General features: G+C 50.3%; 59 protein-coding genes (1 of these 59 running past the window's edge). 2 read left to right on the forward strand and 57 right to left on the reverse strand.

Annotated elements, in window-relative coordinates; genetic code table 11:
- A partial coding sequence (locus F4Y39_20810) for a M55 family metallopeptidase (protein MYC16173.1) occupies positions 1-139 on the reverse strand: 139 nt, incomplete at its 3' end.
- A gap of 203 nt (positions 140-342) precedes the next feature.
- Between F4Y39_20810 and F4Y39_20815 the strand changes: the two genes are divergently transcribed.
- Positions 343-1608 carry an exo-alpha-sialidase gene (locus tag F4Y39_20815; GenBank protein MYC16174.1) on the forward strand — a complete coding sequence of 422 codons (1266 nt, stop codon included), beginning with the start codon at positions 343-345 and terminating at the stop codon, positions 1606-1608.
- Positions 1609-1616: 8 nt separating this feature from the next.
- Here the strand turns inward: F4Y39_20815 and F4Y39_20820 are convergent, their stop codons facing one another.
- From F4Y39_20820 to F4Y39_20880, 13 genes are all read right to left on the reverse strand, one after another.
- Positions 1617-2855, reverse strand: coding sequence for a dipeptidyl aminopeptidase (locus F4Y39_20820; protein MYC16175.1), 1239 nt, complete (start codon positions 2853-2855; stop codon positions 1617-1619).
- 61 nt (positions 2856-2916) lie between these two features.
- A complete protein-coding gene (locus F4Y39_20825; GenBank protein MYC16176.1) occupies positions 2917-4023 on the reverse strand; it encodes a hypothetical protein in 1107 nt (368 codons plus the stop codon).
- 92 nt (positions 4024-4115) lie between these two features.
- The gene (locus tag F4Y39_20830; GenBank protein ID MYC16177.1) at positions 4116-4601 is read right to left on the reverse strand and encodes a GNAT family N-acetyltransferase; all 486 of its coding nucleotides are present in this window, start codon (positions 4599-4601) and stop codon (positions 4116-4118) included.
- Positions 4602-4617: 16 nt separating this feature from the next.
- The gene (locus F4Y39_20835) at positions 4618-5022 is read right to left on the reverse strand and encodes an HAD-IA family hydrolase (protein MYC16178.1); all 405 of its coding nucleotides are present in this window, start codon (positions 5020-5022) and stop codon (positions 4618-4620) included.
- 144 nt (positions 5023-5166) lie between these two features.
- Positions 5167-5973 carry a class I SAM-dependent methyltransferase gene (locus tag F4Y39_20840; GenBank protein MYC16179.1) on the reverse strand — a complete coding sequence of 269 codons (807 nt, stop codon included), beginning with the start codon at positions 5971-5973 and terminating at the stop codon, positions 5167-5169.
- A gap of 582 nt (positions 5974-6555) precedes the next feature.
- Positions 6556-6777 carry a hypothetical protein gene (locus F4Y39_20845; GenBank protein ID MYC16180.1) on the reverse strand — a complete coding sequence of 74 codons (222 nt, stop codon included), beginning with the start codon at positions 6775-6777 and terminating at the stop codon, positions 6556-6558.
- Positions 6743-7027, reverse strand: coding sequence for a helix-turn-helix transcriptional regulator (locus F4Y39_20850; GenBank protein ID MYC16181.1), 285 nt, complete (start codon positions 7025-7027; stop codon positions 6743-6745). The genes F4Y39_20845 and F4Y39_20850 overlap by 35 nt, the downstream gene beginning before the upstream one ends.
- 233 nt (positions 7028-7260) lie before the next feature.
- Positions 7261-8415 (reverse strand): hypothetical protein, encoded by a 1155-nt coding sequence (locus F4Y39_20855; GenBank protein MYC16182.1) that lies wholly within the window; start codon positions 8413-8415, stop codon positions 7261-7263.
- Positions 8416-8436: 21 nt separating this feature from the next.
- On the reverse strand, positions 8437-9243 hold the full coding sequence (locus F4Y39_20860) for an aminoglycoside 3'-phosphotransferase (GenBank protein MYC16183.1): 807 nt from the start codon (positions 9241-9243) through the stop codon (positions 8437-8439).
- Between the two features lie 130 nt (positions 9244-9373).
- Positions 9374-10516: a prolyl oligopeptidase family serine peptidase gene (locus tag F4Y39_20865; protein ID MYC16184.1), complete on the reverse strand. Its 1143-nt coding sequence runs from the start codon at positions 10514-10516 to the stop codon at positions 9374-9376.
- Positions 10517-10591: 75 nt separating this feature from the next.
- The gene (locus F4Y39_20870) at positions 10592-11710 is read right to left on the reverse strand and encodes an exo-alpha-sialidase (protein ID MYC16185.1); all 1119 of its coding nucleotides are present in this window, start codon (positions 11708-11710) and stop codon (positions 10592-10594) included.
- Between the two features lie 42 nt (positions 11711-11752).
- Positions 11753-12250, reverse strand: coding sequence for a hypothetical protein (locus tag F4Y39_20875; GenBank protein MYC16186.1), 498 nt, complete (start codon positions 12248-12250; stop codon positions 11753-11755).
- Positions 12251-12466: 216 nt separating this feature from the next.
- Complete coding sequence (locus F4Y39_20880; protein MYC16187.1) at positions 12467-12880, reverse strand: DUF5069 domain-containing protein; 414 nt, start codon at positions 12878-12880, stop codon at positions 12467-12469.
- Positions 12881-12972: 92 nt separating this feature from the next.
- On the opposite strand from F4Y39_20880, the gene F4Y39_20885 reads away from it, so the two are divergent.
- Positions 12973-13995, forward strand: coding sequence for a phosphotransferase (locus F4Y39_20885; GenBank protein MYC16188.1), 1023 nt, complete (start codon positions 12973-12975; stop codon positions 13993-13995).
- A 30-nt stretch (positions 13996-14025) separates the two neighbouring features.
- On the opposite strand, the gene F4Y39_20890 is transcribed toward F4Y39_20885, so the two are convergent.
- The 43 genes from F4Y39_20890 to F4Y39_21100 form a co-directional block, all read right to left on the reverse strand.
- Complete coding sequence (locus F4Y39_20890) at positions 14026-14973, reverse strand: phosphotransferase (protein ID MYC16189.1); 948 nt, start codon at positions 14971-14973, stop codon at positions 14026-14028.
- Positions 14974-15235: 262 nt separating this feature from the next.
- The gene (locus F4Y39_20895; GenBank protein MYC16190.1) at positions 15236-16453 is read right to left on the reverse strand and encodes an MFS transporter; all 1218 of its coding nucleotides are present in this window, start codon (positions 16451-16453) and stop codon (positions 15236-15238) included.
- Positions 16405-17094, reverse strand: a complete 690-nt coding sequence (locus tag F4Y39_20900; protein MYC16191.1) for a hypothetical protein — start codon at positions 17092-17094, stop codon at positions 16405-16407. Before F4Y39_20900 ends, F4Y39_20895 begins: the two co-directional genes overlap by 49 nt.
- A 357-nt stretch (positions 17095-17451) precedes the next feature.
- Positions 17452-17814, reverse strand: coding sequence for a glyoxalase (locus F4Y39_20905; GenBank protein ID MYC16192.1), 363 nt, complete (start codon positions 17812-17814; stop codon positions 17452-17454).
- A gap of 167 nt (positions 17815-17981) precedes the next feature.
- Positions 17982-18767, reverse strand: coding sequence for a class I SAM-dependent methyltransferase (locus F4Y39_20910; GenBank protein MYC16193.1), 786 nt, complete (start codon positions 18765-18767; stop codon positions 17982-17984).
- Between the two features lie 55 nt (positions 18768-18822).
- Complete coding sequence (locus tag F4Y39_20915; GenBank protein MYC16194.1) at positions 18823-19224, reverse strand: GNAT family N-acetyltransferase; 402 nt, start codon at positions 19222-19224, stop codon at positions 18823-18825.
- A 36-nt stretch (positions 19225-19260) separates the two neighbouring features.
- Positions 19261-19620, reverse strand: a complete 360-nt coding sequence (locus F4Y39_20920; protein ID MYC16195.1) for a VOC family protein — start codon at positions 19618-19620, stop codon at positions 19261-19263.
- A gap of 60 nt (positions 19621-19680) precedes the next feature.
- Complete coding sequence (locus tag F4Y39_20925) at positions 19681-20841, reverse strand: hypothetical protein (GenBank protein MYC16196.1); 1161 nt, start codon at positions 20839-20841, stop codon at positions 19681-19683.
- The gene (locus tag F4Y39_20930) at positions 20838-21221 is read right to left on the reverse strand and encodes a hypothetical protein (GenBank protein ID MYC16197.1); all 384 of its coding nucleotides are present in this window, start codon (positions 21219-21221) and stop codon (positions 20838-20840) included. The genes F4Y39_20925 and F4Y39_20930 overlap by 4 nt, the downstream gene beginning before the upstream one ends.
- A complete protein-coding gene (locus tag F4Y39_20935; GenBank protein MYC16198.1) occupies positions 21202-21615 on the reverse strand; it encodes an FtsX-like permease family protein in 414 nt (137 codons plus the stop codon). Before F4Y39_20935 ends, F4Y39_20930 begins: the two co-directional genes overlap by 20 nt.
- Positions 21593-22636 carry a hypothetical protein gene (locus F4Y39_20940; protein ID MYC16199.1) on the reverse strand — a complete coding sequence of 348 codons (1044 nt, stop codon included), beginning with the start codon at positions 22634-22636 and terminating at the stop codon, positions 21593-21595. The genes F4Y39_20935 and F4Y39_20940 overlap by 23 nt, the downstream gene beginning before the upstream one ends.
- 82 nt (positions 22637-22718) lie before the next feature.
- Positions 22719-24788: a carbohydrate binding family 9 domain-containing protein gene (locus F4Y39_20945; protein ID MYC16200.1), complete on the reverse strand. Its 2070-nt coding sequence runs from the start codon at positions 24786-24788 to the stop codon at positions 22719-22721.
- Between the two features lie 234 nt (positions 24789-25022).
- Positions 25023-26039, reverse strand: coding sequence for an anthranilate phosphoribosyltransferase (gene trpD / locus F4Y39_20950; protein MYC16201.1), 1017 nt, complete (start codon positions 26037-26039; stop codon positions 25023-25025).
- 5 nt (positions 26040-26044) lie between these two features.
- Positions 26045-27037 (reverse strand): L-glyceraldehyde 3-phosphate reductase, encoded by a 993-nt coding sequence (locus F4Y39_20955; protein MYC16202.1) that lies wholly within the window; start codon positions 27035-27037, stop codon positions 26045-26047.
- 142 nt (positions 27038-27179) lie between these two features.
- A complete protein-coding gene (locus tag F4Y39_20960; GenBank protein ID MYC16203.1) occupies positions 27180-27830 on the reverse strand; it encodes an HAD family phosphatase in 651 nt (216 codons plus the stop codon).
- Between the two features lie 222 nt (positions 27831-28052).
- Positions 28053-28703, reverse strand: coding sequence for an HAD family phosphatase (locus tag F4Y39_20965; GenBank protein ID MYC16204.1), 651 nt, complete (start codon positions 28701-28703; stop codon positions 28053-28055).
- The gene (locus F4Y39_20970; protein MYC16205.1) at positions 28669-29118 is read right to left on the reverse strand and encodes a DUF5069 domain-containing protein; all 450 of its coding nucleotides are present in this window, start codon (positions 29116-29118) and stop codon (positions 28669-28671) included. Before F4Y39_20970 ends, F4Y39_20965 begins: the two co-directional genes overlap by 35 nt.
- A gap of 56 nt (positions 29119-29174) precedes the next feature.
- On the reverse strand, positions 29175-30824 hold the full coding sequence (locus tag F4Y39_20975; protein ID MYC16206.1) for a S8 family serine peptidase: 1650 nt from the start codon (positions 30822-30824) through the stop codon (positions 29175-29177).
- A gap of 75 nt (positions 30825-30899) precedes the next feature.
- The gene (locus F4Y39_20980) at positions 30900-31394 is read right to left on the reverse strand and encodes a GNAT family N-acetyltransferase (protein MYC16207.1); all 495 of its coding nucleotides are present in this window, start codon (positions 31392-31394) and stop codon (positions 30900-30902) included.
- A 39-nt stretch (positions 31395-31433) separates the two neighbouring features.
- Positions 31434-32390, reverse strand: a complete 957-nt coding sequence (locus F4Y39_20985) for a phosphotransferase (GenBank protein MYC16208.1) — start codon at positions 32388-32390, stop codon at positions 31434-31436.
- Positions 32391-32464: 74 nt separating this feature from the next.
- Complete coding sequence (melA, locus tag F4Y39_20990; protein ID MYC16209.1) at positions 32465-33778, reverse strand: alpha-galactosidase; 1314 nt, start codon at positions 33776-33778, stop codon at positions 32465-32467.
- 45 nt (positions 33779-33823) lie between these two features.
- Positions 33824-34684 (reverse strand): phytanoyl-CoA dioxygenase family protein, encoded by an 861-nt coding sequence (locus tag F4Y39_20995; protein ID MYC16210.1) that lies wholly within the window; start codon positions 34682-34684, stop codon positions 33824-33826.
- Between the two features lie 96 nt (positions 34685-34780).
- Positions 34781-36205 (reverse strand): sulfatase-like hydrolase/transferase, encoded by a 1425-nt coding sequence (locus F4Y39_21000; protein MYC16211.1) that lies wholly within the window; start codon positions 36203-36205, stop codon positions 34781-34783.
- A gap of 21 nt (positions 36206-36226) precedes the next feature.
- Positions 36227-37504, reverse strand: coding sequence for an FAD-dependent oxidoreductase (locus F4Y39_21005; GenBank protein MYC16212.1), 1278 nt, complete (start codon positions 37502-37504; stop codon positions 36227-36229).
- A 28-nt stretch (positions 37505-37532) separates the two neighbouring features.
- Positions 37533-37991, reverse strand: a complete 459-nt coding sequence (locus F4Y39_21010) for a nucleoside deaminase (GenBank protein ID MYC16213.1) — start codon at positions 37989-37991, stop codon at positions 37533-37535.
- Between the two features lie 107 nt (positions 37992-38098).
- Positions 38099-39694, reverse strand: coding sequence for an exo-alpha-sialidase (locus F4Y39_21015; GenBank protein ID MYC16214.1), 1596 nt, complete (start codon positions 39692-39694; stop codon positions 38099-38101).
- Positions 39695-39753: 59 nt separating this feature from the next.
- Positions 39754-41589 (reverse strand): FAD-dependent oxidoreductase, encoded by a 1836-nt coding sequence (locus F4Y39_21020; protein MYC16215.1) that lies wholly within the window; start codon positions 41587-41589, stop codon positions 39754-39756.
- Positions 41567-42511, reverse strand: a complete 945-nt coding sequence (locus F4Y39_21025; GenBank protein MYC16216.1) for a phosphotransferase — start codon at positions 42509-42511, stop codon at positions 41567-41569. The genes F4Y39_21020 and F4Y39_21025 overlap by 23 nt, the downstream gene beginning before the upstream one ends.
- 27 nt (positions 42512-42538) lie before the next feature.
- The gene (locus tag F4Y39_21030; protein ID MYC16217.1) at positions 42539-43525 is read right to left on the reverse strand and encodes a hypothetical protein; all 987 of its coding nucleotides are present in this window, start codon (positions 43523-43525) and stop codon (positions 42539-42541) included.
- Between the two features lie 143 nt (positions 43526-43668).
- Positions 43669-44796: a peptidase M14 gene (locus F4Y39_21035; protein MYC16218.1), complete on the reverse strand. Its 1128-nt coding sequence runs from the start codon at positions 44794-44796 to the stop codon at positions 43669-43671.
- Between the two features lie 63 nt (positions 44797-44859).
- Positions 44860-45390: a GNAT family N-acetyltransferase gene (locus F4Y39_21040; protein ID MYC16219.1), complete on the reverse strand. Its 531-nt coding sequence runs from the start codon at positions 45388-45390 to the stop codon at positions 44860-44862.
- The gene (locus F4Y39_21045) at positions 45387-45692 is read right to left on the reverse strand and encodes a hypothetical protein (protein ID MYC16220.1); all 306 of its coding nucleotides are present in this window, start codon (positions 45690-45692) and stop codon (positions 45387-45389) included. The genes F4Y39_21040 and F4Y39_21045 overlap by 4 nt, the downstream gene beginning before the upstream one ends.
- A 366-nt stretch (positions 45693-46058) precedes the next feature.
- Positions 46059-48545, reverse strand: coding sequence for an FtsX-like permease family protein (locus tag F4Y39_21050; protein MYC16221.1), 2487 nt, complete (start codon positions 48543-48545; stop codon positions 46059-46061).
- A gap of 232 nt (positions 48546-48777) precedes the next feature.
- Positions 48778-49668, reverse strand: coding sequence for a phosphotransferase (locus F4Y39_21055; protein MYC16222.1), 891 nt, complete (start codon positions 49666-49668; stop codon positions 48778-48780).
- Between the two features lie 170 nt (positions 49669-49838).
- Positions 49839-50315 (reverse strand): GNAT family N-acetyltransferase, encoded by a 477-nt coding sequence (locus tag F4Y39_21060; GenBank protein ID MYC16223.1) that lies wholly within the window; start codon positions 50313-50315, stop codon positions 49839-49841.
- A 47-nt stretch (positions 50316-50362) separates the two neighbouring features.
- Complete coding sequence (map, locus tag F4Y39_21065; GenBank protein MYC16224.1) at positions 50363-51106, reverse strand: type I methionyl aminopeptidase; 744 nt, start codon at positions 51104-51106, stop codon at positions 50363-50365.
- A 226-nt stretch (positions 51107-51332) separates the two neighbouring features.
- On the reverse strand, positions 51333-52955 hold the full coding sequence (locus F4Y39_21070) for an FAD-dependent oxidoreductase (protein ID MYC16225.1): 1623 nt from the start codon (positions 52953-52955) through the stop codon (positions 51333-51335).
- Positions 52956-53114: 159 nt separating this feature from the next.
- A complete protein-coding gene (locus F4Y39_21075) occupies positions 53115-54059 on the reverse strand; it encodes a phosphotransferase (GenBank protein ID MYC16226.1) in 945 nt (314 codons plus the stop codon).
- Between the two features lie 151 nt (positions 54060-54210).
- Entirely contained in the window at positions 54211-55125 is a 915-nt protein-coding gene (locus tag F4Y39_21080; protein MYC16227.1) for a GNAT family N-acetyltransferase, read from the reverse strand.
- 73 nt (positions 55126-55198) lie between these two features.
- Positions 55199-55774 carry a hypothetical protein gene (locus F4Y39_21085; GenBank protein ID MYC16228.1) on the reverse strand — a complete coding sequence of 192 codons (576 nt, stop codon included), beginning with the start codon at positions 55772-55774 and terminating at the stop codon, positions 55199-55201.
- 309 nt (positions 55775-56083) lie between these two features.
- Positions 56084-56533: a GNAT family N-acetyltransferase gene (locus tag F4Y39_21090; protein ID MYC16229.1), complete on the reverse strand. Its 450-nt coding sequence runs from the start codon at positions 56531-56533 to the stop codon at positions 56084-56086.
- A 109-nt stretch (positions 56534-56642) separates the two neighbouring features.
- Positions 56643-57167: a GNAT family N-acetyltransferase gene (locus F4Y39_21095; GenBank protein MYC16230.1), complete on the reverse strand. Its 525-nt coding sequence runs from the start codon at positions 57165-57167 to the stop codon at positions 56643-56645.
- Positions 57168-57303: 136 nt separating this feature from the next.
- Positions 57304-57671: the end of a phosphotransferase gene (locus tag F4Y39_21100; protein ID MYC16231.1), read on the reverse strand. The gene runs 550 nt beyond the window's last position; the window shows 368 of its 918 coding nt (coding positions 551-918); the start codon falls outside the window, past its right edge; it ends in the stop codon at positions 57304-57306.

Here is a 57671-nt window from a genome sequence, read left to right on the forward strand (position 1 = left end):
CACCGTCTATGAGGGCGTTGATCTCCAGAGTGGCCAGATATTTGGCCTGTTCGTTATCGCGCCCTCCGTCGTAAGTCTGAGTTTTGAAATCTACGACGCCAGCAGTGCCTTCCAGATCGCATAAGATAAGAATTCTCATGGAAAGTCTCCTGATGAAATTGACGATGTTTTACGTTGCCAAAATACATGATTGTGGGGCGCTCCTGCAAGCAGAGATGCGTCCGCCCCTCTTCCGAAAGATGCTTCGCCCAATTGGTTTGACTTCGGCATGGTCACTTTCTATCTTGCCCTTGAAAGATATTTTGCTACCTGGATCAATTTTTTTGAGGGAGGATCGGACGGATGACGGCTAAACCAGAGTTTCGCAAGCCAGCACCGGAAGGGGTGGTGGAGCAGACCGGCATCGGTACTGGTACAGGCAATGGGATGGTGGTCTTAGACGACGGCTCCCTGATGATGGTTGTGGGGAGTCGTTGCCATATCTCGACAGATGGCGGCCAGACCTGGGGCGAGTCGCGGCCGTTGAACTGCGAGGCGATGGGAAGTTCGTCCAACCTGTCGTGTATAAAGCTGCAGTCGGGCAAGCTGGCACTGGCGCACCGGGGCAAGGAAGAGGCAGGACTGGGGACGGAGATGTTCAACTGGAATCCCTTTTATTTTTCATTGTCTGAAGACGATGGCCAGACCTGGGTGGGCGCGTGGCCGATGAATCTGCTGGGCGGGCCGTACCACGATGTGATGATTCAGCTGTCGAGCGGGCGGTTGCTGATGCCCAGCCGGATCTGTCACAGCAACAGACGGCACCCTGGTTTGGAATACGAGCGGGTGAGCAGTTACGGGATCTGGAAGGGGCTGCGGTTGCAGGTGAGCGGACATTATCACTATCCGGAGGTGGATATTGCCGCGGTGAGTTATTCGGACGACGAGGGACAGACGTGGCAGCAGTGCCAGGGGCAGTTGATGGGCTGGTTCGACGCGGAGGGCATTCCCAACGGGCGCGGAGGAATCACGGCGGTGGATGAACCGAGTGTGGCGGAATGCGCGGATGGGCGAGTGATGCTGCTGGCGCGATCTACGGTGGGGCGGCTGGTGCAGAGTATCATCGAAGACGGCGGAGAGACCTGGACGCCGATTTTGCCGAGCGATCTGGCGAGTTCGTACTCGCCGCCGAGGCTGCGGCAGATTCCGAGCACGGGCGACTTGCTGTGTGTGTGGAACCAGGTGTCGCGGGATGAGATCAAACGGGGCTATCGGCGGGGGAGACTGTCGGTGGCGATTTCCAGGGATAGTGGCGCGAGCTGGGAGCGGTTCAAGACAATCGAGGTGAGCGAGGGGATGGAGGACGTGGAGCGGGTGGTGCCGCAGGAGCCGATTACGCCGGTGATCGGGCTACCCGAAGTGGGTACGTTGCCGGAGGGTTTCGCTACCTTCGACTATCCCAATGTGTGGTTTGCGGGTGATGAGGTGTACCTGACATACCACCGGAGCTGGGTGGAAGTGGATGAGGATGCCGGTGAAGCGGTGACACTGGGGGAACGGAAAGGGAAGACGAGAAAGCCACGCGAGATGGTGTTGCGCATTTATCCACTGGCGGAGTTTTACCGCTGAAATGTCGTTTATTCTATTTCTGTATAGTCGGAGGTGAGGGTTAGATCACCCGACTTTATGTTAATAAAGCAGGCGGTTGTTCCTTCTGGCTGCGTGGCGGTTACTACCCAATGCTCGGCCCTCTTCCTCAGCTTTGCAGGTGATTCGATCCACTTCCTTTTGCCGGTGATTCCGGTATCAGTCGTTGATATCAGAAAGGCCTCATCCAAGGGCCTTGATGATCCAAAAATCACTGTGAACTGTCCGCTCTCAGTCCCGGACGAAATTTGCTCGGCCCAGGGTTTGCCCTCTTTGACAACGCTGTCTGCGAAGGCATAGCTATCCGGAGGTTTCATACCGGCTTGGTGTCCGTGTTTCATGCCGGGGATCAGACATACCATGTAGGGCCCGGATACAGTGCGATAGCAGGAGGCCTGCTTGTCCAATGGAAAGTGCTGGTCTCCCGGCCAGGAGAGCCAGAGGGTTGGGATTTCCACATTCTTTAAGCGCAGCACAGGATCCCAGACCTCCTTGTAAAGGTCATTATTTCCAAGCGCCCTGCCGTATTGATTGACCGCCTGGGATAGGTTCCCGCATCCGTACGTGGGAATGGCAAAAGCAAAGCGGTCGTCGATACCGATAACCGTGCTTGCAATAATACCTCCCCAGGAGATACCCATCAGGCCGACTCTCGTACTATCTACCTGCGACAGGGAACGAAGTAGTGAGTTCGCCAGGATTGCATGGGCAACGGCGTGATACATCCACTGTTCTTCAATCGGTTTGTCGGAGTCACCGTAAATACCTGTGCGAACTGGTCCTGACCAGGGATGTTTTTTCCACCTGTTGCGCCTGGTGTCGCCGGGTTTCCCAGGCTCCCGTTCATCTGTCTGTCCTTCCACTGCGATACTGATTGCCGCGTATCCGCGGGCATTCCACTTTTCAACCCACTCCTTAAAGGCGGTTCCGCCACCGCCATGGGTTAACACGATCCCCGGGACTTTGTGGCTCGACGATGCCTCCTCAGGGATACCGATCCATGCATAGACGCGGGTTGGTTTTCCCGCGTACATAAGCGCATCAAAGTAGATCGTTTTCAACTCACCAGCACCAATACTGACGATTTGCTCATTTTCATTGCGGACAACCGGCGCATTTGTCAGTTCTGCCAGTGCGCGTATTCTCGATTCCTCAGTGCGGTAATCAGCTTGCACGCTCAAAGTCCTCAGCATTGCTGTGAAAATAACTGTCCATTTAATTATTCTCATCGTATTGTATTTCTCAGGTTCTCCGCCTTTAATCGCCTTATTTCTTAAAGGACTTCCGAGATTAGTCGAGTTTTCCCTGATAGCAGGCATCGTCCCACAGGGTCGCACGGAAGCGTGGCTCATTACCCTTTATTACAGCAACCGCATCCTTGCACGCATCGGTGAAACAACGTCGGTGGCAGAAATCCGTGCCCCCTGCGATGTGGGGGGTTGCCAGCACGTTGGGATGCCGACGAAACCAGGCTTCTGGCGGGGGAGGTTCCGGTGCGAACACGTCAATCGCCGCAGCAATCTCCCCGGCCTCAATGCGTTTCCACAGCGGATCTTGCTCAACCACTGCCATGCGCGTGACAAGGACAAACAGAGCACCCCGTGGCAAGGCGTTGATGACTTCTCTGCTGATAATCTGCTGGGTTGTTGGCGTGGGAGGTAGGCCGACGACAAAGACTTCGCTGGACGCAGCCAGTTCCACAAGTGACGGGGCACGCTCGACACCGTGTGCTGCAAGTGTGGCATCTGCGACATAGGGATCGTAGCTTCTCGTGGTGCACCTGAATGGGGCAATCAGTTCGGCGTAACGCCGGTTGATGCTGCCGAATCCGGCGAGTCCCACACGCCTGCCTGTCAGGTCGCCATGGACAAAGCCTGGCTTGTCCCACGCGTAAGACTTCCATTTGCCCTGGCGTGCGAGGTAGAGCGATTCGGGGATATCGCGGATGAGATTGAGTGTCATAGCGAGCGCAAATTCGGCAACCGATGGTGTCATGCTGCGCGAAGTATCAATAAGCGGAATGTCGCGGTCTGCCAACTCCTGCAGGTCAACCCAACCATTGAAGCGATTGTCAAACGTTCCGGCTAAGACCTTCATCCGCTCGGCAGATTGCCAGTCTTGAGGGATGGTTGCAGGACGGTGCCAGGGGCCTATCACAATGCCATCCGCAACGGGAACACGCTCGAGGAATCGCGTGAATGCTGCCTCGTCCTGTTGATCAGCCTGGCGGATGATTTCGACTTCGCCATGCGTCTCAAGGAACGCACAGCCTTCGTCGGTGTACTTTAGCTGTCGATGGAAATCCATCTCGAATACAAGAAGGTGCATGGACTTTCCTCCAAATACTTTGCTACTATCAGTTTTGTGGAAAATGAGCAACGGTCTCGCCGCTTTCATCAAGAAATTCTAATCTGGCCGTGCCTTCTGGTTCAACAGAAAGTCTTATTCGGATGCGCCCTTGACCATCGTGTAAACACACAAGCGCAAGATTATTCTCTGCTTGTTTTACAAGATTCCTGTCCCAGTCGGCAGGTAAGGCACACAAGTCCTTCCTCACTCGGTATTTCAGATTCTTCAGAAAACCCTGCTGATCTGAAGCAGGCCAGACTTGCCACGTTCTTTGGATCGATTTCTGCGATCAGCGCGGAAGCCCCGGCGATTTCCGGACGCTGCTTAAGCAGATGGAGAATGCGCCGACCATACCCGCGTCTCCGCGATCCTGGATTCACAACGAGGTACACACTCCCTACTTCTTTCTCGATTTCGCAAAGGATAAGACCAACTGTCTCGCTCTCTTGCACTGCGACCCACGCATAGTATTGTGGCTCAGAGTTGATGTAACTCACCAACCTGTCGGAAGGCTCCTCAGCCCATCTTTTGGTATCTGGATCGCTGAACCAGTTCTTGATTACCAGTAAACGTGAATGGTCGAGCGACTCAAAGATCAACTCAGGTTTTTGTCGATTGCGACCCATTGACTTCCCTGTTCTGTCAACTCAAGATCCCTCTGGAGACCAGATGGGATTCGAGCGTCTCTACGGTTGTATAGTGATGGGTTTTCAGCCCAACGGAAATAGCAGTTTCGACGTTTGGCAACCTGTCGTCGATGAACAGGGATTCCTCTGCAGCAACACGCATGGTTCGCAGCACATGTGTGAACGCCCGTGGATCGCTCTTGGTGAATCCAGTCTCATATGAATAAAACTGCCGCTCAAAGACTTTCAAAAAAGGGTGATTTTGTCTGACGAAATCACCCCATTCTCTTGCATGATCTGAAAGGATGACTACATCCATCTTCTCCGCCAGCGATGTGACGAGTGCGATTGCGCGATTGTCGGGACGGATTCCCTCAAGGGTACTCTGGTATCTAATTGACATCGCGTCGGGTGCGTTCATATAAATTTTTACTCGCCATGTCGTCTAATGGTTTCGCCGTGCCCGAACCTCGGTGTGGTTGCGCTAAGGACGCAAGCCCGTAGCTGGCTGGGCACGGACATGTTATGCGATCGTGCAATGGGTTTGTCGAGCGATTATACAGTCCTACAGTACCTTGCTTGCCTTGAACAGGCCTGCATTCTTTGGTATACAAATCTCCGAATTGCGAGAAATCTCTGCTTGCACTAATACGCGGAACTCGCCTAGTTCCGCCTCATTAAGGCGTTGAGTCGATTTAACATAATCAACCAATGGTTCAACTTCCGTGATCAGAAGTGAGTCCTTGTAATTGAGGACTTCAATGTCAGCGAACCAAATAGACAGCTCACTGGCACCAGTTTTCAGCCCGAACGACGAAGTTGACCCTGGTATGTCATCATAGGCGTCAGGCTTTATTTGTTTCACCAAATCTGGAATACCCGCCGATGCGGTGATTCCATTCGCAGCGGCATATAATTGCCCGTTCGGTCGCAGGATTCGGTAAATCTCGGAATAGGCTTTGGGGCGATCGGGCACATGGTAAAGCATGTGGTTGGCAATCACGACATCGACTGTCTCGTCTGCGATGGCGATAAACTGGGCATCAATCTGACCAAACGCAAATGAGATTCTACTGTGAGACAGGATTGCTTTAGCTTGTTTAATCATGCCAGCGTACAGGTCACTCAGAATGATCGTCCAATCTCCTGGAATCCGATCAGCGTTCTTTGCCCATAGGGAGCCAGAGCCGCACCCCAGTTCGAGTATTTTGGACCGTGATGGCACGCGTAGCTGGTCAAATACCCACCTATGCCATCCATGTCTATTCGTGCTAAACCGATCATGTAGGGCGATTCTGGCACCCAGATTTCCGGCATCTTCGTATTGTTCTGCCAGCAAGGCTTTTTGATCACAGGGATTTGGCATTAGCATGAATCCAATTCAGTTACATGTCGCATAACGTTTCGCCGGTTTGCGAACCAGCGCAGCGGGTTGCCGAAGGGCCAAGACGCCCTTAGAGCGGTGCAAAACGTGCTGTTAAATGCAGTAGAACATAGCTCATTAGCTAAGGATACCAATGAAACTCCAAATTTCATTTAGGGTGAACTTTCATTCCTGCCTCTTGGACAATCGCTTATATTCAAGAAATTTCTCTTGAACCAACCCTTTTGTGAAGAGATCCTTGCTCAGATCAAAGCCTTCCTCGATCGAATCTGTTCGTCCAAAACAGTAGAATGCTGCACCGGCACTCAAACAGACCATGTCCAGAATTGGTTCAGGGGTCTAGTACTGTAAAAGAGATAGGAAGATTTCTGCATTCTCATCACTATCACCACCTGGAATCTCATTGTAATCCCGTTTAGATATCCCAAAATCTGAAGGCCCGGATTGCACTCAGACATTGTTCTGCCTCATCGGCCTGGAGAGATTCACCCTCTCTGAGTTTATCAATGTATTTCGAGATCATAGGGAGGTGTTTCCTATTTACAAGAGTAATCCGATTGATCTTCACGGTCAGTCAGTCTTCTTGAGAATAGGCCGGGTGAGATCTGAAAGACGTACTCGTTGCTTACCCTGCTTGTCAAAATTGTCTGGGGCTAACCACTTGACGGAGGCGCCAGGCGATGGCCATCTGGGTGAGGATCTGGCCGTGGGCGCATATAGACGTGCAAACGCACCCTCGTTTTTTATATTTCTTCGCTCACAGTCGATCTGCTTGGAGCGGCTCCAGTTCAATATTTAAGTCAAGCGCATGGCACACTTTCAAAAAGGTCGTCATATTACAATTGATCCCATTCTCCACCTTCGATAACTGCTGCTGAGTGATCGTCGCGCGTCTGGCAACTTCCTTTTGGGAAAGGCCCATCTGTTCGCGTAGGTGATAGATCTTCAGCGATAGCTCTGCCAGTTGCTTCTCCTCCTTGTAAATTCGCCGGAAACGCTTGTCTTTTAGCTTTTCCTTAAGATGGTTCCTAAAACTCCTCATTGAATTCCTCCTTTAATTTCTGTTCGTCATAGCGAGCCAGAAAATCAGCTCGATACCTTGCGTTGAACCCCCAATTCTTTAGCCTCTTGACCGAGATTTGCTGTGCATCCATTATTTTCAGTTTACCTCAGCCGGTAAAGTCCTTCCTGGAATCTACATATCGATCTCAACGAAGGAGCGTAGCGACTGAAGCACGGACACATGGTTAAGCGTCCGTGTTGTTTTTTGTCATCTTATTTTTGGGTGGGAAATAAGTGTTGCAGAGAATCCTTGGCAGATAGCGTATCATCAAATGGTTCGATTTTATTCTTCTCAACAATAACTGATGAACGATCTATTGGAGCAACGTCAATTTCAACAACTAATATCTTTGGATCGTTGGTGTAAAAAACATTGTTCACAACAGTGTTATCCCTCCCTGTTGGAGCAGGGATATTTTTCTGATCAAGATAGTCCACCCTTACTGGATCGTCTGTTTTTTTATTTAAAATCTGAATATATCGAGTCAGGTTCTTATTAGATCCGATGAATTTATTATCCTTTATGATGTTGGCAAATCCCGCTAGTTTGACTATTTCTTCATTGTAGGATTTTTCATAACAGTATAGAATATTATTCCGGACAGTTACAAATGAGGCCGCGTATTTGATATCGATATATTGCCCCAGTAATCCCGGTCCCAATATGCTTTCCTCAATTATGATATTATGGGCTCTTGCCATTTTCCCTCTTTCTTCAAGCCCTTTTGATGAACCAATATAAAAGCCTTCTCCTTCATGGGCGTTATAATCTTTATTCAGCCATTCTCCAATATGATGAATTTTCATTCTTCTAAAGGTGTTATGGTGACTTTCATTCCTGATAGCTACAGCAGTGTTATGTGTATGATGTATATGCACATCTTCAATAACATTATGGTGTGATCCCGATCCTGATAAATATAAACCGATACGAAAACCATGCGTGTTCCAATACCCCTTGTCCAGAGACACTTTCTTCCCGGTTATTTCTATGCGGGAAATGTTCCAGAACGAGCCACTTAGTTTGATTGCTACCAAATCCACTTCCTTTTTTTTCCCAACCGTGGAAATTACAGCATATCGACCCTGGCCTGTGCTGTCTTTTGATGTAAGGGTGATTCTGTTTTTATCGGACCCATTTGCATGCAGCTTAAAACTCTTATCGATTTCATACACTTTGCCGCCCTGAAGCATAATCGTATCACCTGGCTTGACGGTATCCAATGCATCGTAAACATCCTTGCTTGTAGCGCATTGATAAATATCGCTAGCGTAAAGCACATTGATATTGGCAATCAACAGGGAAAAGGAAAAAATTAAAGGGGGCATGAGTCGTTTCGGGGCTAAATTGTTAATGACGTTTTTCATACATTCCGCACCATATCGTTCTCAGTCAACAAAGTCATGGATTCTTTGATATACGCTCAATTTGGCCTGATCCAATTCCTGCCCATATTCCTGGAAAAACAGAGGAATCCACTCATTCCCAAGATTTCTGCGAATGGTGTAGTAAGCTGCGACAAAATCGAGATATCGATCTCCAACGCCCGCATAGCCCAAATCAATGTAGCCACTTAAACGGCCATCGTGGATCATAATGTTGGGTAGGCAATAATCCCCATGGGTGAACACCAGGTCCTCTGGTGGCAGGTCGGCCCTTATGCTGTCCAACTCATCTCGAAGAACATTCCTCGTTTCACCATCTGGTATCTGACCGTCCAGTACGCCTGAGTCAATCAAGTCTGTCGCCCAAGCAAAATAGCGTTCCATGCGCCAATCTAAGGGGCACGAATCGATCGCTATCGCGTGAATTTCGCGAAGACCACGAGCGAACATGCGTACGAGACGCGGAACATCACTTTTGGCATCCTGGTGGATGCCAGATACACCAGCTATTTGGGTCATGAGCAGATACTGAGTATCACCTTCTTCGTGGAAGCAGACCACGCGAGGAACGTTCAATTTCCCCTGGAGCCAGGACATTGCCGTTTTCTCGGCCAGAAGATCGGATTCTTGTGGTGCCGCATGCATATCTCGTGCTTTGAGGAACAAACTCTGTTTGCGTGGATGAGTGTACCGGAACACGTCGGCACACGATGCTGTTCGGAAATTTTCTCCATCTGACTCAAAACCCGCGAGATGGGCTTGGACAGCAGTTGGAAGATTTTCGACTTTCAATGCGTAACTCCCGACCAGACTACTCTCATCACATAACCCTTGGGATTAACGAAATCTATTAGCGGTCTCAGTTTGTGTATTCAATATAAAAAATAAAGGAGACTACGAGTTCTTCCGTAGCCTCCACTGATGAACCTGCCAATGTGTTTCACTTTTTTGAATAGAATTTTTGATCCATTAAAACGGGCTTTGTTTTCAAGAGGGGGACGGCAAAGCTGTGAATATCCTCTATCATAGCTACAACAAATACTTCATCCACTCGTCTGCCCCAGTAGAATCCATGGTCTTTGCCTGGATAAATTTTCACTTCGACCGTTTTTCTTCCTTTCCTAATCGCAGGAATAATATAATCCATATTGACGTGTTTCAAAGGATGGACATCTCCGTGAAGGACGAGTAGGGGAGTTTGAAAACGGCTTACTTTGTCTTGAACTTTGGCAATGATATCTGGTGTCCAAAACTTCGCAGGATCGTTGATTGGCTCATATCGAACCGCCTGGTTAGCTGAGGGTTTTGTCAACATCCCTGCAAAAATAATCGAAGCAGGTTCTCCAGCGACTGCCGCGCTCACAGAGGTTCGACTGATCAGATCCAGCGTCATACTACCACCTCCACTGCCCCCCATTACGACAATACTTTCGGAATCCACCTGATCGAGTTTTCGTACCGTTTCCACAATGGCCAGAAAATCCAGAATTGGCCCTTCAGCCTGTGGATTGTCGGTATAATCCCGACGCGTAGCCTGAACAGTAACATAGCCCAGCGCTAAAAATCGTGTTTGAATGGGGCCTCCTGTCAGGTTTTGCTGTCGTCTTTCCTGGTTCTGGTATCCGAGACCACCGTGCATAAAGACAATTGCAGGAAACGGCCCATCGCCTGGTGGTACGCGATAAGATGCTTCTGAAGTTGCTCCATCGCCAGAAGGTGTGCGTAGTTCGTGAACGGGTGAAATAGATAATGGTATTGACACCGGTTTTACGCCCTTAGCCAATGGAGAATTTTCATTGTCACCAGCCATCATGCGCTGTTCTTCTTCGGTATATTCCGTTTCAGGAGGTGTTGGGTTCAAGCCAAACTCCTCTCGAGAAATAAAACCGTCTTTGTTCGAATCCCGTCTATCGAAATTCGCCGCATTACCACTAAACTCTTCTTTGGAAATTCGACCATCCTTATTTATATCATGCCGGACGAAGTTCCTCTCACGTCGTTGTTCCCTGCTTTCATTGGCATCCTGAGCCAAGACAGGCACAGTAAAAAGAAGCACTAACAAAACACTCCGTACAAGGGTCATTTTTTTCCTATGGCGTCCAATGTGCAATTCAAAAAATAAGAGACTTGCAGAATATATTGCGGTGGCTCTTCTATGTCAAAGCCTATCACCATTCGGCAGCCGTGCGACCTCCCCGCGCAGTCGGGCATTCTCTGTTACGATCTTGCCAGCGCGAACGTCCGCCTCTCTGAACTTTGCCATGAAAACCGCTCCGTTTGGCGTGCGATTGTAATCATAAATGATGTAGATTGTTCCATCGCCTGCCTGCACGCCATCGGGATAGGTGACCTTCTCCCGTTCATCCAGCATGAGTCCGCCCTGCCACGTCAGGCCTTCATCGTCGGATACAAACGCCACCAATTTCTCGCGTCTCGTCTTTTCGATCATGGATCCATGTTTGACCAATAACAATGCGCCAGATTTCAAACGACGCACAAAAAATCGGGTGGTAGGATGTGGTATTTTAAGACGTTCAACGGGCGTCCAGGTCTTTCCAAGATCGTAAGAAACTGTCTGACCGATGCCACGGACTCGCACCAGCATCCAGAGTGAGCCGTCCTTTCGCTCAACAATCATCGGTTCGTCAGGCCCCCGCAATTCCGCGTTAACAATATTGGCAGTACCACGACGCTCGAAGGTCTTGCCCTGATCGCGCGAGGCATAGACCTTGATGCTGTTGTCAGTCTTCCATACAGACGAGGTAAAGAGCCAATCGCCATTCGATAGTACCGTTGGTTTGTTCAGCATGATGCCATTACCCAATCGACGCGGTTTCGACCATGTTGGGTTCTCTGCATCTGGATTGCTGGTGACAATAGTCCATATGCCGTAACGGCCATCTTGTTGACCAAAACTCTGTCCCCAGAAAACCCACATCCGATCCTGGGGGTCGGTCCAGATGGAAGCGGACATAGCCCGAACATCCCTGCAGGGCAGTACCATGACTTTTGGATCTGACCAGGTGTGTCCATCGTCATCACTACGAATCAAGACCTGGTAGTTTCGCGGGCTTTCGACATCCCGCCCGTAAACTACCCACAACCTTCCCTTTGCGGTGCGTTCGATGCCTGGCACGCCCTGTCGTGTGGTCGGCGGCACATGCTGTATCCAGGGATTGACAATGACCGTCGCCGGTTCGAGTGCAATATCGGCATCACGCTGTTTCTCTAGTTCTGCATCTGTCATGTTGTTTTTCTTTTTGAAGATAAGCTGCACTTGCGCCTAACGGCTGCTATTGCCGACGCAGGTGTGACAATTTTACCACTCATCCAGATTGCGATCAAAAAAACTCATAATAGCCCTGGAATCCGGCCTATCCATATAAGCCATGTCTGAAAAATAACATCTACTATCGAGATCGCACATTATCGAATTTAGTGGCGCACCAGGAGTAGTTTTTTGGCTTTGATTTGAAGTAAATAGCACTTCCATTTGCCAACTATGAAGAAGGGGTGCAGCCTCACTGTGAACCAGAGCAATACAATTGTGCCAGGTGCCAAAAGTTGAGTCATCAACAGAACGTATTTTTTTTACATAATGGTCAATAATCTGCTGATCTGTGGCCTTTTGCTCTTGGGAACAAATTCGCCGGACAAAAACGTTAGGTTGCTCCTCATTTGACAATCCATTGATCTCCAGTCCAGAATCGATTGCAAAAGACGGGAGGCCCGATGTTTGATAATAAGCTATTGCCTTTTTGATCGCATTCTTTTCAGGGGTATCACCGTCTTCAGTGACATTTAATTTTAGTCCCAATGGATAGGGTCTATAATTTCAATTGAAAACGGCGATAAAATATGTCTAACATGACGAATTTTTTCTTTATTGGCCGTTCCAAATAGAATCTTCTTCATTGAAAATTAAACCTCTGTATATAGTCAAAACAGTGCTTTTTTTATCGGATTCAAGATTTTTCTGTCCATATACAACTGGCGGTCATTGTCGTGCTCTTCAGTGAGTTTTATCTCGATATTATGATCGCTCTTCATCTGCATCATGAAAATCAAAAAAGGTCAATATGTCATCCCGATCCGAAAATCCACGCGCCGCTTTCATTTTTTTAAGCTCAGAAGTGGAGTCGTCGCGCCAGCCACGCTTTTCCATGAATTGATTCCAGATTTGAATTTCTTCATTATTGGGGCGTCTTCCATTCTCAAAACACCATTCCAGTATCTCCTCATCAGTTCCACCAGGAAGAACCCTTCGAACTAATGCGTCGTAGTCTATCTGAAGAAAGCGAAGGCATCGACCATCAAGTCCAAACCCACGATTGTAGTCCTTTGGAAGCTTGCCTTGAGCGTGAAGCCGTATTTTGTCCAGCATTCGCCCGAAGAATACGATCTCTCCTACTTTTTCGTAGGAACTCCTTAAGTTGGAAATTTGCATATGGTATTTCTCCTATCTCATGCCCGAAGTGCATCCGTATTCGTTAAATAAAAAAGCCTTCAAACATAATCCTATCGACAAGCAGACAGCGTATGCAAACATCTGAACAGACGAAGACCAACTTGAGGAATTACGATTTTCTCACCCCCAGAGGCCAGGCTCGGCGTTTGCGCGAACTCGCGAAGTCCGCACTGCGTCAATTCGACATTCGCGTCCACCGCCTCGAACTCATCAAGCATCTGGTCAACACGACATTCAGACTCCGATCAGATGAAGGAGAGTTTCTGGTTCGCGTCCACCGGGAAAAAAACCACACCGTTCGTCTGGTCGAATCAGAACTGGCGTGGCTCCTGGCGCTGTCCAAAGAAGCCGATGGTACAGTCCAGACGCCCTATATCGCCCCAGACGGCAGAGTCGTTGTTTTGGCGGAAGCCGCCGGTGTGCCCAAAGCTTACCCCGTCACAGTGCTTTCATGGATCAAAGGACGTATCGTGCCTCAGGTGCGTCGGACAGCCAGGCATTATGAAAGCCTCGGGCGCCTTGTTGCCACACTACACAAACACGCGATGCAGTGGGATCCACCTGACGATTTCGAACGCCCTGTCTATGACGCCATTCACCAACTGGGAAAGTTCTCAGTCCGACCCCTGCCTGAGTTAGGACCTCGATACCTGCCCGCGCACGTCTTGAGAGACATGGAAGCCGTCTATGAACGGCGTCAAGAAGCCGAAAAGGTGTTGGGTACTGGTTGCGAACATTTTGGTCTGATTCACTTTGATCTCAGCTTCAGCAACATCCTGTTCTATGGCGGGGAAGCGCTACCGATCGATTTCGACGCGTGTGGCTTCGGTTTTTATGCCTACGATCTCGGTGTTGCTCTGACAGGTCCTTTTGCCTACGAGAACTTTATGGCCCGATGTGAGGTTGTCTTCCGAGGCTATCGCCAGGTCCTACCTCTCAGGCGCGAATGGATCGAGTACCTCCCGACCTTCATGGCATCTCGCACTGCTTCCTATATCTTACATGTCGCAGCGGATCCGAAAGCTGTAGAGTCACAGTGGCGCTCCCTTCTGCGTCCCCTTCTTAAGGCCTCTCTTGATCAGTTTCCCTCCTGATGTCCTTAATGGGAGTTGATTTACTTCTCGTCACAGATCAAAGTTATCACTCAATAACTGCCTACTGATATCTCTACCCCTTTGACGGGGATATACAAGCCCGCTGACAACCGTCGATTTGTAATGATAGAGGGCTCGGCTTTTGATCGAGGAATCTGTCCGTGGATAGTTCGCTAATACCGAGTCCACGAATGCTTCCCCGTAAGCCCACATCCCCGCAACATCGTAAGCAGGATCCATAAGGCGAATGTCCCCCCAGTCGATGATGCCTGTGATCCGGCCGCTTTTGGGATCATGGTAGATGTGTTGATACCAGACGTCACTGTGCGTGAATGTCGGCGTGTAGTCTGGCCTCGTCTGAATGTCGTTCAGCCATCGCTTGCACACTCGCCGAACTTCGGGATCAAGGTTAGAAGCGTGACGATAGAATCGACGCTCAACACCCCGCGGCGATCGGGGTCGTCCCTCTTCAACGCCAAGTTCGATCGCTTGCTCGACTGGAAAGGTGTGAACGGTGCTCAGAAACTTACCCAGAGCCACCGCTGCATCGGCACGGTTTTCCTCAGACAGGTTCCGAAAGTGGGCAGGGCTCAGGCAGATTCCTGGTATCATCTCATATCCTGCAAAGTCCGGCGTTTTGGGAAGGTATGTGTAGTTGGGAACGGGAATGCCAACCGTTCCCTTCAGACGCTCCAAGACAGCCTGTTCCCGCAGCAGCTTGATAATATCTTCTGTTTTATTGCCAATGACGAATCGAAAGATATAGCGGTCATTCAACAGAAACATCAGGTGATCTCCAAAGTCATCGATACGTTTGTAACCAGCATTCTGAAACTCAGGGAACGCCTCTCGGATTCGCTGTACGTAGTGCTCGACATCGATTTCGTTTGCCTTGGGAATCTTTGGTTTCCAGCGTCCAGACTGCTCGATTTCAGGGTAAGCCTTTGCAATTCGCTGTAAGTAGCGCTTGGTTGCCATAGGGGGCTTCCTTTCTTCGCTCACGACTCTTTTGGAGGATAACACCACCCCTGTTCAGTCAGACCAAGATCCCTAATGTCCAATGAAGCTCACGATCTCACCTTCCAGACTCAGTTCTTCCTTCTCCTGTCAACCATTTGTCTGGCGGTCACAACTTTTTTCATTTTCTGAGTTTATCAATGTCTTTCGAGATCATGGGTGGTGCTTCCTATTTACAAAAGAGCAGTTGGACCTGTTAGAAGCAGTGGCGGCTCGACGCCTTTTACATCTGTTTTGGGACGTGCGATTCCCGCAAAAACGCAAAGATTACAAATAGTGCAAAGAATGCCGGAAGGACTGCCAGCAATAATGGATAGGCCATTTCACCTGTCATACCGAGTGCTGCGACTCCAAGCAGCGGCGCAATCAACAAAGAGAGATCCATGAGGGAATCAAATGCCCCCATGGCGGCTCCTATATATGAAGGGTCAAACGCCTCCGAAGCGTACACGAATGATAATAAATATGGAACTGCATTTGTAAGACAGAAGAGAACGTAGAACCCTATCAGCAGGGATAGGCTGTCGGCATAAACCAGTCCCACGCCCGATAGCACCAGGATCCCGAGAGAAGCAAGAACATAGAGTTTTCGTCCTACCTTATCAGAGATTACCCCGGTGAAGTATGAAGACACACTAAATGCAAATGAACCGGTTGCCAAGATTAGCCCGATTTCCCACGCATTGAGTCCCAACATCTCACCCTTTGTCGGTACAAATACTCCGAAAATCCCGAAGGCAAACAGACCCGCGAATCCCATCAGAAGATAGACGAATACGCGACTATTCCCAAAGGTTGCACCAAGGCTGCGAAAAACGCCCAGATTGTGCTCCGATGAGGCCCGTTCTCCACCCTTGATAAGATAGAGAGCAGCACAGAAGGCCACGAGTGAGAGAAGCCCGTCCACCAGAAATGGGGCTCGAAGCGAAGCCAACGAAAGTACAGCTCCAAGGGCGGGACCAACTACGAAAGACAGTCCCTGGCTGCTTCTGAGGATCCCGAAGAACCGTCCTGGAGCATCCTTGCCAAGCGTTGAAGTGATTGCCAGGAGGGCGGGCATCGAGATGGCATCAGCGACACCACCAAGGACTCGAAGAATGACCAGATGGATCCAGTCGCTCGCAATCAGACACAAAAGAGATGAAACTGAACCGAGGGCTGTGCCTACCAGAATGAGACGTTTCCGTGAGAAGCGATCCGCAAGGGCACCTGCGAAGAATTGGGCGACTACCACTGTAGCAAGGGCGGCCGACACGACTATGGGTATCTGGTACGTTTCAGCCCCGAGTTCCGTGCTGAGTCTCGGCAATACGGGAAGGCTGACGAGAGTACTCAGGAAGATGATGAACGCCATCAAGCCGATGGCATACATTCTGTGCAGGTCAGATGTCATTACCCTTCCTCTATTTTGAAATGCCTGTAGAAGTGCTGAATGTCGCATTCAGGCCGCAAAACCTCGTAGGTAAAGCAACGTTCGCATTCTTCAGGTGAGTCGGATATGGCGATTGCAGTTTGGAACCGGGTAATCGCCTCAATATCCGGGCGAAACCCGCCGCGCAGAAATTGACCCCACAGTGCCCAGAACTCAAGCTCATATCCAACAGACTTGGCCGAAGCGAGGTACTCCGGTGGAAACAGACGGCGATAGGCATCGATGTTGTAGAGCCACGAGCCTCCGCGCACGGTTTCTGCCTCCGGATGCTTCTCCCTTACGTCTCGAAGAAGACAGGTTAGCTCATGACGTCTGACACCGACACGTTCAAGGCTCAGAGCGCCCTTCCCAGAAGTGTCGGCGTTACGAAAGTGAAGACGGAGCCTGGGTTCATTCCGGAAAGGGTAGCTATACCAGAAGCACCCAAAGCCGTCCTGGGCATTGATTGGCAGTTCATCTTTCTCGCGTTCGAGATAGTGGTCGTAGGCCCAGCGATCCGGCTCACTCGTATTTCGTAGTCCTTTCAAAAAGCTCTGCCAGGCCTCACTTTCTTGCGCTGTCTCCTTTGTGACCCGAATGTTCAAAAGTGTCCGAAGCATTGTGCAGTCGATCAGGGTGTCTTCCAGGGGGCTGTGAGATAATTCGGACATCCGTCTGGCAAAGGCCAGCTGGACCGAGATGAACTCATATGGTAGGCTGAGTTTGGGCATTTGTTGTTAGTCTCTGGAGTAGTGGTTGGAGTCGGGATGACGCAAGCTTAGGGGCTTTTTATTTAAGAATTTTCACAGATTTTAAAAGGTAAATGGGATACTACGCCGACAGAATGTCTCCTCCGATACCGGTCATTTCCAGCGAAATTTTCTCTATGCTCAAGTATACTGAACGAACTTGAGCTTCTTGTTGTGCGTTGCCTCCACCTCACCAACAGAACGCGGTACGGCAGAATCCATAGGCACCCAGGTACACGCGCGGAGTATCGGAGGCTGAAGACATTCTGCCATCCTTTCTTAAGTCTGCATGAGGATTTCAACTCGATTCCCAAAAGGATCCCGAAATTCGAAGCGATCGATGCCGGAAATTGCGATGGATTTTTCTATCTCGACGCCCGCCTCAGCAAGCAGAGACCTCCAAAAAGAGATGTCTGTCACCTCGTAGGCCAGGTGTGCCTTGGTAGCCAGCCGATCCACGCCTTCTTCGATTCCTACGTGAACCTGGCGATCACCGACTTGCAACCACAATCCACCTCGGGCCTTAAGCGATTCCGGCTTCTCGATTTCGGGTAACCCTAAAATGCCGCAATAGAACTCCCTCGCAGCATCCTCAGCGCCCCTGGGTACCGTAATCTGTGCGTGGTGTAAGCTCTTAATCATTTCCCTTTCCAGCCTAAGATGCGAATCCGGTTTGCGTGTAACGTTCTCGCGGGTTGCGAACCTGCGAGCGGGTTGCTGAAGACCATGGCGCAAATGCGCCACAGCGCAAGTGGACCTGTTATATGCCTGTGGCAGGTTTGGATCTCATAAGAAACAGTACGGGGAGATCAGTGTCGGGTTTCTTCCGCCTTTCCGAAGCCTCCGTAGAGAGCGAACAGACCTTTCTTCCAAAGCACATCAACTCTCTCAAACCCGACTTTTGATAGCAGAGAGAGATGATGAGGAATATCCAACGGAGAATCTTCTATCAAAGAGTTCTTCAGGATCGGCTCAACTCTATCTTCTGGAAAGTTCCGTCGAAGCAACTCAGCCCAATCTTCGAATCCAAGCATGGTCAGTTCTGCTTTTGAGCCGTGAACGTGGTCAAGACACAGAAAGCATCCGCCTGGCTTGATCCAATTGCGAATCCGTGCGTATAGACCCTCGTATTCCGATTCTAGTCTGCCATGACACAGCGCATACGATGAGACCACACAATCGAACGAATCGGCTTCAAGTTGTACGTCATCATCTGCGAACAAATCCCCGACAACGGTTCTGAACTCGGCACCGGTCTCTTCCAGCCGTCTCGCTGCTTCCGTCAGAAGCTTTTCCGATATATCCAAGAGCGTAATCTGGCTCTGGGGAAACCGACCCAAAACAAGCTTCGAGAGCCTGCCCGTTCCAGCTCCCAGGTCCAGAACGGAAGGGGCAGACGGAACAAGGGTGGCCATAGTTCGAAACAGGAGTTCGTGCGTGTATTGGAAGTCGGGTGAGACCTTGCTCGCATTTGAAAAAAAATTGAAAGCGTCGGGCACATCTCGAAACCCCTGGTTAACTTGCTCCCGCGTTTTCTTGACGGCAATTCCTTGATCCAGCATATCCCGAATCTCTGAAAACGCACGATCGTCCATTTTGGATCTCCAAATGTCTCTAGGGTTTTGCTGTGTCTCCGCCTTTCCTGCATGCTCAGTCACACGCTTGCTGCTCAAAGTTCCTCACGATCATTCCAGGAGCTTTCTCGAATCCAAGTCTCTCGTAGAATCTCTGGACCTGCTGGTCACAGATCAGGTCAATCATGTAGAGATCTTTGAGCTTTCGAACCATGCGTCTGACCAGCTCAGATCCGATGCCTTTCCCTTGCCATTCCGGCAGCATCTCAAGATGTGGGATATAGGCGCACGAAACACCGTCCGATATGGCACTGATGAAGCCAATCACCTTCCCCTCAGAAGAAACTGCAAGAACCACGTAGTCGCTTCCCTGTAGGATTCTTAGATGCGTCTCGGGAGAGGGAGGGTTAGGCCATCCGACAAAGAACCCCTTTAGATTGTCTGATCCGATCCCGTCGGTAGTGTCTTGATATGTAATCTGCATATAGCATTTATCCTCTGGTGTATCACTTCGCTAATCCTTGCCGGTTCGTGGTTCACCACCAAAACGGAGCAGGTTGCCGTCCAAATCTACGACATGCAACTCGCAAGCCCAGGGATTATCGATCAACTCTCCTCTTATGTGCGCACCTGACGATGTAAGCTCATGATAAAGTCCTTCAATGTCTTCGACGCCTATCCAAACCGTACCATGTGCCTCGCCGACTGGATTTGCACTGAGATATATCGTCCAATCATCTCGACTCACGGATGCAAACGAACCGTCGTGCGTCCAATCCACCCTGAAACCCAAAGCGTTCTGATAGTATTCCAGGCTGCTGTCAAAGTCTGAGCAGCTGAGAATCGGGATTATGACTTCTACCATCTTGTGCATGAGAACCTCCAATTTTACCCTGTAAGTATGTTTCAACAGCAATCCCAGGTGCGGAGGTCTCTAAGAAGCTGTTTTGAAGGTGTTGGGTTTGGTGGGTCCGAGCATTTCTTTTAGAGAGACCGAATGCTCCTTGACAATCATCCTATCCGCATGAAGGGTGACAAAGTTGAAGCAAGGCGGGTGCTCTTCGTCAAAGTTCACTTCCTGTTCATTGGGCCAATAGTTGAGTTGGCAAAAGGTGCTGCCTACACTGATATAGGCAATGCCATCCTTGTGGATATGGGTCCCCCGATGAACATGACCGAAGAAAACACCTCGGAGACGCTCTCTTGCAGGCAACAGTGCTTCATGCAATTCAGTACCATTAAGCATGCCCACGTCTCTAGAATACCACTTGGAATCCAAATCGAGGGGCGAGTGATGCATAAAAACAGTCAACGAGCCGTTCTGCTGGCTAACCTCCGCGCGAACAAAATCAAGCTGATCTTCTGTTACTTTACCAAAGTGACCGGCCTCTTCGTATGGCTGCTGGGTATCTAACACCAGAAACCGTTCGCCCTGATATGAGAAGCGATAGCAGTTCAGGTCTGAATTGGATAGTACATCCTCTTTAGGACCCATTGTTAGATGCACGCGCATATAATCACGCGTGTCATGATTGCCTGTTACAAAGTAGGTCGGGACGTTGATTTGAGAAAATGCTTCTGCCGCGAGTTCGTAGGCGACCTCAGTATTATGATTCGCTACATCCCCTGTATGAATCACAAATTGGGGTCGCGTCGGCAGGCTGTTTATAGCTTCAAGGACCCGCAATAGATTACGGAATGGATTGTTGCCTAACGCGACCCAATCTCTCAAATGTCCTAAGTGTGTGTCACTGATATGGACGAAATGCAGGGGATCTGCCATGTTTTCCTCCTTTATCAGGGAGATGGGATCCAATGACTCATATTTGCCCTTTTCAGATTCCGAAGACACACTCAAGCGTTCTGCTTGCTCGGCTCGGTAGCGGTCAATCCATTGGGCATTGAGGTCGTCAGCCAGACGCCTGTGGCGTGTCTGAATCTCGCGCCCGGGTGGTAGCTTGAGGCCGAGGAAGTCAAGGATGCCACAGGTCTCACCGACGGGATCGGTGGCAAGGTCTTCGTACCGCACAAGGTACGGCTGAATACCAACCGAAGCAAACCACGTCCGCCATGCTGCATTGTGCTCATTGATCATCTGAACCAACTTGCAGATCTGGTCGAAGTCGAACCTAGGTTCTTGTTCAGGCTGTTCCAAGCGGCAAACACGCCATTCTCGGTCCTGCCTGCAGCAAGGGCCGCTCGCGCGAATTCGGAATATTCAAAGACCTCATCAGACGAGTGGACAATGTCCCATCGGGCGGCCCACATTTGCTCGTCGGGCTGGCGGAAGTATGACTCAGGACGACCCGCGACTTCCGTGGACGCCAGCAATCCACACAACAAGGTACTGCCTGTGCGTGGGGTGGCACAGATCAAGTACGAATCGGTGCGTCCCATCCGACGTACGCTTTCCTGCTTGCCTCTTGATCTCTCTGACTCTTTCATTGATTCTTCTTTACTCGCAGCGAAGAGCATCAACCGGATTCGCTCGCGCTTTCTTCCAGGCTTGAAATCCTACCGTCATCAGCGCAATCGCAAATGTGAATAGCCCGCTCATCACAAAAGGCATCACTCCCACGTCGATGCGATATACAAAATTTGCCAACCACTGGTTCATCGTCCAATAAGCCAGGGGACACGCAACCAGGTTGGCAAGGAGCACCAGCCATATAAACTCGCCTAAAATCATGAGCACCAGTCCGGATTCAGAAGCGCCCAGAACCTTACGAATGCCAATCTCTTTTGTGCGCTGTTCTACGCTAAAAGAGGTCAAGCCAAAGAGTCCCAGACAAGCCACGAAAATAGCGGGGTAAATTTCGTCCAATCTGTCTTCAGCTATGAAGGGATCAAGAATCTTCGATGGTTGGATGGACTTCCATGATCAATTGCGCAATCGCCATGGCACGTGGGATTGAAGCCTTGACTTGCTCGGTACGCGGGCCAAGGTCGCTAAGCGATTTGATGCCAAGATCGCCAAGTATATGTTCGAATCCAGGCCGAAATCGGTCCAGATAGGACGAAGCACCAATATGCTCAAAGGCTCTCAGGCAGCGAGCATATGTAGCGACGATCCAGAAGACCGATTCCCTGTGAAAGCTCTTGGTGATCAGTTCCTGCGTCCCGTTGATCAACTTGGGCCGTGAGGCCAGTTTGATTTCTGACGAATAAGGAAAGGGCTTGTGGCAGACTTCACAGGCTACGTCAAAGACTTCAATGGCATTATGGAAGTGTGTCTGAGTTGTTACCGAATCAAAGTGATGCGATCCTTGCAACGTCAGTAGGAACTCGTAGAAATCGAGGTGTCCGTATTGGGACAATACTTCTCGTGCGGCCAAATACCGTTTCCTGATTGTTGGATTTCTGAGCGCCGCTGCCAAGATGATGTGGGTGGTGATACCGGCCGCCCACAGCCAGACGAGCACCTTGTCGAACTCACTGTCAAATTCACTGACGAAATTCACGTATTTCAGACAGTTTGCTCGCGCATCTTCAATCCGCTTCATCACCCAATGTCGTTTTGGAAAATTTCGGGATACTACGGCAGCCATCTCACACAATTTATCTGATGCCCCAGGCAAGACATGTGGTAGCCGGAAACTATATCCGATACGGTAATCACTCAGCACACGCTCTAAAGGTTGTAGCCGAGTTACCGGCCAGAATCCACCCCCAATAATCACACCATCGTAATGGACCTCTTTGAGGGGATTTTCTGGCAAGGCATCCTCGAAAACCAGGGTCAGATCCAGATCAGAACTGATCGGAAACTCGGTATCATCAGGTGCCTCGGTGAGGGACCCGCGGAAAAATCCACCCATGAATCCCGGTAACTGGCTTGCATTCTCAGATACCCATTCCCCTGCCAGTGCCTTTACTTCGCGAACCAACATCGACATTCCTCGTCATCGGGACGCCCCGGGAATTGGGGCAAGACTAATCGCCTACCAGACCAGTCCAATTTAAAACAGCTTCTCAATAAAATCGACCAAAATCTGGGAAACTGACTTCAAAAAGATACGCGAGTTTTGTAAACACAGCGCGTCCACCTGGGAGTCTATCAACAAACACAAAGTAGAAGTGGCTTTCTGGGGTGAACTCGTAGTCGAAGATTGCGTTGAAATTGTAGCTGATCTCATCTTGCAACCGTTCATCTACGCGTTCAAAAAAAATGCGCCAACCGATCTTTTGGGTCAATTGATAGTTACTGCGGAGCCGGAAAATTAGCGTATTTCGATGTGTACGCCAAAAAAAATTATCCAGGTCGAGATCAGCGGTCAATTTGCCAAAGAGGTTGACACCCGCAGAGAAGCTGGTAAATCGGTTGAATTCATCTCGACGGATTCCAAAGCGATTTGAAACCTCCAGGTGCCACCACGGTGCCTGGTAATCAATCAATGAGCCGATAAACCTGGTATCGAAAAGTTGACCGACTTCGCGAAGAGCGCCAAACCCACCATAGGTAAAGAAATCAAATCGGCCAATATCAATATCAAAACGGAACTCACTCCGCCGTTCCCGCAGCAATTTTTGTGCATTGGTTTGATAAAAATGGCGCATATCAGCACCAAATGACTGCAAGAGATTCGCCTCTGGAAACTCGTGTCTGTACCTCACGCGAGCACGTCCCCGACGGAATGCCTCATCTTCAAGTCCCATCTCATTTGGACGAAAACCGTCCTGAATCTCTTCAAACGCAATTTCGGTCAGCCAACCTTCATGAAGCCATTCCATCGCGGTGTGATGCGCCCGATGCGTTTCGCCATCCATGAAATCGACAGCATACTGCGACGTTACAGTCCAGTCTCGATGAAGTCCAAATCGACCATTGAGCGATAGGAGTGCCACATCTCGATCTGCCTGGTGTTTATGGATTCCCATTGCGCCGATGACAGTGCGCTCACCGATATCGTAATTAACCCGCCCGGCCAAAAGATTTGCCTGCTTTTTTTTATCCGCATCGTACCGATCGATCATTTTGCCGTAAGTATTGATGACCGCGAAATTAGAACCGCCAATTTTACCTGCTGTTTTTACACCAAAATCGATTTCTTGAACGCGGCGGGTATAGAATAAATTGAGCGGCAGCCTGAACAGTTCAGCACCTTCCCTGAAGAATGGACGGCGTTCTGGGAGAGACAATTCCCGGTCACTTGATATGTTAATTTGCGTCGGATCACTTTCCAATTGTGAAAAATCGGGATTGAAAGTCACATTCGAGGTGAGGTGCGTCGAGATCGGGAGAATCAGGTCTAAACCACCATCGTGGTCATTGGAACGATTTTCTATTGCACGATAGGTCCCGTAGGGGAGAATACCGATCTTCTGCTCTGTTTTGATCTTTCCGAAATTCAATCCGGTCAAATCGCCAAACTCCGATACGCGCCCGAAAAAATCGGTGCGTGCCCACGAATAGGATTGACCATTTATCGGATGTGTCCGCCAAAAGTTGATTCCCCACGTCGTATTGTGTCGATTAAAACGGAGCATGCGAAACGGGATCTCAAATTCTGCGGTCCAGTGATTTTGGCGTTTTTTTATTTTCGATTTCCATTTTGCGTCCCAACTCAGGTCGAAGACACTCTCATTACTGACCCGCTCGTCCATCTGTGTGCCGAGTGTATTGATTCCAAAAACGTAGCAGTTGCGACGGTCGCGATAGGTATCAATCATCACTTCGATACAGTCATTCTGCCAGATCGCGGAATCCCGGCGAATTTTCGTTTCACGCAAACTCTTCATGTCTGGCTCATCGCAATGTACGCCGATATAGAGCATGTGCTCATCGTACAAAATCCTGACTTCCGTGTTCAATTGCGCCGGATGGATGCTTCCCTCCTTTGCACGAAAGAAATTGGTTGCAATTTGGGCGCGTTGCCAGTCACTGTCTGTAAGTTCGCCATCAATAATGGGGGGATTATCCGTCCATGTGGCACTGATAGTACGCGTCGAGCTTTGCGTTTCAGCGAAAAGCGGTAGCGTCAGCAGCACAATTGGGACCCAAATTATCGCGCATGACCACCGTACCTGTTTGGCTTTCTCCACCGTTTTTGCCTCCTGATCTGGGTATTACAAGTCATAAGGGTGAGGAAGACAAGGTTCATGTGGTTTAGACAAATGGAAGGGGGTTTAGGTTTTCCGACCGGGCTATTGAGGAAAAGTTAGCAATTGAGGATATTGCTTTTTGTGCGCGATTTAGCGGGGTGGGATTTGGGAGTTGTTTTTGTCATCAGTGAAGAAATAGAGGGACAGCCGTCACACCCTTCTATTTTTTGTCTTTCACTTCTGCTTGCTGGACAGTCGTTTATATTTAAGAAATTTCTCTTGAACCAACCCTTTTGCGAAGAGATCCTTGCTCAGATCAAAGCCTTCCTCAATCGAATCTGTGCGTCCAAAACAGTAGAAAGCTGCACCGGCATTCAAACACACCAGATCCAGAATTGGTTCGGGAGTTTGGTGCTGTAAAAGAGATAGGAAGATTTCTGCATTCTCGTCACTATCACCACCTGGAATCTCACTGTAATCCCATTTTGCTATCCCAAAATCTGAAGGCGAAATCTGGTATTCTCTGGTCACACCTTCGGCCACTTCAAAGATATGCGTGTGTCCAGAAATGGAGATCTCATCAATCCCCGGCTCTCCGACAACAATCAAGAAGCGTTTACGCCCAAGATGGCGGAGCACTTCTACCAGTTGTCTGCCCATATCGACATCAATTGTTCCGAGTATCTGATATTGGGGATTGGCAGGATTACATAACGGAGCGCTGAGATTGAAAATCGTCCTCTTGTCAACCATTTGTCTGGCGGTCACCACTTTTTTCATTACTGGGTGGTATATGCGGGCAAACAGAAAACATACATTCGTTCTCCTGAAAATGTCCTCTAAACGGTCATCTCTGAAATCAAACTCACAGTCGAGTTCTTCCAGCAAATCAAAGCTTCCATTCGGTCGCTTTGATCCTTTATTGCCGTGTTTCACCACCGGAACGCCACCAGCAGATAAAACGAACGCAGCGGTTGTAGATACGTTGAATCGATTTAAACCGCTTCCACCTGTGCCACACGAATCAATGGCGTCGAAAGAGAGAGGAACAGGTCTCGACCTGATCAATAAAGCTCTTGAAAATCCGAGAATTTCATCGGCAGTCTCGCCCTTCTCAGAAAAAGCTATGAGCAACTCTGCGATCTGTTCGTCTGGCAGGTTACTTTCCAGGATTGCACTCAGACATTGTTCAGCCTCATCGGCCTGGAGAGATTCACCCTCTCTGAGTTTATCAATGTATTTCGAGATCATATCGTTTACGTCGCTAAGATATTGTCGATTGTCTGGAGTTCGTCTTCGGTGAAATTCAGGTTGTCGAGAACACCGATGCTGTCCTCGATTTGTTCGGGTCGGCTGGCTCCGCAAAGCGCGGTCGTGACCGCCTCTTGTCGGAGGACCCAGGCGATGGCCATCTGGGCGAGGGTTTGACCGCGGGCGCAGGCGTGGTCGTTGAGCTTGCTGATTTTGCCGAGGAATTCTTTGTTGAGGCGATTTTTGAGCGGGTGACCCGGGCGAGCGGCGCGGGAGTCTGCGGGGATGCCGTCCAGGTATTTATCGGTGAGCATGCCGCTGTTGAGGATGGAGAAGGCGATGCAGCCGATGCCTTCCTCCTGAAGGACGTCGAAGAGACCATTGTTTTCGGGTTGTCGGGTAAGCAGATTGTATTTGGGCTGATGGATCAGGCAGGGCGTACCTAAGTCGCGCAGGATTCGCGCGGCCTCTCTGGTTTTGTCGGGCGGATAATTGGAGATGCCAACATAGAGGGCGCGACCTGAACGGACGGTGAAATCGAGAGCGCCCATGGTTTCTGCAAGTGGCGTGTCGGGATCGGGGCGATGGTGGTAGAAGATATCGACATAATCTACCCCCAGGCGTTTGAGGCTTTGGTCGAGGCTGGCAACGAGGTATTTCCGCGAGCCAAAATTGCCATAGGGTCCGGGCCACATATCAAATCCGGCCTTGGTGGAGATGATCAGTTCGTCCCGGTAGGGCGTCAGGTCGAGCTGGAGGATGCGGCCGAAGGTCTCTTCGGCAGAGCCATAGGGCGGTCCATAGTTGTTGGCCAGATCCAGGTGCGTGATGCCGTGGTCAAAGGCGGTGCGCACCGTAGCGCGTCCGGTTTCAAACACATCGACGCCACCAAAATTATGCCACAGGCCGAGAGAGAGCAGGGGGAGTTGAATACCGCTGTTGCCACACCGCCTATATGTCATGCTGTCGTAACGCGATTGGGATGGGAAGTCGGACATGAAGGCTCCTTTCAAAACTTGGGACCTGGAAAAAAATAACATAGAGGGGAAACCTTCACCCCTTTGATTTTCAAGTTCTAACCCTCAAGCTTTTCGTCCGTAACGGGTGGAATTGCATGCAAGAAACTTAATTGAAACAGTACTAAGTTTGCATAAGCTCATGGATCAGCGGTGGGACCTGACGGATATCGGTCAGTTGCCGCAGGGCGCCGGTGAAGTCCAGGCCGCTCGTCAGGCCCTGCGGTATGACGATGCAGCGCAGCCCGGCCGCCAGTGCGGCGCGCAGCCCCCGGTCTGAGTCTTCGATAACGACGCATTCGGCGGCGCTAAGGCCGTTTTGCCGCATGGCCGTGAGGTAGGGCTCGGGGTCGGGCTTGGAATGTCGGTAGTCTTCGCGCACGAGCGTGAAATCGATGCAGTCCAGCAGGCCGGTGGCGGCGTGGATGATCTCAAAGTGCTCCCGCCGCGAACTGGTGACGATGCCCATGCGCACCGTGCCGTGGAGTTGGCGCAGCACTTGGCGGGCGCCGTCGATGACGGGTACACCGGCACGCAAGAGTTCGGTGTAGCGGGCGTTGCGCCAGATGCGGGCTGGCTCCAGCGCCTGTTCGTCTATGCCGTGTTCGGCGGCGATCTTGGTAAGGCCTTCGCTGGCCTTGAGGAAGAGCTCGATGAAACGGGCTTCGCTCAGGCGGACGCCGAGGCGTTCCAAGGTTTCGCGGCAAGCCTGAAAGTACAGGCCTTCGGTGTCGACCAGGACGCCGTCGTTGTCCCAAAGAATGGCTTTCAGCATAGCACTTTATATCCTTTCCGCCGCTTGGTTTAAGGTACCGCCTAGTCTATCACGAGGATCGCTTCTCATCAATAGTGACTTCGGTACCCGTTGAACTGTAGTTAGCCCAATCTTTGAACTTGATCTGATTCTACATAGTCGGCCTGAACCTGGTTTGAAGAATCCTTTGAGCTGACAACTCACCAAAAGGTGCACCACAACACCTGACATCCTCAAAAGTGCTCAAAGGACCTGTCTTTTTGCGTTTGACGTAATTTGATTGATTCGTTCTTGGATATCGATTTCTGGCGTATAGTGAATACCATGTATGCTAACTTGCTCAGCGCCTTGCACATTGTTAATTCTGTCATCCACAAAAATGGCTTCTTCAGCAGTCACTTCCAAACGGGATAGCATACGCTGAAAAATCTTTGGGTCAGGTTTGCGCAAACCTTCTTTAGCTGAGAACATTATCGCGTCAAAAAGGTCATCATGAATCTCTTCCTGTACAATTTTGCGTGTCGTGATCCAAGCGTCGCTGAGTACGCCGAGTTTATATTTACCTTTTAATGAGGTAATATAGTCTAACAGATCATAATTCCAGATGGGTTCGCCCCAGAAATCCACACCTAATTTCTGTGCTTCATCATTTGATATATTCAGTTCATCTCCAATAACTTTCCATAACTTTTCTGGATGTTCTTCTCCCACGAAAAGTTTCGGCGTTAGAGGGTGATAGAATACCATTTGGGCCAGTTCAGCTATTGACATACCAATTTGAGGAATTTGAGTGTCGTCCGCTGTTAGTTTTTCTTCTATCAGTACTCCACCCATATCCCAGATGATGGCTTTGATCACTTCACTCCTCATTGAGTAACGCCAGATGAAAGCCATGCCAGTCGTCGAGATCGTTGAGGTCGGTGCCGAGCCACTCTTTGTCAGATTGGGGGAACCCAAGAATCTCAAGCATTTCGCTTCGACCAGGCTCTGGCTTGGGGAACGAGAGGATGCGTTCGTTGAATTGGTCAATCGCCTCCGGCGTCAGGCTTTCCGGTTTTGCATTCTCTTTTACCCAGGTCTCGAACGCCAGGTAGCCCGGCTGCGACGCGCTTACGAAAGCGACAGCAGCGGTCGAGTCAATTCCCAGAGCTTCGAGCAGCAGGCCATCAAACCCGCCTTCGCCCGCTCTGTATTCACCTGCCAACTTGCCCTTTGCCGACAGACGCATTTTCAACCATAGCCTCGGAAGGTGAACCAATCCCAACGGGCCTTTTGTCCGGGTGCTGATGAGAGGAACCTGTGTCTCCATTGCGAGTCTCCTTATTAGTGATTATCAATGATTTGTCGTTTTGTTACTTCGTTATTCTAACCCCATTTTGTCACCCACTCACGACTGAGCCAATCTTTCCATTGACGTGCCAAATCCATTCGCGCATCTCGAACCGAGTTTGAATGGGGTATATTTCCCGGTTTTGGAGGTGAGTTAAGCGGAAACTGCTGTCCTGTTATTGCCTCTAACGCATCTCTTCGGGCCGTGAAGTTCGCTACGCGACCCATTTGGGTGTCTTCTTCAAGGCCAGCGGCGATTTCTGCGGCAAAATCTGGATAAGCCATTTGTGCGGCCAGTAGAAGCGATTGATAACGAACATCTAAGCTTGTATCGTTGAGTAGATTGGAGAATGACGTTTTACAATCGGGCCACAAATTCTGGCACTTTTGCAGCGAGTAAACGCCCGCCATCCGGACGTTCGGCGAAGAATCTCGGAACGCGTCCAGTATATGGTTCGCATTTATCTGAGCCGGTTCGGTTGCCAATGCACATAATGCTGCTGTGCGAACAGTCGCTATAGGGTGTTTGACGTGCTTGCTTATTGGCTCTATTGCTTGAGGCGGGATGGCATTTCCAAGAAAAGAAAGGATTGCATCCTTCACTTCCTCATGATCAGTGCTGTTGAGTTTTGTCAATCTCTGTTGTAGGGGGCGGTTCCGCCACGATGACCAGTTTCGGAAGGGAGTAATCGAAAGCTCAGGTGTACTCTCGGTTTCTTTGATTACCAGCGCATCACGCACGGATACGAGACCAGCACGTAGTTCTGACCATTGAGGTTTTTTCTTTGATGAAGCGATGAGTGCTGATTTCATTTCCGTGGCTGTCCAATTTGGATGGGCTTGCCACAAACAGGCGGCGGCTCCAAGCAGAATTGGTCCTGCGAAGGATGTGCCATTTGTGCGGGCATAGCCACCTGGAAGGTTGTCCATTTTCGCATGAAGGGGGTGCGCGACCTCTACATCAGGGAGGGCAATGTTCGCCGCAGGTGCCAGAATTTGAGGAACCCATTTTCCCTCAAATGTCGTTCCACGGCATCCTTGATACATTTCGGCTTGGGATGGATCTCCGCTCGGTGAGATTATGATGCCACCCACAGATAGCACAGAAGGGGATGCGGTCTGCGCTGTCGCTGCAGTCTGGTCGGGCACATTGCCTGATCCCGAGATTACAAGCACGCCCTCTGAGGCCAGTTCTTCACACAAAATGCGAAGCGGTTCCATCTGCCAGGGGAGAATGCCTGAGTCTGTCCGAAATATGCGTGCTGCCATAACTGCCCGAATCTCGTACTTTCGCCAATTGTCCCGAACCCATTCCAGCGCTTTTAGACTTGGTAAATATTGATCAGGATTTGACTTATGCTCTGGGAAGTACATAGCAATGAGAAATAGGTCTGCCTCTGGCGCAACACCTGTGTATAATCCCTGCGATGCAGCCCCCGATCCTGCAGCACCAGCGGCGGCACGCAGCGCGTGCGAACTACCTGCTGCCCAGGGTTCGGGTTCTGGATAAAACACTTCGGGGCGTGGTTCAGAATCCATCACATGTACTATGTGGGTTGTACGGTGTCTATTTGTACTAATATCGGGATGATTTGAAAATCTACCATCGACAACAGCAATACGGACACCTTTCCCCGTAAGCTCAACAGGAACTTGCAGAAAGTCTCGCAGTGTTGGCCACACTATGAATTACTCCTCAAGAAGAGATGATTTTTTTGCGCGATTTTGCGGGTGTTGTGTTTCTCTTTTAGATTGGACATTTTACACAAAATCAGAGGAAAGGGCTCCCAAAAATCCAACTCGCTTTTCAGGATCCCGGTATTGAATCAGTTCGTAGTGCCCAATCATAAATCCTTGTGCTTCCCAGAATTTCAAGGCTTCTGGATTGTCCCGTCGGACATTTAAATCGATCCTATCAACTCCCAGACTATCGGTAATTTCTATGGCTGATTTTACCAGGAACGTCCCAATGCTCCTCCTGCGCTTGGCAGGAACAACGTAAAAGTCGTTTATCTCTGCCCTGGTGCCAGATATGGAGAATGAAATAAATCCCACTGGGGATCCTTCGCTTAGCCCCCAAAATACCCTTGGTTCAGTGCTGGACAGGGGAAAACGATCTGCGAAATACGAATCCCGACTATCAGATGTACATACCGTATCGGCATGTGGCATGATCTCCAGCCAGTAAGCTTCGACGAGTGGACGAAATCGGTTCTGGTCGGCTGGAATTACCCGTTTGAAATTGATGCGTTCCATAATAAACCTGCCTCTGTGGCCTGTTGCCAGACACTGCGTTTACTCGCCAACCGCTTCTTCGAATCTGACCTCTATCTCCGTTCGATTAGCCTGGAACCATTCCAGGAGTTGCAAACAGGTATTCCCCTTTTCTATCTCCTCAAGCTCTGGGAGACAGCGCGAAAGCATCACATACGGCATGTGGTCTCTCTCCAACGGACGAAGCGGATTAACCGCGTTGTAGGACGCCAGAAACTCGCTGAAGTGAGCCAGCCACCAGCGACGGTGCTCACCCGTCTCTCCCTCTGAAGGCAGGCCATTGCGACCTTCGTACTTGATCATCGAAATCAGAGCTGTCGTGATGTCGTCAATCCGATGTCCAATACTGATGTGATCGCAGTCGATGAACCCGCGAAATTCACCCTTGACCATCCGGACATTTCCGCGATGCACGTCCTGGAATACTGGCTCCATCGGCAACGAAGACGCGATCAGTCGCAGGTGGCCTTCAACTTCACTCAGCGTGTCCTCAACTCTTCGTCTTGCCTCACCAGAAAGTTTGGGTAGCGCCTTGGGAACATAGTCTTTGAAAAGTGGTTCATAGGCGTTGTCCTCCCACGTCTCGATGGGTCCCTCAAAGTCGGCCAAGATGGCGTGCAAGCGACCGTAGGCTGCTCCTAAAGTTCGATAGAGCGGGCCTGAATCTGGGCCATAGAAGTCAGGTTCGTCGTCTGGTAGGAAGGGCATCAAAATGTAGATGGACGAGTCGATTTTGCTATAAGACAAGCCAGACCTGGTCTCGACCAGATAGGCTATGGGAAGACCCGAGTCATGAACATGACGTGTGACTCGGAACTGAGTCTCAGTACGCACCAGCACATCGGGCGCGCCGACGTTCTTCAGAACGAAGCGCTCGCCTGTGGTTGACTCGACGTGATACACTTCTGGGACTGCGTCTGCTCTGATGCACTGGACGGAGACATCCCAAGCCTCCAAAGCCCGTTTAGCTTCTTTCATCTGGCTACCGATACGCAAGTGTTACAGCAGACGGATCCGACTTCATTTGTGAGTGCGGTCATGTGTACTCCTTATCAGGCATCAAAATAACTGAGTCGATCGCCTTCTGCTTCCCAGAGTTCTTCAAACATTTTTCGGATATCGGGTAAAGATACGACGGATGCAGTAAGTGGGTCCAATGCACAAGCATGGAATGCCGCTTCTTTATTTTTTTCCATTGCAGCTTTGACGGAGAGTTCTTGTACGGCGATGTTGGTCATGTTTAATGCGGCGCACTGAGGCGGGAGTTCACCAACGTAACAGGGATGAATGCCTTCTCTGTCGATCATGCAGGGTACTTCAACACAGCATTCGTCGGGAAGATTGGTGATAGATCCGTTGTTCATGACGTTGCCGTTGAAGACAAATGGGACACCTGTGATTTTTGCTTCTACGATTGAAGAAGCGTATTCGTGGGATGCTTGCAGTTTTGGGACTTCGGCTTCGGTATCGTCATCTGTGATGCCCGTGTCTTTCATCCAGGACCGTTTGCGGCCTTCGGGCAATTCCATATAGACGGGATCGCGTTCTGGCAGGTTGTAGATGTCCCGCAATTCCTGAGTGCGCTGGAAGTAGGGGAGGTATTCTGAATTGTGTCGGGTGCTTTCGGTGACAAAATAGCCAAATTGCTTCATCATCTCGACCCGCACCAGGTCGTCTTTGAAACTGGGATGGGTATCGACGGCTTTGAAGATGCGAGGATACAGGTCTTCGCCGTCTCTGTTGAATTTTAGAATCCAGGCCTGGTGGTTAATCCCCGCAACGAGGTAACTAACATCTTCGTAGGGAACGTCAATGCCATTTGCCAGTTTTTTTGTTGTGCCCTGTACGCTGTGGCAGAGGCCGACGTTTTGGATGGATGAACCGATAGAATGCATCCAGGTGAGCATGGCCATGGGGTTGGTATAATTTAACATGAGTGCATCGGGGCAGTGTTTTTCCATGCTTTTGCAAAATGATAGGTGCTCGTGTGCGGTGCGAAGATAACGGAACACTCCTCCTACACCTACTGTGTCGGCGACAGTTTGGTTAATGCCGTACTTTTTGGGGATGTTGATTTCAGATGCGTAAGGTTCGCCCCAGTAGGCTGCGCCTCCAATGGATACGGCAGTGACGACAAAATCTGCGCCGGGCAATAATTCTTCGCGATCCGTGCTGGCGATGCATTTGCCAGGGAGCCCATGGCCATCAATGGCGCGGTTCACGTAATCGTGCACCTGGGTCAATCGCTCTTCGTTGATATCACAGAGTGCGATTGTGGAATCGTTTAATAATTCACGAGATAAAATATCGAGGGACAGTCGGCTTCCGAATCCACTGCCAGCACCAATGATTACAATTTTTGCCATTAAAACCTCCAGTATGAAAAGGTAATGAACTCAGCGAGTGAGGAATCAGGAAAACACCGGCGCCTGGAACACATCCTCGAATTCACCGCGTTCCTTCGCCCGCTGATACTCCCACTCGTAGGGCGATTCCCTGAGCCTGCTGGGCCCGTTCCTCACATCGTGCCCGATGTCGCTTTGCCTGGGGTAATGACTGTAGATCATGAGCCTCCGCGGACGACCGGAAATATTCGGCCTGGAGTTGTGGACCAGCACCGAATGGAAGAGCATGATGGAGCCGGGCGGCGCCAACAGGTCGATGCCCCCATCGAAATCGATCAAATCCGGTAGCACTTCCCATCCCCTTTTGTTGGGTGGTCGGCGATGTTCCAGGTGCTGTTTGTGACTCCCCGGCCAGACGTGAAGCGGTCCGGACGATTCGTCGTACGGATCTATAGTCACGGCCGAAGAGATGATCTCTTGCGGGTAATCCTGCGCCAGATAATACGCCCAATCGTTGTGAACCGGAAACCGGTCTTCTCGATCGACCAATGGGATGCCCTCTATCGCTTCGGGCAGCGGCTCTTTGTAGTTCAGCTTCTCCTCCATGAGAATCGGCTCGTCACCCATGAGTTGACGCATGGGTCCGATGAGTCGTTCGTCGGCAGACACTCCGGCCAGGAACAGCGACAGGTCGTTAATGGGCTGGATCTTGCGCACCATCGGCCCGGTAGATGTCTGCAGAATGTCGAGTCGCCCGCTTTTTCGCCCGTTGGCCAGGGAAGAGTTGATGATGAGCTCGAGTATCCGATCTGCTTCATGTTGCATGCGGGCGACTTCATCGGCGTTGAATGCCTGTGGGAGCACCAGGTAACCGTTCTCGCGGAAGTGCTCCAGGTCTTCGTCTGTGAGTTCCGTTTTCACTGCCATTTCCTCCTCCTATTGAGGTGCTTGATGATGGCCATTTCAAGTTCCGGGGTGAATGATTTCTCAGGCTTCATTCTCGCTCTCTTTCCAAAGCATCTTCTATCTCTGCAAACATGACGGATCTACTTCTACAGAATTTGCTGTGTGTTTGTCCAGTTGATCAGACAATTGGTGGACAACATCTGCACATTCTGGATCTCGTGCTATATTTGTGAATTCTTCTGGATCAGCGTACACATCTGCGAGGAAAATGTCTTCATCTTCAGGTTTCGGTTTTTCGCCATTGAGCAACACATTTTTATCAAGGCGATACTGGCTCGTGCGTATGCAGCTTCGCCGTGGCCAACCGCGATTACCATACCAGTCGCCACGGCCACCGTTGGGTGCCATCTTGCTGAATGGCTGGCCATATCCGATTGTAGAGTAGATACAGTCGGGGGGTGGATCAGTGAAAAGATCGCGGCCTTTGAATTGCGAAGGTGTCTCGATGTTGGCAAAAGAAAAGAGTGTTCGTGCAATGTCCAGACTATCGCAGATGTCATCCCGCACTTGCTCTGCAGGTATGGTGTCTGACCAGGAGATTAGAAGTGGTACGCGATGCACTGTGGGCGTGTAAGTCAGTTTTTCGAAGGCGCCTGTCTCGCCAAGTGGATTGCCGTGGTCCGCACCAAATACGATGAGCGTTTGTTCCTGTCGTCCAGTTTCCTCAAGAAACTCTAAGACCCGTCCGACTTGAGTGTCAATCCAGGCGACCTGTGCGTAGTAGTGAAGGCGTCCTGCACGGAGTTTTTCGGGATCCATTCTGGCCACACCAAAAACTTCGGCAACGCGTTTTTCAAATGCAGAGAGGGTGTCAGGCAGCGGATCGGGCAGGCCGGGATCCCAATCGTCGAGAAGCTTTACGTATTGTGCTGGAGGTAATACCGGCGTGTGGGGCTGAAGAAGGGAAATGCGCACGAGATAAGGGGAGGTTGCCGTTTGGAGCCAGTGTAAAGCATTTTCAACGACTGAGTCGGGAGGATAGGGTTCACCGTCTGGGAAAATACCGCCGTTCATGCCGCCGTAGGGCGAGCGGATCATCTGCACAGCGTCTGCGCCAAGATGTTCCCAGATTTTCATTTCACCACCTGTTCCGTCGTGGTATTGGAAGATTTCATGCTCTGGATTGGCACCTGGACGTATTTCGGGGGCAACATGGATCTTTCCAAAATTGGCAGTTGAATAGCCGTTCTGTGAAAATACGTTAGGGAAAGTTTGCAGGATACGGGGCAACCGGAAATTTGGCCATGCACCTTCGTTGTTGTACACGCCTGTGTCTTCGGGATAGAGACCAGTTAGCGTGCAATATCTGGAGGCAACACAAACAGGCGCATTGCAAAAGTTATTTGTGAATCGCACACCGCTGCACGCCAAACGGTCGAGATTTGGCGTGCGCAACTGCAATCTGGGATGCCCATAACAGTCCAGCGCATCGGTGCGCAGTTCGTCACAGTAAATCCAGATAATATCAGGTTTTTCAGGCATAAAAAGTTCGGCCTTTGTTTTTTAGATGTCTTTTTTAGGGACAACTGCGCCGTGTAGCACGAGTAGATCGTGTAAATCAGAAAGCGGAACGTCGCGGGGTGTTGTTTCCAAACGCACAGATACTGCTGCTGCTGCACCCGCTGCCTGTCCCATAGCCATTGAGGATGCCTGTACTCGCAAAGCAGAATTTGCAAGTCGGTCACTGCTCACACTGCGTCCAGCGACAAGTAAATTATGACTGTTTTTAGGGATCAGTGCGCGTAGTGGAACTGTTGCAACTGTGCCTTCAGGCAGAGGTTGGGGCTTTACACCGTCTTTGTCATGGAGGTCAATCGGATAAAAAGAGTACGATACAGCGTCCTCAAAATGTCGCCCACTGGTATAATCATCGTGGGTTATCTGCACCTCTCCAACAATGCGATAGGTTTCGCGCACAGCGGTTTCTGCCTGCGCTTTTAAAACGCGGGCATTTTCGCATCCAGGCAGTGAACGTACAAACCGCAAAATCCGCAACAAAGATTGTCGCCCTGCAATGTTGGTTTTTGTATGCCTGTCAGAGGTCGATGCATCAGCGCCAAATACATGCTGGGCATTTTCTCCGCCTTTTCCAAGGTAGCCGATGAACCGTGCGCGCGGATTGCTTACATCGCCGTGTTGTAATCGGCCATCTTTCATGGCTGCGATAAACTGTCTCTGTATGACATCTTCGTCCAGCGTATCAACATCATAACCACCCAGTTTAAAAATCAATGTGCCCGGTTGTGTTTCTTCTTCGCGCAAACGAGGAAAACCGATCTGGCCCACAATATTTGCTCCGCCGGTGCAGTCAATTAACTGTTTGGTCAGGATGGTGCGCCGCAGGTTTTTTCCGACAGTCTCGATTTTCCAACCTCTGTCTGTTTCTAAAATTTGCGTCGGTATTTCATAAAAGTGCAATTGCACACCTGCTTGAGTACAGGCTTCTTCTGCAAGTGCCGCATATACAGGGCCATTGATGCGTATTTGGTGCATCCAATGGCGCTCAGGAGAGAAGACGGAAAAATCCGGCAGTTGGCCACTGTCAAGTGCTACTGCTTTTATAACCAGTTCCCATCCAATGCCCGCGACAATCTGCTTTCCCCAGGCATGAAAAAGCCCGGGGAAGGAAACGCCGCCTGTTGTGGTGACACCGCCGAGTTGACTGCCAGATTCAACCAGAGCCGTGCGAAGTCCCGCGCGCCCCCCTTGTATGGCAGCAATCGTGCCCGCTGTGCCTCCGCCAACTACGAGCACATCTACATCGTCTTTCATATGCTCCATATTTTCTTACCCCAAACTATATATAGACTCACTCCTTGGAGTCACTTTTGTGGGCGGCCTCAAACAGGGCATTACACTCGAACTCGAGAATACCGCCGATTACTTTGGTTTGCCGAAATGGAGTACGGCGAGCCACCTCTTTGGCGCGGATATCGATTTGCCGCCAACCGAGGCTTTGCAGATAAGGGATCGAAGTCCCATAGTAAACAGTAGAAATTCCGGCCCACTCGATGGCACTTTGACACATGGGGCACGGCTCAGCTGTCGTGTACAAATCGAGTTCTGTCCAGTCGATCTGTGAATGGGCTGCCGCACAACGATTGATCGCGTCAATCTCGCCGTGGAGTGTCGGATCTTCCGAAGAACGGTTAACCCCTTTTGCGATGATCTCGCCTGTTGTCTGTCGAACGATCACCGCGCCGAACGGAGACCTGGGTGCCTTCTGCGCCATTGCAATGGCCTGTCGCATATAATCGTTGTGGCTCATGCCCTGTCGGATCCATTTTTGATGTGAGTTTGTATATAAAAAACCAACCTTTAGTTCGGAAAATATGTGGGATGCTTGATGGATTGGCAATCTCTTTATGTTATCGCCTATGCAATGTCTTCTGGGGCAATGAATACGCCTACGATGTGGCTTTTGTTGGGTTCGTCGCCATAATTGGTGTAATCGACCAGGATGATGCGGCCATCGGGTAAGGTGAGCCAGGATGAGTATCCGTGATCAGGGCGGGGTTCTTGATCAGGATGGTTGGCATGGATTTGAACGAAGCGGTCGCGCTGATATTGATCGGGGTATTCACCGGAGGAGGCAGACCAGTTCCACGACCAGTCATCGAAGGTTCGATTTTGCGATGAAAAGCTGACGGATGTCCAGGTGCTACTGCCTGTGTCACTCCATTGGCCAAACATGGTACGCATATCGGGGCGGGATGAGGTATGGTCTGAGATGTGTGTTTCTCCGCGGAAGACGTTTCGGTAAATCATATCTTCACCATCAACCTGTATGCGCAAGAGGCCGCCCTTGTGGCGATAAGCGACTTTTCGTGGTTGTGAGAAGTCGATTTTTTTATGCAAATCGGTGCGTTCGAGCCTACCGAGAGAAATGAAGTCAGAGCCGATGTAGAGGATATCGCCAATGCTGCCACAAGACATAAAGGCAATGGGTTCTCCCGGTGGGCCTTCGACTTGCACTTCAGCTTCGAAGTTGACGGTACTGAAGCGATCCTGTGGCGGGAGGAGGCTGTAACGGCATTCGTGCTCGGGTTTGTGATGAATGGTGAGACCATTTTCATTAAGTGTTGCACTGTATTTTCTGCGGGGACCACCGATGGCATATGTCCCCGCTTCTTTTTTGAGGTCGCCAATCCAGGCATAACAGCCAAGACCGCCGTTGACGTGGCGACCTGTGACCATGCAGCGGCCATCTTCGAGTTGTCTGACATACGGACGATGGAGGGCAAAAGGACACATCTGAGGGGCACTCCAGGTGCGTCCATTGTCCTGAGAGAAAGCTACAAAACTGGGCACACCTCCAGAGCGGTTTTCGCGCATGACACAGGCGATTTCTTTGCCGCCGTCGAGGATGACAATTGCGCCTTCGCAAAATCGGTTATAACCATCGTGGGCAACAGTGACCTCATTGCCCCAGGTTTTGCCACCGTCAGATGAAAAGGTTGCGATTTCAGCAAATTCTTGAGCTTCGCGAAACATGATATGGCTACCGACGGCAAGACGTCCGTCGGGCAGTTCCATGATGCGATCGGGTTCAAAGCCTCTGATGTTGGGTTTGTAAGGCCCGTCCCAGGATTTGCCCTCATCTGTGCTCCACCAGAGCCAGTTGCCGGAGGGCTGGTCTTCGTGAAAATGGCTGAAGTCGTCGTGGTCGCAGATGACAACAATGCGATCATCACTTAAGAGGCTTATGCGCGGTGTTACGAGACGCTCATCGCCTTTGCTGCGATCAGCAGTTGCGACTTCGCTCAGTTTGTCCCAGGTTTGACCATCGTTTTCGCTGTAGAGGATGGTGAGGATTTGGGTGGTTTCACCCCAGTGGGCTTCGGTATCGGAATAAACGAGCAGAAGGCGACCGGATTTGAGGCGAATGATGTCGGGATTTTTGGTAAAGCGGCCGGGACTGCGCCAGGCGTCAAAGACTTTGTCGTTGATAGAGCGTGGATGGATATACATCGAATTCCTTTCTAAAATCTGCCGATACGTGTTGATCCTGGATGGAAAACTCCAGGCCTCTATTGTTGTTGAAAATAGGAATCGTAAAGGATTTGGCAGGCTTCACCTCGGGTTAAATGTGCGAGTGTGTTGGTGTCGAGTTTTTCTCCACACAACTGGACAAAACCATCGATCCAACGATGCGCTGTGTGCTGGTCAAGTTTATCCTGCGGTCTGGCATCGTATGTATCGAAGAATCCCTTTGTACCTGCCCATTGTATAGCGGCGTTGTGTGCATAGTCGTCGTTAAGGTCAATATCATTGAGAAATGTGAGCATGGAATTTTGTTCGGCCAGGGTTTGTTGAAGCTGATCAATATCAATGTCGGCCGGTGTCTGTTTGTTTTTGATGGCCTGGACGGCCGCATAACCAGCAGACTCGGCAATTTGCATCCAGGTGGGCTCCAGACGAATCGCGCTTTGTCCGAGGTGGCTGGAAGAAAGGCAGACTGGGACGAGGAAATTGTCTAATTCATTGGTGAGCAGGCTTCGATAAGGGATCTGGCCAGGGACGGTTTGCTTGTGGAGCATGACTTTGCCTTCATCGCGACTGTCTTTGACGCGTTCGGGATGGCAGGCGTGAACGTCCGTGTACCATTCACAAATAGCAATAGTATCTGAGTGAATGGGCGCTCTGTCTATGCCTTCGGCCAGGCGAACATCGTGCTCGGTGAGCATATAACGCCCTTCGAGACGACGGGCTTCGCGCACATAGATCTCCCAGGGCATGTGATTGTTGTCGGGAAATTCGTCTTTGGCCAGCCCCCACTGAGCAAAGGCTTCGCGCATGTTTTCGGGCGCATCGGGATCGTTTTGAAAGAAATACAAAATGCCAATAACGATGTTCCAGAAGTCTTTCAAGATGCGCTGACGGGTTGGCCAGTCGCCGTGGACATAGTCGGTCGCACCTTCAATAAGTTGTGGTCGGTTCCAGTCGCTTTTGTTGTTGGGAAATTGTCCGCCATCTTGCCCGCGATCAGGTCTGTTGACTTCAAGGGATTGGAGTAAGGTTTTGATGCGTGCGGGATCGTAGTCTTCTGGTGGCTCTGGTTTGACCTGATTGTTGGGATCGCTGCTGAGGGCTGTGCGAAAGTTCATGGCTTGCACAACACCATCGCCTTCGCCCGTGCTATCGGGCATGATGGTTTCCATCGCACCACCAAATTGCCTCAGGTTTAGCGATGCAACAATGTCGGCCATGTGTTGTTCTGACTCGGGAAGCTCCTTTGCAAATCGCATAAAGATGCGACCAGCGTGAGGTTCGTTAAATTCGTCTTTGGATTCACGCCCGACTCTGAAAGCGACATTGGCTAAGGGTAGAAGATCGCCTTCGTAAGAAGTATCGACAAAGATATCTCCGGTAGCTCGGAAGCTTGCCTCGCGATTCATTTCTGTGAATGTGATGGCTGTAATTAAGCGGTCAGCTTGTTCGATATCGGTAGGGTAATGGCTTTTGATCAGGGTAATGTTTGATTCTGCCTGTATCATTTCTTCCGACAATTGTTCGAAGACACGCGCTTCGTATTTGCCATTAGAGTGGCCCGTTTCGCCGGGCAGGCAGGCTGCGTATTGCGGTGAATCTTTTCCATAGGTATTGCGGTAATGATCGAAGATCGCCTGACGCATCTCATTGTAGATGGGCGATCGCCAGCCTTCGTAAAGTGTATCCCAGAGTCCCATCCCATTGGCTGGCAGTCCACCGATGTGGGGTGTATGATTGACGATCAAGACGGTCAATCCTTCACGCGCAGCTCGAACTGCACAGGCAAGGCCTGCGGGATTGCCGCCGTAGATGACGAGGTTGTAGTGAGTACCTTCCATGTGTTGGTCGTCTCTATAGCAGTGATCTGATCTCATCCACCGCTAACGGTAGTCTCCGAATCTGCCCTTCGAAGTCAAAGCGTGAGAGCACGGCGTCTCTCACCGTTCCTGGTTTCTCAATATAGTGCGATAGCTGATCAGCATAGTAGGCCGCCCATACAACTCCAAATGTTTCCCGGTCTCCGACTGAGAGTGGTCGCTCAGAAAGATAGCCTCGTAGGAAATCCAGCATCTCTTTCTTCAATAGAGATCGTCCCCCAGTCAGATCATTCATTAGCCATCTGTGTTGGACCATTACAAGATCTACAGTAGCTGGCGCAAAAGAGTTGCAGAGATCGGTGAAACCGACTTTCTCGCCATCCGCGTGGACGTTGGGACCCCAGACATCCCCATGCGTTGTCATCCACCGTACGGATGTCCGTGTTAGGTGCTTGTAGGTGGTTTGCAACTCGGTCTGAAGGGTCTTGATGGCGCCGCAGAGATCGCCAGGAAGAGAACGGGAAAGCGCTCGCCGAAGTCTGACCTCCACAAAGCCAGTGAGATCTTTCTTCTGCATCCTGGATTTTTCGAACTTCTCCGATGCCAGATGAATCTTGGCAAGTCCACGTCCCACCGCACCCAATTGGTGGAGGTGACGAGAGTTGCAAGGTTCCCCACCGAGATCAGTTTCCACGGAGAGCACAACAGCATCTCCGATCATGATACACAAATCTCCGGAGAGAGTGGGGACAATCTGGGGGACAGGGGCATCATTTGTTGATAGATGGTTGAGGAACTCGACAACTTCCTCCGGACAGAACTGACCCCGTGCCCAGTTCAATCGTGCAAAGAATGTCGCCCCATTCTTTTTGAATGAGAAAAGGCGCCCCGTGCCTGGTACCGGTATGAGAGAACCATCGAACTGCCAGGCTGACCGAAAGGCCTCCTGAATTTTCTCCTTTGGTGGAATCTGATCCACTAACTGCTCCTCCGATAAAGAGTTCCATCACGGCTTCCAGGCGAATCGACCATATCGAGGCGTTTTTGGAGGCACGATCGGTAACTCCTTCCACCCGGACCTGGTTTCAACCATGATTTTCGGGCCGCCCTTTTTAGGATCTGGAAAAGCCCGAGTCACAAATCCATCGGGAGACCATGTGGGATCATCACCACGCCCTGCTTTTCGCTTATTATTTCCATCACTATCGACAACCCATACATTCCAGGTTTCACCGATCAGCTTGTCTCTTTCGCGATCTTGTCTCCCTGTGAATTTGCTCATATGGATCATCTCCACACCTTCCCAATGGGCGATCCACTTGCCATCCGGTGACCAGGCAGGGACTTTTTGTTCGATGGGAAGCTTGAGGGTCCCGTCATGTTCAGCAGACGTTGGTGAAATTGGTTTGGCATCACTGCCATCGAGATTGCTCAACCAAACCCTATAGTTGCCGCTTCGATTTGAAACAAAGGCCACCTTTGTTCCTTTCGGCGAGACAACGGCCATCGAATTGCTGAACTTAATTTGTTGAGGATCGCTGAACAATCGCCTTGATTCTCTGGTCTCAGTGTTCATGATGTGCAACTGGCTGTTTTCAGCGGGATCTTTTCCTGGTTTGAATATCATCCATACGATGTGTTTAGAATCAGGAAACCAGGAAGGTATCAAATTTCTCCCCGATTCTGTGAGTACTTTCTGGTTTCTGCCATCAAAGTTGGAGATCCAAAGAGCCATTCCTTTTTCGCTCTGTTGCACAAATACAATTTTACTGCCGTCAGGAGACACGGCAGGCATCATACATTCATGATTGGAATTTGTAATTTTGCGCCTGGATGAACCGTCCTCCTTGATGTGATAGAGTTGTAGTATGTTATTTTCATCAGGGCAACTGACAATAATCTCACGCATTTGAGACTCTCCAGCAAACAAGCCATCTGACACGCAAGCAATCGTAAAAATAGCCGGGATCAATATTAAGAATGATTTCATCATACGTGAAAGGATCGACCTACAGGTTGAAAATCAGAGATTTCTTCACATTCTAACCATGCGTCTGGCGAGTTCAGATCCGATGCCTTTCCCTTGCCATTCTGGCAGCACCTCGATGGGGCCAACTCGCCAACGCGATCGCACCATCACACCATCGTCTCCAAATACACCTTCAACGCTGTAGCCAGATCGCGTCCAAATGCACGCGCCAGTTCTGGACTCGTATCCAGATCGCCCACATTGGCATAGGGAAACTCAATTGCCGTTGCCAATTGAACACCCGGCAATTCACCCGCCCATCGACCAAAGCTCTTGCCAGCTGCATAATTCTCTGCCGTATTCCACTCCACGCCAAAGGGCAAATTATCCGCTGCACAAAAGGGCAAGCCTCCTGTTCGTTCCGCTTCCAAAATATGCGAAAACCGTATCTGTTCCTGCCAGGGGGCTTCTGACTCAGATCCCACCAGATAAATCGTCTCATTGCGATTACTACGAATCCACGGACAGTGCAGATCAATCGCTACCTTCAGTTTGCCCGCGCTCCAATCCGGCACCCTTTCTCGCATCACAGCCGTTTCAATATGCACACTCTCCCCGACATAATCCCGGTTGTGATCCCTCGGCTTCCGATTCTTCCCCTGATCGCCATCCTCCACACCGTCTTTATCCACAAACGGAATCACCAGGCATTCAACTCGTCCCTGAAACCAACGCCCTAAATCATCCTCACCAAGTATCGCCGCCATTATGCCTTCCAGCACGTAAGACTGCATCATCTCACAGCAGTGGTGTCGCGCCGCAATCAACACGCGCAGATCCGCCCCACCGTCCAGCCGTCCCACATACAACATCTCAACATCACGTCCTTTGTGCGTCTCGCACAACGTCTCCGCCACCAGATAATCCGAATCCACATACGACGCCAAAAACCGGTCCAGATCGGCCTGCACATACGGCATCCCAAAACTGAACCGCACATCATCCGCGTCATTCGCAAACGCATACACAAACGACTGCCCATCCACCGCATCATTACCCAACCAGCGCCACGTCACCCCACCGTCTTCACTCATCCCAGGACCACGCGTACCAATCACATTGCTACCGGTAAAGTGAAACCGCACGGTTCGGCCTGCTGCGCCACGCACCCGAAAATACCAGTAGAACCAGTCGCGATCCGTATCGCGCAGATCCTGTCGAACAAACACATCATCACCGTCAATTCGCTCGGTGATGATATTCCCACCCGGAAAATCACAATCTATCATAATCATTGAACACGCTTCTTTATGATGTCGATTTGCATTTACTCCTCCACTATCCATTGGAGCGGTAATCTAGATAGACAATGGGCGACGGAGCCGGATTTGGCGTCCGTTGTCTCGAACACCGCCATCACGTTTCCACCCCATCGCCTCGTAGAAGGCGATCCCGCGTTCATAACCCTTAATAGTCCAAACTATCGCTTCATTATAACCGTCGGCAACGAGATGACGAAACGCGAGCGAGGCCAACGCCTTGCCGATGCCGATGCGCCAATACGAGGGGTCAATGGCGATGGTATCGAGTTCCCCTAATGTGGCGTCAACGGGATCGCGGCTGGGACCGATGCCGACAAAACCGACAACCTTACCCGTATGCTCTGCGACCCACCACCGGTGCGGGGCAGACTTCGCAAGATCGCCGCGCCAACGCTCAACAAGTTCTGATGTGACGATGCGATTGGACTGCTCGATGAGTTCGCCGAATCCTGCATTCCACGAATCGATATATATACGTGTGACGACTTCGGCGTCCACCGCAGTGGCTGATCGGATCGTTGGCCAAGGTTTTCGTGGATGTGCGTATTCCAACTCGCCTATTCCTATACGGACTTGTAGAGGCTACCATCCGTGGTTGGACGGATGTCAGGACACGGCGCGCCGCGATCGGCAAGGTGTCGAACAAACTCCACAATGGTTTTGGGATGGGTCGAGCCGTCCCATCCCGGATTCACGCGGAACACAACGCGTCCGTCCCGCATACTATCACAAAAGAAGACGCACCGCGAATTCGCCCTGCGGACGCTGGTTACTTCCAGATCCCAGAATCGCTTGCAGAGATCCATAATTTCTGGCTGATCAGGCAGTGGGCCCGTTTCGTCTCTATATCTGGGATAGCGTGGTTCCATTGGTTTTCTCGGCCCAGGACTGGCCGTAGCGGCGCGAAGATTATAGGTGGTACATGAGTTCCCAGTTGCACGATTCGCATCTCAGAATCGTATCCTTCATACCGTCGTGGTCTATCTGGCGATCACATAATGGACATCTTGCTCGTCCAGCACTGGCTTCTCGTGCTTTGAAAATGCTTTCGATACGAGCGAAGAGTCCAATCCCCACGTCTTCAATAAGCTCTTCGTCTACTATGCCCTGTGCATCAGTTGCATAAAGGCGGGCTATTTTTTCTCTTGGAACTCGACTTGCCCAAGTTGGCCTGTCGTGTCTTGGTTTCGGGTTGCTCATGTATTCCTTAGAGATTTTTCAGGAGCATGTTTTTTTTATTCATTCCGCAAGGCATCTACAGGATTTGATCGAGCTGCCTTCATTGTCTGGAAACTCACTGTGATCATGGCAATAAGGAAAGCCAAGATACCACTTAACATAAAGAACTCAAATCCAAGATCTACCCGATACGCATAATTCTGAAGCCACTGCCACAGGGCATAGTAGCCAATCGGCCAAGCCAAGAGATTTGCAAGTGCGACCAACTTTGCAAAATCACTGGATAGCAACATAACAATATTGGATACAGACGCTCCCAATACCTTGCGAATGCCGATTTCTTTTGTACGGTATTGCGCACTCAATGTGGCCAACCCAAGTAACCCCAAGCAGGCAATCAAAATACCAAGGGTTGAAAAGAAACCAAAAATATAGCTCAGTTTTCTTTCATTTTTATAGATTCGATCCAAATTCTCATCAAGAAAAGAAAATGTGAATGGACGATTGGGTATATACCTTTCCCAGACTTTTTGTACAAATGCCAGTGTTTGAGATAAATCTTCAGATTTGACCTCTAGGTATAGTAGCCTTGCCTCATGAAATTCTGCAACCAATACGAGTCGTCCGATTTTTTCGTCAAGAGGTTTGTAATGAAAATCTTTGACAACACCGACGACTGTGCCGGAGCGTAGTCCATCTGGGTAGAACGTGCCTCCAACCTTCCAAGCAAATCGTTTCCCTATTGGATTTGTCCAACCCAATTGCTCGACCGCTGTTTCATTCAAGATAAACTGCTCGTCTAATTTTTCCCTCAGTCTTTGCGGGTTTGTTGTTTCGGCATATGATCGCGTGAAATTCCGGCCTGATACGCATTTAATGCCATAGAAATCTAGAAAATCCTCATCCACGATTATCACATCCATACTGTACGTGGATTTTCCTTCGGGATGGAATGTCTCTACTGTTGCTCCTTCTCCAACAAGGCCACGGGTGGTTGTTGCTCTGAGAATATTGGGATGCGTCGTGAATGCCTGCTTGATGGCGTTGTATTGGCTCTTGAAAAGCGTGGGATTGATCATTTGGTTGCTATTCGCTGCCTCAAAAATTGGAACTTCAATAATCTGCTCGCGGTCGAATCCCAGATTCTTATTTCGAAGAAATTTCTGTTGACTGTAAACACCCGAAGTGACAACCATCAATAAAATGGCAAGAGCAAATTGTCCTACAACCAAACTCTTGCGAAGCCGAGTAGAGACGTTTGTAGCGGATTTACCTCTCAACATTGAAACAGGGCGAAATGTCGATAAGACAAATGCCGGATAACTCCCTGCCAGAATACCGACGATGAATATAAGACCGAAAAGGCTGAGCAATAACTGGGTTGTGTTGACATTGAGTGTAATAGCGCAATCAAAAAACGAATTGAAAGTTGGCAATGCCAATTCTACCAACACCAAAGCCAAGATAAGCGCCATACAAGCAAAAAATATAGATTCGCCCAAAAATTGTGTGATGAGCTGCAATCGGTTTGCACCGACAACCTTACGAAGCCCGACCTCTCGCCTCCGCCCAATTGCACGAGCAGTTGTTAGGTTTATAAAATTCACACAGGCAATTACTAAAATAAAAATAGCAAGCAAAGAAAACAAATACACATTTTGAATGTCACCATGAGGTTTACTGGTCTCTGGAGTACCACGATTCTCAATTTTGATGCCATAATCATGATTGGAGTATAGATGGATGCGGTTTAGGGGCTGCAAATGATATTGAATGTTATTTGCAGCTGCTTCGCCCAGGTATTTCGGAATCAGATCTGAAAGTTTGCCTTCAAGTTGATTCGCATCATAACCTTCTTTAAGCAAAATATAGCTTTCTACAGGACGCCCCCCTCTCGGTTTCCAAGCCATCCATTTTTCTTGCCATCGCCCATTTTTAGTCGCCGATAAAATATCGAACCGAATGGCCGTCTGCGCAGGCATATTTTTTAAGACGCCTGTAACGTGATGCGCATAATCTTTGTCGTCTTCCTCGATCAGAATGGTTTTGCCAATCGGATTTTCAGTGCCAAACAGTTTGTGTGCAAGTCTGTGAGTGATTAAAACGGAACCTGGTTCTGAGAGAACCGTTTCGGGATCGCCTTGAATCAGTGGAAAGTCAAAAACCTGTAGAACATTCTCGTCTGTAAGGCAAAAGGCTTGTTTGTATATTCTCTTATTGTCAGCAATTATTGTTCTTTGCCAGCGATGGATACGCAAAGCCTCAGAAATTTCAGGATATACATCCTGATTCAAGACTTCTACGAGACCTCCTAATGTGCGCTCACTAAAAGCTGCTTGGTCAACTGTTTTAGTCTCTCGAATCACCCTGTAAATTTGATCTCGATTCCTTTGGTTCTGATCAAAACCTAATTCATAGTCGATATAGAGGCCTATCAGGATACAACAAGCCAAACCAATGGCTAATCCGATAATGTTCAGAGCTGAGTAGAAACGATGGTTTATCAGGTTTCTCAGCATTATTTTGAGATAATTTTTCAGCATGTGTCTGCCCCAAAGAAGTGATTTCGGTTATTGGCAATTTCAGTTCTCATGAAATCAACATAATGGATGCACTCTGGGGATTATTAACGAACTGTTACGGTAATTCATACCAAATCTATGTATCTCCGACCTTGCGGGAACTCTTCTCTTCAGAGGTTGTATCCCGAACATGTTCGCAGATGCTTCCTCTGGAGGCATCATTTCTATTCAGAACCCGCCTCCTTTCCCTCCATCAACGCACCTGCCCCATAGGCCATTCCGAGGTCGGCCTACCTTGCCACGTTGATCGCCTGAAGAATCGTCCGCCTGGGGGGTGGCTAAACCAGCTACTAATTGCGATTCCCCAAAAGTGCTCAAAGGATCTGTCTTTTAGATTTGCGTCACAGTATGCGTAGTGCGACAAGACCTCGTCGAGGAATGACTCTCCGTATATCCAGAACCCATAGAAATCCTTAGCGGGATCCGTGATTTCGATGTCCCCCCAGTCTATGATCCCAGTAAGTCTTCCGGTCGAGGGATCATGATAGATGTGTTTGTACCAGAGGTCGTTGTGAGCCAGCACAGGCTCGTATGAATGATTGATGCTTTCACTTCTTTCGATCCATGCTTCGAAAACATTGCGGACCTCACATTGAAGCTCGTCTGCCCGTTCAGCGAATAACTCCTTCCACATCCTGCGACGCCTAACCGATGCGTTACCCTCTTCTACGCCGAGGCTCCGTGCCTTCGTGATCGGGTAGCTGTGGAGTTCGCTGATGAAAACACCCAGCCTCTGAGCGGCCTCGCTGCGGTTCGCCTTGGAAAGTCTCCAAAACCGCCACGGCGAAAGTCGAGTCCCCGGAATTGTGTGGTATCCCGCAAAATCTGACGCCTTCGGCACGAATGCATAGTCGGGAACGGGTATTGCCTTCAGGTTGCTTCTAAGGGCATCCAGGACGGTCCGCTCCCTCGTCAGATTTGTTTCCTCATCGTTCTCGAACCGGAAAGCGATGCCATTGTCCAACAGAATCATTACATGATCGGGATCGGCAATGGTCTGAACTCTTCGGTAATTTGCCCACATGAGATCTGGAAAGGCGTCTCTGATTCTCTCCAGGTAGTAGCTGGAAGCCAATGGGGGCATGGGGACCTGCCAAAGAGGATTAATTGTCGCGATTTCCGCTAACTGTTGGGTGAAGCCCGAATGGCCGAAGCCGTGTACAGTCGTGTTATGCGGTGTGCTCACTTCATTACGGCGGGAGAAGCTCTGTGGAAAGGTTCCGCAAGCCTGGAGTTAGTGACCGTGCTCCCTCCCTACTCACGCTCCACGAAATACTTCTTAAATCCACGACTCGTCCCATCTTGCATTCCAAGGCTTCTATAGAATTCCACCTGATCTTTGTTGGGACCGCTGAGTAACTGTAGCTTGTAGCAGCCCTTCTCTTGGGCAAGGTTAATCGCAAATGTCATCAGTTTTTTCCCAAATCCTTTGCCTCTTTGTTCGCGTGCAACAACGACATTCTCGATGATAGCCCAAGGGCGCCCTTCGTAAGTAAAATTTGGAACGATAGCCATTATGAGGCTGGCGACTATGCCCTTGTCCGATTCGCCCACAACGATGAATATATTGCCGTAGTCAGACATCTCATCGAAGATCCGGATTGACTCTTCGAGTCCGAGAGTCTTAGCCGAAAGACTATGGGGACGGCTCGTGATCTGAGGAAAGAGATTTAGCAGAGATTCGACGTCTAATCTGGTCGCAACTCGGCAAGAAATGTCTGAATGATTCATCCGGTGACCTTTCTCGACTACGGACGTGTTAGCAGAAGTCAAGCCGCTCAGGCCGCAGTCAGCAAAATAGGCTGGCCATCGGTAATAACGACGGTATGCTCAAAATGAGCCGAAAGAGATCCGTTTGAGGTTTTCACTGTCCAGCCGTCGCAATCTTCAACGGCTTGGGTTGGATGCTCGGCAATCATAGGCTCAATGGTGATCACAAGACCATTCGTAAGCGGCTTAGAATCGAACGGATTGTAGGTGTTTGCAACGATGGGATCCTCATGGATAACTCGACCTACCCCGTGCCCCGCAAGCTCATTGACAACCCAGAATCCTTGTCTCTTTACCTCGTGCTCTACGGCATGACCGATGCAATTGATCGGTTTGTTTGCACGAGCTACGGCCACCGCCTTTTCAAATGCCGTACGGACACATCGACACAATCTAGCGGCTTTCGCGGAATATGGAGGAATCGGGATGGTGATTGCTGCATCTGCAATGTAGCCGTTCAGTTCAGCGGTGACATCCAGGCTTACAATGTCACCCTGTTCCAGCACTCGGTCACTCGGAATACCGTGAATGATCTCATCATTGACACTGATAAGATTGACGCCGGGAAAACCGTAAAACAGCCGAGGTGCGGAGGTTGCCCCGTATCGATTGAGCACCGACTCGCCAACGCGATCGACTTCCGCTGTGGTTACTCCCGCGCGAACAGCACCCGCCATTGCCTTTAATGTGGCGGCGACCACTTGCCCTGCCTGTGCAAGGCCTTCGAAATCCTCAGGACATTCTATCGACAATGAACAACTCCTTTTTGAAGGTGATAACTCTCAATCTTGATTTCTGCTAACTACGGGATTAACGAACAGTTTCGGTAATACATACCAATTTATGTTCCATGTGAATCTTGTAGTCAGCAGCAGGAACTGTCAGCCATGGATTGATCATAGTTAGGTTCAAATTTGTTACTGCCGAAGATGTGAGCCCACTCACTAAGAAACATAAGCGACCTTCGGGCTCTTCCCTCTACCGGGTGTCGGGCAACTCGAGGATCTGCGCTGCCTTCAACAACTCGGGGCGTAACTCATCGTACGGCAGATCCTGCGTGTCGCAATCGGCATCCAGACACAGCTTTGCTGCCAGCCCAGCAGACTCTCCCAGGACCATGAATACCGGCTCCATGCGCGCGCTACCGTAGGATATGTGAGAGGCCGAGAAACATACGGGGATGAACAGATTTGCTGTCTCCCCCCTCTTTGGCACGATACTCCGGTAGCTTAAAGGATAAGGGTCGGTCGGGGGGATCTGCACATCCCCTTCGTTGAGGACACGTGCCACGCCTCCTTCGACATGTACGAATCGGGAGCAATTATGCGAGTCCATGGTGTAGCTACCCATCCCGATCGAGTCCTCTGCGACTGACTTCTGGTAGCAGTCGTGCTCAGTGATGACGTAGTCGCCGATCATCCGGCGACATTCGCGGATATACAATTGATGCGGCCAGTGCTCGGTATCGGTGAACTCGTCACTGGATAGACCCCAGCGGCTGTAGGCGTCACGCACGCGCCGGGGAATCGCCGGTTCGTTGGCCAGATGCCAGTAGAGACCGCGCTGGTAATTGACGTGCGCCTGGAATATGGCCTCCCGCTCCTCATAGCCAGCGGCGGGCCATCCCCACGATCTCCCGATGAAGTCACTGCTGATGGGGCCGTTGTTGTTGGTATCGGTTTTACAGTAGCCGCCGGGTGTTCTGTTCGGGAAGATGTCGAACTTCCCGGGTACTCCGCTGTCGCGTATGTGGGCAACCGGGTCGGCGCTGTGATTCGGATTCTGGCTGTCTCCGCCCACAGTGTTGAACCAGCGCGTCGCAAGGACATACTGGGCAGGATCGAACGCGTCCGGCTTAGTCCAGTCGATCTTGAGCGCAGGATCATCGGTCATGCATACGCGGAAGCAATAGGCTTGCACACGGTGATCGCCCTCGCCCTGTCGTGCCGCCAGATCGGTCTCCTCGATCTGAGGCAGCAGCCCGCTGTCCGGGTCACCCGGTTCCACGTAGGGATCTACGGTAAGACCGAACTGATGTTTTTCTCGCACCTGGATGCCGTTGAGCGTCTCACCGTAGATCTCATTCGCCTCACGCCCCACGTGGAAGGAGACACCGGCCTTCGCCATCAGGTCCCCTTCGTAGGAGCAGTCCATAAAGATCTTGGCGCGGACCCGGAGCCCGCCAAGGAGCGTGATGGAAACGATACGTTGATCAATAGATTCGACGGCGTCCAGATACTGACCGTACCGGACATCGATACCGTTTTCCGAAATCCACGCATCGAAAACAGCGTCGGCGACGTGGGGCTCGAATTGCCACTCTTCATTCTGTCCGTAGTGCCGTCCAACCTGGTTGTAGAAGGATCGGCTCAGTCCACCGATAACGTACTTACGGCCGAAGTCCGTCCACCCGAGTCCGCCGGTTGTCATGCCACCGATGTGTTGGCCCGGCTGGAGGATGACGACACGTAAACCGGCCCGTGCGACTGTGACGGCTGCAGCGACACCCCCTGACGAGCCGCCGTAGATGCAGACATCCGTTTCGATGATCTCAGTTGTAGGTTCAATCCAGTCGCGATGGAAGTATTTGAGATTCGACATCGGCTGTGATCTCCGTGCGTTCGTCCGCGGTGAAGGATGTGTGACATGACGAAGCGACCAGCCTCACCTTTACACACGAAGGCAATGGTGAAGTTGGCGATTCTCTCTTCGGGAGATTCCTGCAGATTCTGTAGCTATTATACGGCGTGTTGGTCGTCTCTATAGAAGTGATCTGATCTCATCCACCGATAGCGGTAGTCTCCGAATCTGCCCTTCAAAGTCAAAGCGTGAGAGCACGGAGTCTTTCACCGTTCCTGGTTTCTCAATATAGTGCGACAACTGATCAGCATAGTAGGCCCCCCAGACGACTCCAAATGTTTCCCGGTCTCCGACTGAGAGTGGTCGCTCAGAAAGATAGCCTCGTAGGAAATCCAGCATCTCTTTCTTCAATAGAGATCGTCCCCCAGTCAGATCATTCATTAGCCATCTGTGTTGGACCATTACAAGATCTACAGTAGCTGGAGCAAAAGAGCTGCAGAGGTCGGTGAAACCGACTTTCTCTCCATCCGTGTGGACGTTGGGACCCCAGACATCTCCATGCGTTGTCATCCACCGTACGGATGTTCGTGTTAGGTGCTCGTAGGTGGTTTGCAACTCGGTCTGAAGGGTCTTGATGGCGTCGCGGAGATCGCCAGGAAGAGAACGGGAAAGTGCTCGCCGAAGTCTGACCTCCACAAAGCCAGTGAGATCTTTCTTCCGCATCCTGGATTTTTCGAACTTTTCCGATGCCAGATGAATCTTGGCAAGTCCACGTCCCACCGCACCCAATCGGTGGAGGTGACGAGAGCTGCAAGGTTCCCCACCGAGATCAGTTTCCACGGAGAGCACAACAGCATCTCCGATCGTGATACACAAATCTCCGAAGAGGGTGGGGACAATCTGGGGGACAGGGGCATCATTTGTTGATAGATGATTGAGGAACTCGACAACTTCCTCGGGACAGAACTGACCCCGTGCCCAGTTCAATCGTGCGAAGAACGTCGCCCCATTCTTCTTGAATGAGAAAAGGCGTCCCGTGCCTGGTACCGGTATGAGAGAACCATCGAACTGCCAAGCTGACCTAAGGGCCTCCTGAATTTTCTTCTTTGGCGGAATCTGATCCACTAACTGCTCCTTCGGTACATGGTTCTCATTTGTCTTGGTCCCGGAAAGTAATAGGGAAAAACACCTATCGCATTACTTGAAAGGATCGACCTACAAGACTTTTTCAACCTGCATTGAGTTACCGTCAATGTAGTGGCCGCAGTTTGTTGTGTTATCGACCATCACTGGTGCGAGGAGCCGACAGACCCTTCGAAAACTCAGACAACGTCTCTACCATTGAGAACCCGTAGTTTGCATAGAAAGCCTGGGCTCTGTGATTTTTCTCGTTTGTGCTGATAAGCACGGTAGTAAAACCCCGCTGCTTGATCTCGTTGAGTGTAGTTAGGAATATGAACCGTCCCCACCCCAACCCTCTCAGAGCGTCCCTCACGTTCAGCCAAGCGACAAAACACACGCGCTCAGCAGCTTTATTGAGCTGAAAGTGACTGCCCGCACGAGTGTAGCACACGCCGATCACCTCGTCGGCGTGGTCATAGACCCTGAGGTTCAGCCCTGAGGTTCGTCCCCGGCTCTCAGTTGTCTCCCATTCGATTCTTCCTACCTTCTCGGGCGGATCCAGCTGGCTGGGTGCAATCCCACCCTCCTGAACCAGTAGTATCTCACGTCGCGAAACACTGTAGCCGTTCAGACCCAGAATCGAAGTAACGTGTAGCCACTTGTCGGGTAAGCCGTAGCAATTGAAGAAGAATCTGTACAGATAATCTGGGCAGAACGCCCTGATGGTCTCCACATCCGTCAGCCGAGCTTCGGCAGAGACAAGAAGCTCCTGCCCGATCCGACGGTGACCTGGAACGAAGTCCAAATAACGAATTTGTCCGATCCTCCCGGCTTCCTCCTCGGCAACCGAGACATGCGCGATACCCAGGATTTCCTCACCCTCAACTGCGCAGAGAAATTGCTCCGTTCCGAGGTTTGTATATGGCTGTTCATCAAACGGCTTGTGAATACAGCCCCATTCGAACTCGTGTCGTGAAACAGGGTAGCGGTGGGGCAGAGTTCCTATGCGTGAGTTGTAAAATGCACGGAAGTCGTCTGCTCCTAACATGTCACTTTCGACGATCTTCAATCAGTATCTCTTGTGGTTGCTGGTGTTGAGATTTTTGGTTTTGCCCGCCATAAACAGGGCAGTCGGATTCATTTTATTCGCTTGAGTCGCGCCTCCTGGCGAGCATTTCTTTTCGCACCTTCCACTTCAAGCGCTCCCGTTCTGTCTTTTCTACTTTCTTCCGATTGCGTTCCGTGGCCGCTGAAGCATATTGCTCTCTACTTGTCCTCACCTTATCCAGCCATTCTTGTCGTGTGGACAGGATCTCTGGACTACTCTTGGCACCATAGCTGAGATTGTTCAGGAAGTCGATTATCTCGTTAGGCTTCCCGCCGATGAGATCGCGTGCTCCCGGTCCCGACAGTCCGCCTTCGAGTTCCCAGTGATACCTGTGAATCAGAGTATCAATCAGGATCATTTTTTCTTGAACTGATCGCGCGACCCTATACTTTTGCACGTATTCTTTAAGGAACGCTGTCATGCCGGATGCAATAAGGTGTTTGCCTCGAAACGACTTCTGGTATTCGGCCCACGTCAATTCCCAGTTACACGATTCACAGCGAAGTAAGAACTTCTTATCGAAGTTGTGCTCAAGCCCGCGTTGGCAGTGGGGACATCTCGCGAGCCCGTTGTTCGCATCCCTTGCCTGGAAAATACTCTCGATTCTCACAAGCAGGCTAATCCCCACTTCGTTGATTAGCTCTTCATCCCGGATTCCTTGAGCGTCCTTAGCATAGAGCTCCGCGATTTTCTGTCGAGGGATTCTACCTGCCCAAATTGGCCTGTCGTATCTGACTTCAGTCACTAGCTTTTTCTCCAGATTGCCCAACAGGTGCCCTACGCGAATCCAACATAATCATAGAACACGCTTCTTTATGATGTCGATTTGCATTTACTCCTCCACTATCCATTGGATCCGTCAGGGCTTCGTAATCTGAAGATGCTGATAGGGGTTGGTTTTTGTCTTGTTTTAGGCACTCTATTTAAGTGCAAATTCTAATAAGGGAATAGTGCGCTCCGGAATGGCCCCGGAAGGTGCTTCTCCAATTCGAACGGACCCTCTTGATAAATAAAATGATTCCGCATATGGGTCTGAGGGGATAGACACTTTGTGAAAACCTAACTGCCTCGCTTGATCAATCGCATGATCCCAAAGTCTCTTTCCATATCCCTGGCCTATTTTGCTTGGCTCAATAAATAAATCAGACAGTTCGAGTCCATTCTCCCTGATTTCTAACCTATAAAAGCCGACGACCTGTCCCATTTCTTCTACCACATAGACGGTGTGATGGCTAATATCTTGTTGGGTATAAGTTAGATCCTGGCGGCATGCTTCAAGAAAATCTATATCGTAGTTCCAATGTGCTTTTGAGCGCATTGCAAGGCTACTCAACGCTTCATTTTCGTCAGCTTTTGCAGTTCTGATCATTGGAGTGATCTCGATAATATGTATTTCTCATTACATTTAATGTTTTATGGCTTGCGAACCGCGCAGGGGTTGGGCGAAGGCTAAATGACTGGAGCCGGGCACGGTCGTGTTAGCCGAAGCTGCCAGTCTCTGCAACAAACCGGTTTCTGTTGGTCTCGAGATTGTAATCAGAGAATCGCATTCCAGCCTTCTCAAGAACTCGGTTGGATGCTTTGTTTTCTGGCATGGCCGTGGCGACGACGCGTTTGATGGGTGTTTCGTCAAGTATGTACTCAATAGCAACTCGGGCAAATTCAGTCGCAAAGCCCTTTCCCCAGAACGGCTTCCTTATCATATAGATAAGGTCACCCTCTTCGGAATCCGGATCGTGAAGCATGTACGTAAGGACGCCCAACCCCACGATTTCTCCATCCGATTTCCGAACCAGCAGTCCGGGCCCCCATTCGTGCAGGTCGCAGTGCCGAATGCAGGAATCAAGCCACGCTCGCGCTTCGGCTGCCGACAGCGGCTTGCATTCGCCGAAATGCCTCATCATCTCTTCATCTCCGAAGATTTCCTCGAAGATCGCAAGATCGTCAGGAGTACATTGCCGGAGAATAAGCCTATTTGTCTCAAGTAGGCACTTGTATCCCACAAGTTCATTCCTTCAAGTTTGAAGACCAGACGGGCAGTTTCGGCTAACGGTGGGTGTGCCCGACGCGTGCCCAAGGCACGTGTGGGCTGGGTGGTGTGGTGTAGGGTTTGGCCACTGCGAATTAGCGGAAGCGGCACTATCGGCATTGAGACAAAGGCCAATCGGAAAGTGGCCTTTTCGTCCATGTCGATGGATGGAAAAAGTGACCCGCAACGCCTGATATGCCATCCAGTGAATCGAGCCAGATCTGAATGGCGATTCCCCAGAAATGCTCGAAGGAGCGATCCCTAAGACCTTGCGTAGCCAGATCATAGTGGGAAAGCACATCGTCCAGAAAGGTCTCACCGTACACCCAGAACCCATAGAAGTCCTTTGCTGGATCTGATATCCTGATGTCTCCCCAGTCAATGATGCCCGTCAGCTTCCCGGTTCGGGGATCGTAGTAGATATGTTTGGACCAGAGGTCGAAGTGGGTGAGGACAGGTGAGAAATCGTGGTTGATCT

It is taken from the genome of Gemmatimonadota bacterium, assembly GCA_009838845.1.
Classification (GTDB): Bacteria; Latescibacterota; UBA2968; order UBA2968; family UBA2968; genus VXRD01.

What these genes read in the sequence shown, in the direction of transcription:
- F4Y39_21020 (MYC16215.1), bottom strand. Translation starts at nt 41,589, where the DNA reads ATGAGATCAGATCACTGCTATAGAGACGACCAACACATGGAAGGTACT.
- F4Y39_20825 (MYC16176.1), bottom strand. Translation starts at nt 4,023, where the DNA reads ATGAAAGCGGCGAGACCGTTGCTCATTTTCCACAAAACTGATAGTAGC.
- F4Y39_21055 (MYC16222.1), bottom strand. Translation starts at nt 49,668, where the DNA reads ATGCCCCCATTGGCTTCCAGCTACTACCTGGAGAGAATCAGAGACGCC.
- F4Y39_20890 (MYC16189.1), bottom strand. Translation starts at nt 14,973, where the DNA reads ATGGCAACCAAGCGCTACTTACAGCGAATTGCAAAGGCTTACCCTGAA.
- F4Y39_21015 (MYC16214.1), bottom strand. Translation starts at nt 39,694, where the DNA reads ATGTATATCCATCCACGCTCTATCAACGACAAAGTCTTTGACGCCTGG.
- F4Y39_21005 (MYC16212.1), bottom strand. Translation starts at nt 37,504, where the DNA reads ATGGAGCATATGAAAGACGATGTAGATGTGCTCGTAGTTGGCGGAGGC.
- F4Y39_20830 (MYC16177.1), bottom strand. Translation starts at nt 4,601, where the DNA reads ATGGGTCGCAATCGACAAAAACCTGAGTTGATCTTTGAGTCGCTCGAC.
- F4Y39_20970 (MYC16205.1), bottom strand. Translation starts at nt 29,118, where the DNA reads ATGGAGACACAGGTTCCTCTCATCAGCACCCGGACAAAAGGCCCGTTG.
- F4Y39_20895 (MYC16190.1), bottom strand. Translation starts at nt 16,453, where the DNA reads ATGCGACATTCAGCACTTCTACAGGCATTTCAAAATAGAGGAAGGGTA.
- F4Y39_21035 (MYC16218.1), bottom strand. Translation starts at nt 44,796, where the DNA reads ATGATTATGATAGATTGTGATTTTCCGGGTGGGAATATCATCACCGAG.
- melA (MYC16209.1), bottom strand. Translation starts at nt 33,778, where the DNA reads ATGGCAAAAATTGTAATCATTGGTGCTGGCAGTGGATTCGGAAGCCGA.
- F4Y39_20930 (MYC16197.1), bottom strand. Translation starts at nt 21,221, where the DNA reads ATGCTCTTCGCTGCGAGTAAAGAAGAATCAATGAAAGAGTCAGAGAGA.
- F4Y39_20985 (MYC16208.1), bottom strand. Translation starts at nt 32,390, where the DNA reads ATGAAAGAAGCTAAACGGGCTTTGGAGGCTTGGGATGTCTCCGTCCAG.
- F4Y39_20965 (MYC16204.1), bottom strand. Translation starts at nt 28,703, where the DNA reads ATGGCTTTCATCTGGCGTTACTCAATGAGGAGTGAAGTGATCAAAGCC.
- F4Y39_21070 (MYC16225.1), bottom strand. Translation starts at nt 52,955, where the DNA reads ATGTCGAATCTCAAATACTTCCATCGCGACTGGATTGAACCTACAACT.
- F4Y39_21010 (MYC16213.1), bottom strand. Translation starts at nt 37,991, where the DNA reads ATGAGCCACAACGATTATATGCGACAGGCCATTGCAATGGCGCAGAAG.
- F4Y39_21050 (MYC16221.1), bottom strand. Translation starts at nt 48,545, where the DNA reads ATGCTGAAAAATTATCTCAAAATAATGCTGAGAAACCTGATAAACCAT.
- F4Y39_20855 (MYC16182.1), bottom strand. Translation starts at nt 8,415, where the DNA reads ATGAAAAACGTCATTAACAATTTAGCCCCGAAACGACTCATGCCCCCT.
- F4Y39_21000 (MYC16211.1), bottom strand. Translation starts at nt 36,205, where the DNA reads ATGCCTGAAAAACCTGATATTATCTGGATTTACTGTGACGAACTGCGC.
- F4Y39_20955 (MYC16202.1), bottom strand. Translation starts at nt 27,037, where the DNA reads ATGTCCGACTTCCCATCCCAATCGCGTTACGACAGCATGACATATAGG.
- F4Y39_21030 (MYC16217.1), bottom strand. Translation starts at nt 43,525, where the DNA reads ATGATGAAATCATTCTTAATATTGATCCCGGCTATTTTTACGATTGCT.
- trpD (MYC16201.1), bottom strand. Translation starts at nt 26,039, where the DNA reads ATGATCTCGAAATACATTGATAAACTCAGAGAGGGTGAATCTCTCCAG.
- F4Y39_21060 (MYC16223.1), bottom strand. Translation starts at nt 50,315, where the DNA reads ATGAATCATTCAGACATTTCTTGCCGAGTTGCGACCAGATTAGACGTC.
- F4Y39_20865 (MYC16184.1), bottom strand. Translation starts at nt 10,516, where the DNA reads ATGACCCTTGTACGGAGTGTTTTGTTAGTGCTTCTTTTTACTGTGCCT.
- F4Y39_20815 (MYC16174.1), top strand. Translation starts at nt 343, where the DNA reads ATGACGGCTAAACCAGAGTTTCGCAAGCCAGCACCGGAAGGGGTGGTG.
- F4Y39_20900 (MYC16191.1), bottom strand. Translation starts at nt 17,094, where the DNA reads ATGTCCGAATTATCTCACAGCCCCCTGGAAGACACCCTGATCGACTGC.
- F4Y39_20920 (MYC16195.1), bottom strand. Translation starts at nt 19,620, where the DNA reads ATGCACAAGATGGTAGAAGTCATAATCCCGATTCTCAGCTGCTCAGAC.
- F4Y39_20850 (MYC16181.1), bottom strand. Translation starts at nt 7,027, where the DNA reads ATGAGGAGTTTTAGGAACCATCTTAAGGAAAAGCTAAAAGACAAGCGT.
- F4Y39_20910 (MYC16193.1), bottom strand. Translation starts at nt 18,767, where the DNA reads ATGGACGATCGTGCGTTTTCAGAGATTCGGGATATGCTGGATCAAGGA.
- F4Y39_20940 (MYC16199.1), bottom strand. Translation starts at nt 22,636, where the DNA reads ATGTTGGTTCGCGAAGTAAAGGCACTGGCAGGGGAATGGGTATCTGAG.
- F4Y39_21045 (MYC16220.1), bottom strand. Translation starts at nt 45,692, where the DNA reads ATGGAACCACGCTATCCCAGATATAGAGACGAAACGGGCCCACTGCCT.
- F4Y39_20820 (MYC16175.1), bottom strand. Translation starts at nt 2,855, where the DNA reads ATGAGAATAATTAAATGGACAGTTATTTTCACAGCAATGCTGAGGACT.
- F4Y39_20835 (MYC16178.1), bottom strand. Translation starts at nt 5,022, where the DNA reads ATGAACGCACCCGACGCGATGTCAATTAGATACCAGAGTACCCTTGAG.
- F4Y39_20925 (MYC16196.1), bottom strand. Translation starts at nt 20,841, where the DNA reads ATGATCAATGAGCACAATGCAGCATGGCGGACGTGGTTTGCTTCGGTT.
- F4Y39_20905 (MYC16192.1), bottom strand. Translation starts at nt 17,814, where the DNA reads ATGATTAAGAGCTTACACCACGCACAGATTACGGTACCCAGGGGCGCT.
- F4Y39_20960 (MYC16203.1), bottom strand. Translation starts at nt 27,830, where the DNA reads ATGCTGAAAGCCATTCTTTGGGACAACGACGGCGTCCTGGTCGACACC.
- F4Y39_20840 (MYC16179.1), bottom strand. Translation starts at nt 5,973, where the DNA reads ATGCTAATGCCAAATCCCTGTGATCAAAAAGCCTTGCTGGCAGAACAA.
- F4Y39_20885 (MYC16188.1), top strand. Translation starts at nt 12,973, where the DNA reads ATGCAAACATCTGAACAGACGAAGACCAACTTGAGGAATTACGATTTT.
- F4Y39_20980 (MYC16207.1), bottom strand. Translation starts at nt 31,394, where the DNA reads ATGGAACGCATCAATTTCAAACGGGTAATTCCAGCCGACCAGAACCGA.
- F4Y39_21090 (MYC16229.1), bottom strand. Translation starts at nt 56,533, where the DNA reads ATGATCAGAACTGCAAAAGCTGACGAAAATGAAGCGTTGAGTAGCCTT.
- F4Y39_20995 (MYC16210.1), bottom strand. Translation starts at nt 34,684, where the DNA reads ATGGCAGTGAAAACGGAACTCACAGACGAAGACCTGGAGCACTTCCGC.
- F4Y39_20880 (MYC16187.1), bottom strand. Translation starts at nt 12,880, where the DNA reads ATGCAAATTTCCAACTTAAGGAGTTCCTACGAAAAAGTAGGAGAGATC.